The organism is Paludibaculum fermentans (genome assembly GCF_015277775.1).
In the GTDB taxonomy this organism is placed as follows: Bacteria; Acidobacteriota; Terriglobia; order Bryobacterales; family Bryobacteraceae; genus Paludibaculum; species Paludibaculum fermentans.
In genome coordinates, this window is sequence record NZ_CP063849.1 from 57,672 (window position 1) to 115,342 (window position 57,671).

Here is a 57,671-nt window from a genome sequence, read left to right on the forward strand (position 1 = left end):
AGGACGTCGGCCAGTTCGTACGAGTCTTCCATCCGCAGCAGCCGCTCCAGGTTCTGGAAGAACAGTTCACCGGCCAGGTGCGTGCCGAAGAACTCTTCCTGCAGGGGCTTCGTGGGCCACTCGCGGAAGGCCCGGTTGCCGGCCTTGAGGATGGACTCATCCAGGAAACCCACGACGGCGAAGATCGCCATCTTGATGTCTTCCGGCGAGTAACCGCCCGGCGTGCGGGCCTCCTGCGCCGCGATTTTCAGCGCCTCGCGCATCTGCTGGCGGAAGGCTTCCTCACTCGAAACCGCCTGCGGCATCGAGCGGATGCGCACGGTGGCGGTGATCGCTTCCTGCAGGATCAATGCCAAATTAGAGGGACGGCGCGAGGCCGCTTCCGCAGTTTGGGGCTGTGACATAGGCTAGGCCTCACGCATCGAGAACGACAAAGAGCTTCAGGTCGGGGTCGGGCAGTTCGTCCGGCACGTAGATGCCGACACGTCGGGTCACCATAATGTTGTCCCAGAAGGGGCCGGATTTCGAAACGCTGAAATACTGCGACTCGACCCGCATCGGGACGGAGGGCGGGGGCATGGGCAGATGAGCCATGGGCAAACCAGCCATGGCGCGCTTGACGAGTTCGCCGATGAACTTGGCGGAGCAGACTTTCACCAGGCGCGGACCCTTCTCGATCAGGTCGGCGTCGCCGGTGGTCGCATGCAGGGCGATGACCCAGGACGACCGGTCGAGGCAGCGCGTGTCGGTGATCTCGCCTTCGTAGAAACATGAGGCGGTCTGCACCAGGGGGATCTCGATGCACCGCGTGGGGACCGTGATCTCCAGGTGGGTGCGGATGTGATAGTCCAGCGCGTCGAAGCAGGGGCCCGGATTGTCGTGATCGAATGACGGCAGATTGCGCGGATGCGAATCAAGGCTGAAGGTGCAGAGCGCGCCGGCCAGGCGGGACAGTTCGAGGAAAATCTCCTCCGGGTGGCCGCGTTTGGAGGTCCACTGGTGCCGCAGGGCGGCCAAAGCACTGTTGACGGCGTGCAGGAGCCAGAAGTTGGCGATCTCGCGGGACGAGCGGTCGCCACCGCCCGACGGAGCGCGGCTCAGGGTCGAGCTCTTTTCTCCCAGAATCTCGATCAGGCGCCGCAACAGCAGCATCAGGTGCTCGCTGGCGCCGATCTGCAGGCACGGAGGCACGAAAGAAGGATCGAAGACGTACTGGCCCGCCCCGTCCCGCATCACCCGAGCGAGGGGCAGGCACACCAGCCCATCCTGGGGTTCTGTATCCAGCAGGAGGCGGAAGTCCTTACCCCCCACTTCGATCGTCCGTTCGTCCCGCCCGGTGGTCTCGTCCGCGTAGGGCCGGTTCCTGGCCACATACCTGGTTTGGGATCCCGCCTCGTTCATTGAGCAGTTTGGACCGTTCTCCAGCCGCTCCGGCACGCCTAACAGGACGACTACCGAACTGCGGATGGGTGGAAACAGATCCCCGATGGCGCGAGGAGCCGGAGCCGCGTCGCACTCGGGCATGTGGAATTGGAGTCCATCCCGAAAGATACCCCGGGCGTGGATAACGGAAAGCGTGCCGTTGGATAGGGCGTCAGGGTCCAGGAGGCAGCCCATGAGCCCATACGGCTGGCCCATGAGTGCGGATGCCGCAAAGTGAAGCGAGTCTTCAAAGTAGCGCCCCTGTACCTGAAAGTGGTGTGGACCAAGGTACATGCCCTCCGACCAGACCACCCTAGAAAGGAATCTCATGTTCCGGCGATGCTCCCAGTGCACTGCGGTCCAAAGTCGGACGCGCGCAAATTGCGTCCGCTACTTATAATAAACGTGCATCTGGTAGTTTGCTACGGATTGTCCGGAGGGGCGATGGATCTGAACCGCAAATATGAATTTCTGCAGCCGTTGGCGGACCCAACGGTGAGTGTCGAGCAGACGGTGCCCGTGCAGGAACGCACGTCAGGCCGCATTCTGCTGCTGCACCTGTTCCCGGCTGGACGCGGAGCGGAGGACGAGCCGCTGCTCAAGCAGGCCGGCCAGCTTCCCTCCGAACAGCAGTGTCACATCGTCGAGATCGGCGAGTGGCAAGGCGCTGTCTTCATCGTGACGTCGCTGCTGCCTGGGGCGGTGCTTTTCCGCACCTGGCTGGGCGCATCCGCAGGCGTCGCCCCTGGAGAGCATGAAATTGCTCCGGCTCAACCGGTTACGGCTCAGCCGGCTGCGTCTCTTCCGGCGCCACAACCGCCCGACACGCCGCCCGCGCCCGCCGGACCGCCCACTGGCGATCTGAATAAGGCCGGACAGTGGGCGATGCCTGCCCTGGGCTCCCCTTCGGGCAAGACGCGCATCCAGATTCCACAGTGGGATGCCGGTGAATTCAAGGCGGCCCAGCAGAATCCTCCCGCGCCTGCCGTCCCGGACACCCCCACCGCGCCCGATGCCGCCACGCCCGGCGAGTTTACGCGGCTGCTGCGGATGTCCCAGGCCGAAGCCCCGCCGCCCCAGCCGGGCATAGCACCGCCGCCGCTGCCTGCCGCGCCGGAACTTCCGCCCTTCGTGCCCGAAGCAGCGCCCCCGCCGTCGGGGTCCGAGCCGGGCGAGTTCACCCGGTTGCTGCATGCCAGCCAGTTTGTTCCGCCCGCGGCTGCCGCATCCGAACCCGTCCTGCCAGTGCCACCGCCGCTGCCTCCGCCTGTGGCCGCACCGCCCGTTCCGACGATGGCGCCCCCGCCCTCAGAACCGGGTGAGTTCACGCGCATGATCCGGCAGCACGAATATATCCCTCCGGCCCCTGTCCAGCCGGCAGCACCGCCGCCCCCGCTGCCGGTGGCTGCCGCCCCCGTTCCACCTGCCGGATCGCAGACCGGCGAGTTCACCCGGATGATCCGGCAGCAGGAGTTCATACCCCCTGCCGCGGCTGCGCCGGTGGTGCCCCCGCCGCCGCCAGCGGCCGCGCCGCCGCCGCTGCCCGTGGCTGCAGCCCCCGTTCCTCCCGCCGAATCGCAGACCGGCGAGTTCACGCGCATGATCCGGCAGCAGGAGTTCATGTCCCCGGCGCCGGCTCCATCCGTGGCTCCTCTTCCGCCCCCGTTGCCCGCGGCTGCCGCGCCAGTTCCGCCCGCTGAATCGCACACCGGCGAGTTTACGCGGATGATGCGGAAGAGCGACTACACTGCCCCGTCTCCTGTCCAGCCGGCCGCACCTCCGCCGCTTCCGGTATCGGCGCCGCCGCCTCCGGCCCCACAGGCACAGACCGGCGAATTTACCCGCATGATTCGCACTTCCCAATTGGGCGAACCGCCGGCCGTGGGCAGCTTGCCACCCAGTCAGCCAGCGGCGTCAGCCTGGGACAGGCCGCCGGTTCAGGAGCCCCTCGCGCCCGCTGAGCCCATGCCATCCTGGCCGCCCCAGTCCGCCCCCGCGGCGGCAACGCCGTCCGCGGAACCCGGGGAGTTTACGCGCATGCTGCGCGCCACATGGAAGCCCGGGGCCGCCACGCCAGGGTCGGCACCCGTCCTGCCGCCCAACGCCGATGCCCCGTTTGCGCCCAAGCCACAGCCCGGCCCGGGGTCCTGGAACGAACCCAAACGCGACGACCTGATGGGCATGTTTGACAGCGGTCAGACCTTCACCCCGCCAGCGTCCACGCCGCAGGCCGCTGCGCCGCCGCCCGCCGCGCCCGGCGAATTCACCCGCATCTTCTCCGGAGCCCCGGTGCCCACCGACGCGCCGCGCACCCCCAGCACACCATATGGGCAGATGCAGAGCTCCATGCCTGCCACACCGGCAGCACCGGCCGCTCCGGTCGCGCCCACCGTCAAGGGCGGCCCTGGTGAATTCACTCGCATGATGGCCACGCCCGCCCGCCCGCCCGCCGCCGCCCCGGCCGCCGCGCCAGCCAAACCAGCGCCGGCGGTGAAGTCGAACCCCATGATGCCGCTCATCATCGGGTTGAGCATCCTGCTGGTGTTGGCGATCATAGCCGTTGTGGCCTTCTGGCTCCTGCGCTAACGGTCCTTTTGGCGCGGGCGGATTCGTTCCTGCCCGCGCCTGTTCATGCGGCCCCCTAGGTTCGAACCGGACTCCACGCACGCCCCACCGAAAAATATCCAGATAAATCAGGACGAAACTCACCAACGCTGGCGTTGGACGAAGTGCCCCTCCATCCTCTTTATCCGGCCCTCCAAGAACTCCGCGGCCGTAATCCGCCTGCCTCCCTAATTAAGGACTTCGCCCCTTCTGCCCACCTCTGTTAATATGGCTCTTCACTCCAGCTCCGCCGAAATGGAGTTCTGGAAATCATCCGCTCCGCCATGGCCAACAATAAACCTCACCGCGCGGATAGAACCGTTGCGGCGGAACCCAAGGGCCATCGGCCCCAGCCTTCTGTTGCAGTACCGACGCCACCTCCTGCCCCCACGCAGTGGCCGCCGCTGCTTCTGACCCTCTGCGTATTGTTCCCGACGCTGGTCTACTATTTCCTCGTGGCCCGCATGCCGCTGGATCGATTTGCGAGCCAGATGATTACCGAGGACGCGTTCTACTATCTGGTTCCCGCCAAGAATTTTGTACGCTCCTTTGTTTTTTCCCTCGACGGCCGAAATGCGACAAATGGATTTCAACCGCTTTGGATGAGCGCCGCGGTTGCTATTATGGGCGTCCTGCCCGACCGGTTGGCGCAATTGCGCGCCATCTCCGCCGGCGGGTTCCTGCTCGTCCTGGCTTCGACGCTGGCTTACATGCGTTTGTGCCCGCGGGCGCTCGCCTACAAGGCCGTGTTTGCGGCCCTGCTGCTCTTTAGCCCGCTGTTTATCTACTGGAACACGGGAATGGAAAGCGGCGTGGCCGCCGCCTCGCTGGTCGGCCTGCTCGCCTACACTTACACGCTCAAGGACGAGTTCCCTTCGCAAAAGCGGATGCTGGTTCTGGGTGGGCTGCTCTCCTGTGCCGCCTTGAGCCGGTTGGACTACGCCCTGCTGTTGCCCCTGATGACTCTTGCCCTGGGCGCGCTCGCCTTTACCCCCGCCGCTCTCGCCGTGCCCGCCCGCACGCGTTTCACCCGGCTGATCCTTCCACTTGTCCTGCCCACCGCCTGCCTGGGGCTCTACGTCCTGGGCAATTTGGTCTTCTTCGGCAGCATCTTCCCCGCCAGCATGATGGCCAAGGGCCACATTGAGAAGACCGGGCTCCCCGCCGGGGCGCATTTCTCCACCGCTCTGGCCATACTCAAACCCTATCTCATCAACCTCATCCCGGTTCTCCTCGGCGGGCAGGACCACTGGGAGCCTCGGGCCTTCAATCTTTTTTAGGGGATTCGGACCCTCACCGCCTTTCGCGTGCTCTCCTGGGGGCTGGTCCTGTTCAGCGTGACCGGATTGGCGCTGCGGATCCGCTCCGGTCTGCGCTCCACCTCGCCCGGACGCCTGTTCCGGCTGGCGCTGTTTCTCTTCGCCGGCATCCAGATGGTGGTGTATGTGTTCACCTACCCCCTGTTCGCCGCGCAAGCCGGGTATATCAACTGGTACTACGTCCCGCAGGTCATCCTGGTGGTCGAACTGGTCGCCTCTGTGTTTGACGCCGCGATTGCCTTTGCCCACTCGCCGGCGAACCGCTGGCCCGTCCTACGCCCCGCCGCGCTTTCCGCGACCGCCGCCGCGCTGCTGGTCATTGCCTCCATCGGCTACACGCACACCGTCATCGTCACTTCCAGGCCGGACATCAATCAGTGGATCACCGCCGCCCGCCTGATCAACCGCCACACCCCCCCGGGCACCCGCATCGCGGGCTTCAGCGTCGGGACGCAGGCTTTCTTCCTTGAGGGAGACCGAGTCATCAGCAATCTGGACGGCGTTATCAACTCGCCGGAGTTTGTCAGAACCTACCTCCGCCGCGGCGCGGCGGAACAGTTCCTGCGCGATCAGAAAGTAGAGTACCTGTCTGATCACCTGGGCGATGTCAGCACCGATGACGTGTACTTTTCCAATTCCGTCATCGACCATCGCTGGCTGACCCCGCTCACGCAATGGCCCTCCTGGGATGCGGGCACTTACTCGATCGCTCGCATCGACTTCTCCAAGCCGGCTCAGCCACTGCCGGAATCTCCCATCTTCCCCGCAGCTTACAATGCCCACGGACCCAAAGTGGACTGGGGTAAGCACGCCGCGACGGAAGCACTGGTGTTGACGCCCGAGCGGATCACCGAGGCCGCCGTGAGCCTCGCGCCGATCGGAAAGCAGTTCAATTACCTCAAGATCCAGTGTGACGTCGTGCCCCTGGACCAGCGCCCGGCGGCGCCCGGCGGGTTGCTCTACCTTCTGGTCAGCGCCCGTGGGTTCCCCGGCCTGATCAAGTCGTGGCTGCCCGGCGACCGGATGGCCGGCGGCCGCGGCGAACGGCACATCAACGTCTTCGTCGAACACACCCAGGCGGTTTCCGACCTGGGCGAGCTCTTTATCCTCTCGGAATCGGGCCGCTTCGATATCGCGGTGAACAACTGCACCGCGTCTGAGATGCCCTGGGGCCGCAGGCCGTGAACTGCATCCGGCGCTGGCTGAACGCAAACACGATGGGACCCCATTGACCCAGGAACTTCACCCGAGCCATCGCTCCGACATCCGCCTGGCGGTGGCGTGCCCCATGGCCAATGAAGGTCACAACGCGTCCAGATTTGTGACCGCAGTTCTGGAACATTGTGCCGGCTTCCGCTCGGCCGCCTTTTTCGCGGTTCTGGACCGGGCCACCACCGATAATACCCGCCAGATTCTGGAGACCCTGGCGGCCTCCGAGCCCCGGTTGCGCGTCGTCTGGGCGCCCGAAAACCGCTGTGTGGTGGACGCCTATGTCCGCGGCTACCGCGAAGCGCTGCAGTCCGGAGCCGATTGGATACTGGAGATCGACGCCGGATTCAGCCACCAGCCGTCCGACATCCCCCGCTTCTTCGAGACCATGGCGCAGGGCTACGAATGCGTCTTCGGCAGCCGCTTCATGCCCAGTGGCCGTATGACCGACGGCTCGCTCAAGCGCTATGTGATCAGCCGCGGCGGTACAGTATTGAGCAACCTGCTGCTGGGAACCCGGTTGAGCGACATGACGAGCGGTTTCGAGCTCTTCTCCCGTCAAGCACTGGAAAGCCTGCTTGAACGCGGCATCCAGTCCCGGGCCCACTTCTTCCAGACTGAGATCAAGACCTATTGCCGCAATTTGCGCATTGCGGAAGTGCCCATCCACTATCACGCGCCCAGTCCTCGCCTGGGTTCGTCGGCGCTGAAAGACTCTTTCCGCCAGTTGTGGCGGCTGTTCCGCCTGCGCCTCAAGGGCGAGTTGTAGGCCACCGCTTGGCCCTGATATAGGATGAAATCGTGCCCTTTCCCGTTCCTGACCCCATTCGGGACCTGGCGGAGCTCGATGCGATGTTTGCGGCCCCGGCCACTCCGTCCATCCGCAAGGTTACCGCGCAACTTACGCCGGCTTACCGCCGGATGATCGAGGCCTCGCCGTTCTTCGCGCTCGCCACCAGCGGCCCGCGCGGGCTCGATTGTTCGCCGCGCGGAGACGCCGCCGGCTTCGTCCGGATCGCTGACGAATCCACCCTGCTGCTGCCCGAACGCCGTGGCAACAACCGCATCGATTCCCTGCGCAATCTGGTTAGTGACCCTCGAGCCGCGCTGATGTTCCTGATCCCGGGCCTCTCCGAGATCCTGCGCATCAACGGGCACGCCTTCCTCAGCCGCAACCGTGAACTCTGCGATTCCTTCCAGGTGAACGGATCCGCGCCGAAAATCGTGATTGTCTTTCAGATCGACGCGGTCATGTTCCAGTGCGCCCGCGCCATCGTCCGCAGCCGGCTCTGGGACCAGGCGCTGCACCGCACCCCCGGCGAACTGCCCACCGCCGGCTCCATGCTGGCCGACGCAACAGCCGGCGAAGAGGGCGGCTCCGCCTATGACGCCGCGCTGCCCGAGCGAATCCGAACCACCTTGTACTGATCGAGCCTCCGCGCGGACGTAAACAAATCGCCGCGCCGCTGCCAGGTGTCTTGACGCGCCCCATAGGCATAGGTAGTCTATATATAGATCACCTATGCCTATGGCCAAACTCGAGCTTGTCCCCGGAACCCTCATTCTGCTCGTCCTGCGCGTCCTGGAAGCAGGGCCCCTTCACGGCTACGCCATTGCCCAGCGCATCGGCCAGCTCTCCCAGGACGCACTGCAGGTGGAGGAGGGTTCGCTCTACCCCGCATTACAGAAGATGCTGATGAAGGGTTGGGTCGAGTCGGAATGGGGCCTGTCGGACACCAAGCGCCGGGTGCGCTCATACAGCCTGACGGCGGCCGGCCGGAAGCAGCTCGCTATCGAGCGTGCCGGCTACGACGACGTCACCCGTGCCATCCAATCCGTATTGAAGCTGGCTTAAGGAGCCAACCATGCGAGAGCTTCTGCGACGCCTCTCTTACCTGTGGAATCGCCGCCGTCTGGAGCGGGAGATGGCCGAGGAGATGGCTTATCACCGCGAGCAACTCCCGCCCGAGCGCCGGACCTCCTTTGGCGACGAACTGCGCCTGCGCGAGGATACCCGCGAAGTCTGGGGCTGGGGCTGGTTCGACCGCCTGCGTCAGGATCTCTCCTATGGCGCGCGCGTTCTCGGCCATGCGCGCGGTTTCACGCTCACGGCCATGCTGGTGCTGGCGCTCGGCATCGGTGTACCACTCACAGCCTTCCGTGCGGTTTTGGCCGACCTCCAGGGCGGCTCCGCCCCCCACCCCGAAACGCTGGTGCATCTCACACGCCGTGCGCCCGGCGTCTACATCACCAACCTGCCTTACCCTCAACTGGCCTTCTACAGCGCCAACGCGAAGTCGTTCCGGCAGGTGATCGGACTCCTCGACCGCCAGCCCGCCACCTTCGGTGAGGCGGCCGGCAATGGAGCGGCGGAGCCGGTCCGCCTGGCCTTTGCAACCGCCAATTACTGCCCCGAATTCGGCCTCACCCCGGCTCTCGGACGCCTGTTCACCACCGAAGACGAGCGTCCCGATGCCGAGCCAGTCGCCCTGCTGGGCGAACTCTTCTGGCAGCGTCGACTGGGCAGCGAGCCGGCTGTGATCGGCAGCCAGGTGCGTGTGAACGGCAAGCTGCTGCGCGTTGTCGGGCTCATACCCCGATCGTCCAAAGTTACCGACGAGATCTGGATTCCATTGGCTCGACAGCCCTATGTGGTGGAAGGCAGCAAACTGTTTACTGACTGGAGTTCCGCCCTCGATGTATATGCCCGTCTCAGCCCCGGCGTGGCTCCGGAGGCCGCCCGGCAGGAAACCCTCTCCCTGGCCGCGCGGCTTCGCGAACTCCAACCCAGCCACGTTGGGGCAGGCGAGTACCTCGATGCCCGGCCCGTGCTGGAACTGGCGGCGGACCGGCAGGAGTTCCAGATTCTGATGGCCGCCGCCGTCCTGGTTCTGCTGCTGCTGGTCGCCGCCTGCGCCAATCTCGGTACCCTGGTGCTGGCCCGTGGCGTCACCCGTGAGCGGGAGATCCGCATCCGCATGGCCCTGGGCGCCGGGCGCATGCGCGTCGTGCGCCAGCTATTCACCGAATCGCTGCTGCTGGCCGTGTTGAGCGGCGCCTGCGGACTGCTGCTGAGCACCGCCGTGCTGAAGGTGATCCAACTGGAGCACAATTCGACTTCGGACATCCTGCCGGACTGGCGCGCCATCGCCGCGACGTTTCTCATCGCGTTGCTGGCCGCACTGGTCTTTGGACTCCCGCCGGCCCTGCGCCTCACCAGCCTCGTTCCGCGCGCCGGCCGTGCCCGCACTATCTTCCTCACCGTGCAGGTCGCTTCCAGTTGCCTGCTTCTCGTGGTTTCCAGCCTGCTCGTCAGCGGGCGCCAGAAACTGGTCGGAGCCGATCCAGGGTTCGACCACCGCCATCTGGTCTGGGTCTCGCCCGGACTGAAAGCGCACGGCTACAACGATGCCGCCGCGAACGCCTATCTCAACCTGCTGCGCGCCCGGGCCGCTGAACTCCCCGATGCCCGCGCCGCCTCCACCGTCTGGCTGGCGCCCTGGGGCAATGTCCATATGGGCACCGGCTGGCAGGGCCGGCAGTTCGCGGGCAACCACGCGGATCCGGAGTTTCTCGGAGCCATGGGGCTGCGCCTCGCCCGCGGACGCAACTTCCTCCCCGGCGAGACGGGCGTGGCTCTGATTAGTGAAGCCGCGGAACACGTCCTGTGGCCTGACGGCGGCGCCCTGGGCCAGCCGCTTCCCTGGGATCCCAAAGGTCCCACCGTTGTCGGGATCGTCCGCAATGCTTCCACCACGGACATCGGCAATCCCGAGCCGCGCGAATTCTATCTCCCCCACTCCTCCGCACAGGCACCGGAATCCGTCGTGCTACTGCGTGTCGCCGGCGATCCGCACGTCTCCGCCCGCCGCCTGCAGGAGGCTGCGCGCGCCCTGGATCCACGTCTGCAGCCGACCGTCCAGGTGGTCACGGACTCCTTCGACCGCGAGGTGGAGAAACTCTCCAGAGCTCTGGCCGTGATCGCCATCCTTGGCGTTGTGGCCATCCTGCTCTCCGCCATCGGGCTGGCCGGTCTCGCCGGCTATACTGTGGCGCAGCGGACCCGTGAAATCGGCTTGCGCATCGCCCTGGGTGCCCGCTCCGCCCAGGTCGTGCGCGCCATCCTCGCACCCATGAACCGGCCCCTTGCCGTGGGCTTCACTCTCGGCGCGCTTGGTGCCGCCGCCGCCGCCCGCATTCTCCGGGCGGGCATGCCGGCTATGGCCGGATTGAATCTCTTCGATCCTCTGGCTTACATGGCCGCCGTGGCATTCTTCGTGCTCGTGGTGGCGTTGGCGGTGCTTGCCCCCGGCCGGCGCGCCATCCGCATCAACCCCAGCCAGGCTTTGCAGCACGAATAGCCGGGCGCCGGGATTGCGGCCGGGCCGTCCGTCTGAATTGCTGGCGCACCAGCGGGAGGAAGTGCTGCGCCGGCGTATCCATCACCGTATCCGGGTTCCAGGCCATCCCGACGGTCCAAACCGCTTCCGGAAGCTGCATATCGAGAAAACGCACCTGCGGAATGCGCAGAGCCTTGGCCGAAGCGGGCAGCAAGCTGATCCCGATGCCCGATTGAACCAGGGTCAGCAGCGTCAGTAACTGGTTTGCCTCCTGCACAACGCGCGGCGTGAAGCCCGCAGCCAGGCACGCGGTGAGCACGTGGTCGTGGAATGTTGCCGAAGCCTCGCGGGAGAGAATCAGGAAAGGGCTCTCGAGCAGGGCACGCCGCTCGCTTAGCCCGGCCGGCCAAAGCGTCGCGTTGCAGGCGATCTGCAGTTCGTCGTCAATGACGGGCTCCATCGTGAGTTCGCCCGGTTCGCTGGGCATCCGCGCGAAACCCACGTCGATCTCCCGGCGGCGCAGGGCCGCCAGTTGATCGGAGCTCGACATGTCGCGCACGGTCAGGTGCACCTCCGGGTAGCGCCGCCGGAAGGTACGCAGGACCTCGGGCAAGCCGGAGAGCATGGTGGTCAACCCGGCCCCGATGCGCAGCACTCCACTGTTCCCCAGCAGCACCCGCCGTGTCATTTCCTCCGCTTCCGCCGCATGTTCAAGCAATTGCCTGGCCCGCTCGCACAGGAATGCGCCGGCGGCCGTGGCTGTCACGCCGCGCGAGTGGCGGTCGAACAGCCGCCCCCCAATTCGGGTCTCCACCTGCCGGATTTTCTTCGTCAACGCCGGCTGAGAAATGTGCAGGGCCTCCGCGGCGCGCCCGAAGTGCCCGTGCGCCGACAGCACGGCAACGGCCCGCAGATCGTCCAAATCGATGTTCAGGCCTGTCAGGCTCATAACCATAGGTTATCGGCTGATACAGGAAGTTGCATTGGACGCTATCGGGTGCGGGCAGGAACAATATGGGAATGCAGTCTGCGCAAGTCCGCGTCGCGCCCGGCGGGCTCCGAGGGGCACTGAACATATGAGCACGCGGACCGGGCATGATGCCCCGTGGAGCGTGGCCATCGCCTCCGGGCTCATCCTCGGCCTGGTCGTCGGCATCCCTTATTTTGGGTTGCCCTACTTCTACGACTATTTCGAGCACTCCATCAGTGAAGGCGGCTTCGGCTGGTCGAAACCCTCGATCATGCTGGGGCTGCCCATCGGTACTTTCGTCACACTCCTAGCCGGCCCCCTCTTCGTACGCCGCCTTCCGCCGCGTGCCTGCATCCTGGGCGGCTCCATGGTCTGTGCGCTCTCGCTCGCCGGCTTCGGCCTGATGCGCGGCAGCCTGTTGGAGTACTACTTGCTCTGGATCCTCTACATGACGGGCTGGATCTTTGCCGGACCGCTCTCGCACCAGATCCTGCTCACCCGGACGTTCCACCGCAACCGAGGCGCCGCCATGGCCATCGCGTACTTCGGGATCAGTGCCTTTGGCGCGGTCTCGGTCGCCTGCCTGGCCCGGCCGCTGACTCACGCCTTCGGCTTTCGAATCGCGCTAATGCTCATCGGCGCCTGCGCCTTGCTGGCCGTTCCCATTGCCCTCAGGGCCTTCCCGAAGGTTGAACCTGCGCCCTCGCTCCAACCTTTGGCGGCGATCCCACGGGAGACCGAATCGCCTTTCAACCGCGCTTTCTGGCTGCTGCTGGTGGGTAGCACGATCTCCGTCGCCGGCGTGGCGGGGGTGACCCAGCACCTGAAGCTGATCTTCCGCGAATCGGGCTACCTGAACCAGTTGGTGCTCGACCAGGTCTTCGGCTGGACCCTGATGTTTATGCTCGGATTCATGGCGGTGGGCCGGTTCGCCTTCGCCTGGGGCGCCGACCACTTTCCGAAGCGGCACGTGATCACAGTCGGCTTCCTGTTCATGTCGGCTGCGATGCCGCTGCTCTATTTTCTGAAGCAGGCCGGCGGACCCTATCTTTTCGGCGCTATCTTCGGCTTCGGCATGACGGTGGATTTCGTGGTCGTCCCGCTGCTGGTCACCGACTATTTCGATTCGAAATCGATGCCGCGGGTCATGGGGATCATCGTGCCTGTCAACACGGTGGGCCAGACATGGTTCCCTTATCTCGTCTCGCTGCTGTGGACAGTCTTCGGAAACTACTCAGTGCCGCTGATGATCACGTTCGCCAGTATCCTGGCCGGGTGGTTCGCACTGGCGCTGCTGCCCAAGCCAAGTCCCGCACGCCGGTTGCAGTTTGTGGACGGACTGGGAGCCAGGATGGCCGGAGAGCACGCCCAGGCGGCGGTCAACCCGGCCTCAGCTACCCCGGAGGTTACCCTGTAGCCGCCGAGACGCCCCCTCCACCGGGAATGATTCCCAGAGGCCAGCCGCCCATTCGCTACTCACGTTGAGCCAGCCTAAGCCCCTGATTCCGCCTTCGGCAGGAGAATGATCAACTCCATCTGCGGATTCGGCAGATCGGCCGGGACATACACCGCGAGATTCCGGGCGCGCACCACCGCCTCGTACGGTCCGCCCTTCTGCTCGAGGCTGAAATAGTTGAAATTCAGCTTCACCGGGATGGAACTGGGCGGGGCAGGGACGTGCCTCAGCGGGATGCCCGGCAGCGCCGTCTGAACCAGGTGCTCGATATAGTCGGCCGAGCAGATCTTCACCAGTTGGGGCGTACGCCGGATGATCTCGGCCTGGTTTGTCTCCGCCTGGATCGCCAGGTACATCCGCGTGTTCTTGAAGTAATCCTCGCGATCGATGCTGGTCGCATAGATGGAGGGCTGCACCAATTTCAACGGCAACGACACGAAGTTGCTGGGCACCACGGTTGTCAGCAGCATCCGCAAGGCTTCATCGAGCTCAGTGAAGCAGACGCCCAGGTTCTCATGATCGTAGATGGGCAGATTGCGCGGCTGCAGCTTCATCGAAAACGCCGTCAGCGCCCCCGCCAGCGAGAGCATCTCGCTGTAGATCATCTCAGGATGGATCCCTGGTGCGGCGTACAGGTGCTGGAAGATCGGCAGCGCCGAATTCACCGTGTAGAGCAACCAGAAACTCGCAATATCGGAGGCCGTGAAATCCGCCAGGCTCTGGTTCTTCTGGCGCCGCAAACCGGACAGGGCGTCGCTGCGGGCGGAGAGAATCTCTACCAGCCGGCGGGCAATAGCGGAAAGATAGTCATTGGCATGGAAGTCGAGCAGCGGTGGTACGCAACGGGAATCGAGCTCAAACAGCCCCGCCGGCGTGCGCAGAATGCGTCCCACCGGGATCGTCGACATGCCCTCGACGCTTTCCCCTTCCACGATGATCCGCAGATTCTTGCGGGCCAGCGTCACGGGCTTTTCTGAGCGCCCGGTGTTCTCGTCGCTGACCATGGCGATCTCCGCCCGGTAGCGTGCATCCACCTGCCGCTGAAGCCCGGCCACATTGATACCGCGTTCCCGGTAGTGCGGGATCGCCAGGCAGAAATCCAGTCTCGAATCGTCTGGACCGAAGTGCGACCCGATCGGTTTCGGCGCCGGGCCGGCGTCCAGTTCGGGCACGTCAAACAGCAGGCCGTCCGGAAAGATTCCGGCCGCCTGGGTGAGGTTGATGATCCCCGCGGCGAGAGCCTCATCGTCGATCCGCAGCTTCGTGAAGCCCCACGGCTGGAACTGCGTGGCGTTCAGGCGGAAGCGGAGAGAGTCCTCCAGGTACCGATCCTGAAGTTGTAAATGTTGGGCATTGAGGATGGTCCCTTTAGTCCAGACAACGGGTTCCAGGCGATGCATCTGGATCTCAAGGTACCAGAGGAAAGGTTGGACGCACAGGGGCGGGTGCAAAAATAGCCGCCGGGTAGCTGAACCGGTGCGGGCAAAGCCGGACCCGCGGGTGCGAATCTATCAGGATAATGAAACATTTATGTCTGAAACTGACTCAAAACAAAGGCATTGGACTCCACCGCGGCATTGAGTATACTGTCCATCAGCAGTTCATCGGAGGGTAGCGGATGGTTCCACTGACAATTGGCACTCCTGGTCAGTTTTCAGAACTGAGGGAGGGCCTGCGGCGGCTTGGGTACTCGGAAGAGGCGGTTTGCCGTCGTACAGGTTCTGAGACGATTTACAAATTCAAGAACCTCGCGGAAGACCGCGTGGCCGGTGCCGAAATTCACGATGCGTTGGATGTCCTGATTCGCCTTCTGATGGATGAAGAGGCCGTCGAAGAGGTAGTGATCCTGGAACACCTGCCCGCCCGTCTGCTGGAAGTGCTGGCGGAACTGGGCGTAGTGACGCGCAAGGACGAGACGAAGTGGCGCTGCACTGTGCTGCTCTACCCGGTTGTGGGTGTCTACGTCGTTTCGGACCGGACCCGCTTCATCGGCGAGAAGTTTCCCGATGACGTCGTTTATGCGGCCATCACCGGCAACACCGGACGTTTCCTTTCCATCCAGCCCCAGGATCCCGGTGAGGATTTCCTGGATCTGTGCTGCGGGTCTGGCGTGGCGGCGCTGCTCGCGGCATCCCGAGGAGCCAAACGAGCCTGGGCCGCGGACCTGGGCCAGCGTTCCGTCCACTTCTCCGATTTCAACGGCCGGCTGAATGGCCTGGATCAAGTCATTGCCGTGCAGGGCGACCTTTTCGAGGCCGTCGGCGAGCAGACGTTTGACGTGATCGTGGCTCACCCGCCATACATACCCGATGGAGCCAACAAGCTGCTGTTCCGGGATGGCGGAGAAGACGGGGAGCAGATTTTCCGCCGGATTGTCCAGGGTCTGCCACAATATCTGAAGCCAGGCGGACGTTTCTATTGTGTGACGACAGCTACAGACCGTGAGAACGAGTCGTTGCAGGATCGAGTCCGCGGCTGGCTTGGCGAAAAAGGTGATGACTTTGACGTGTTCCTGGTGGCCACGGAAGTCGGCAAGCGTCCAGCGACAGTTCTGGAAGCGGTGGTGAAGGCCAAGGGCAAACTGGGAAAACTGGGCGACCGTTCAGAGCTCTACGAGCGGCTGAAGGTGACGGCCCTTTTCTACGGAACGGTGGTCATTGAGCGGGTCGCCAAACCTCGGGCCGTTGCGACGGCTCGCACCCTGAAAGCCGAGAAAGCGGCAGGTGAAGCCGTGGAGTGGTTCCGGAATTGGGAAAAGGCTGCCGCACAACCTTCCTTGTCCGCCGCGCTGCAACGGTCCCGGCCGAAGCTGGCCCGGGAGATGCAGTTGCATGTCGTCCACAAGCCGGGCGAGTCCGGGCTGGAACCGTCGGAGTTCACTTTGAAGGCGAAGTATCCCTTTGTTTTCACGGCTGTTGCTGAGCCGTGGCTGGCGGTACTGATTGGTATGTGCAATGGGCAGATGACGACTGGGCAGATCTATGAACAGTTGCTGGCTCAGGATGTGGTGGAAGCCAGCCTGACGTTTGAAGATCTGTGCCAGGTTGTGCGTTTGCTGATTTCCAATGGGTTCTTGGAGTTGGAACAGTTCCCCCTGCCGCGCCGCGAGGCGCTGGTAGAGGCGCTGGTCTAGCGGTTGAGAAGTACCGGCGCCACCAGGCGCCGGCCGGATGGCAGAAAAGAAGCTGGAATTCGACGAGTTCGGTCCATAACCTTCGGTCTGGCGGCACAGTGGAACGAGATCTGAAGATTGCTATTGAGGCGGGCGAGACACAGGGTTATGATACAAGTCGGTTCTGGCTCTGGGATGCCGAACGGGCTGGGTTGGATAGTGGGGATGGGGCTGGTGTACCCAAAAACGGACTGGAGTTCCAATAATGGCTGAGAGTCTTCAACACAAACTGGATCGAGTTCGCTCTCCGCGTGTCCACATCACTTACGATGTGGAAACGGGTGGCGCAATTGAAAAGAAAGAACTGCCCTTCGTCATGGGCGTTTTTGGGGACTTCACGGGCATGCCCGCGGAGCCGCTGCCGAGGTTGAAGGACCGCAAGTTCGTCGAAGTCAGCCTGGACAACTTCGACAACGTGCTGTCCGCGATGAAGCCACACCTGGCATTCTCTGTCGAGAACAAGCTGAGTGAGGATCCCGAGGCTGGACAGATCAAGGTCGACCTGAAATTCCAGAGCATGGATGACTTCGAGCCCGCCGCAGTTGCTCGCCAGGTCAAACCGCTGAAGGAACTTCTCGACCTTCGCACGCGCCTCTCTGATCTCCGCGGCAGCCTCCAGGGCAACGAGAAACTCGACGAACTGCTCATGGAAACAGTGAAGGACAGCAGCAAGCTCGACAAGCTGAAGTCCGAGTTCTCGGGCGGCGACAAGGGAGGCAGCAATGAGTAACAAAGCGCAAGCCGCGGCCGGGGCCGCGCCGGCGGAGTCAGTCGTCGAAAAGAGCCTGCTCGACCAGATTGTGGAAGAAGGCCGCCTCGCACGCGACCCGGAAAGCCGGGAATCAGGCAAGGCGATGGTGAAGGAGTTCGTCTCCCAGTTCCTGGATGGGTCGATGACCCTCTCCCGTGACTCAGAGGCGATGATCAACGCCCGTATCGCGCAGATCGACCATCTGATTTCCCTCCAGTTGAACGAAGTCATGCACCACCCTGACTTCCAGAAGCTGGAAGGCAGCTGGCGCGGCCTGAAGTACATGGTCAGCAATACCGAGTGCGGCGAGAACCTGAAGATCAAGGTCCTCAACGCATCCAAGAAGGAATTGCTGCGCGATCTCCAGCGCGCCTCGGAATTCGACCAGAGCGCGATGTTCAAGAAGGTTTACGAAGAAGAGTTCGGCATCTTCGGCGGACACCCGTTTGGCGCCCTCATCGGCGACTACGAGTTCGGCAAGGGGCCGGAGGACATGGAACTGGTCCAGAAGATCTCGCAGGTTGCCGCCGCGGCGCACGCGCCCTTCATCGCTGCGACCAACAACTCCATGTTCAATCTCGATTCGTTCGCCGACCTGGCCGCTCCGCGCGACCTGGCGAAGGTCTTCGACACGACGGAATACGCCAAGTGGAAGTCGTTCCGCGCGTCGGACGATGCCCGCTACATGGCGTTGACGATGCCGCACATCCTGCTGCGTGATCCTTATGGGAAGGCGACCCGCCCCATTGAGGAATTTGATTACGAAGAGGACGTCGACGGTACCGATCACAACAAGTACCTGTGGGGCAACGCCGCCTGGGCGTTGGGCGCCCGCATCACCGACTCCTTTGCCCGCTACAACTGGTGCGCCACCATCCGTGGCGTCGAGGGCGGCGGCAAGGTGGAAGGTCTGACGGTGCACAACTTCAAGACGGAAGATGGCGACATCGCCATGAAGTGCCCGACGGAAGTCGCCATCACGGACCGCCGTGAAAAGGAACTTGCCGATCTCGGGTTCGTTCCGCTGGTCCACTGTAAGAACACCGACTACGCGGCGTTCTTCAGCGTGCAGTCCTGCCAGAAGGCGAAGCTGTACGACACGGATTCGGCGAACGCCAATGCGCGCCTCTCGACGAACCTCAGCTACATCCTCGCGGTTTCCCGTTTCGCCCACTACCTCAAGGCCATGATGCGCGACAAGATCGGCAGCTTCATGACCCGCGGCGATTGCGAGACGTTCCTCAACCGCTGGATCAAAGGCTATGTCGTGGACAGCGCCAGCGCCTCTCCTTCCATGAAGGCGAAGTACCCGCTTTCGGAAGCTCGCGTCGACGTCATGGAAGTGCCGGGCAAGCCCGGTTCCTACCGTGCGGTCGCCTTCCTGAAGCCGCACTTCCAACTGGAAGAGCTCACGATCTCCATGCGCCTGGTGGCGGACCTTCCGCAACCGGCCGGGTAAAGGTTTTGAGGCCCGGACCGCCGCAATCCGTGGCGGTCCAGGCTTCAAATGTTCTTTGGAATCGGCCCGGAGTGCTTGTTTGCTGGCCCTCCAGGTCGGGTGGTTGATTCGTCCGAATCTTGTGGCCAGCCAAGTTCAGAGTCCAAAACGTATCTGATCGACAAAGGAGCGAGTGACTATGGCATATGATGCATTTATGTGGCTCGATGGGGGGGAACCCACGGCCGAAGGCGAAACTCTTGACGCAACTTACAAGGATAAGAAGGCGTTCGAGATTTACAGCTTTTCCTTTGGCGCAAGCAATCCGACCACAATCGGATCGGCCTCCGGTGGCGCCGGCGCTGGCAAGGTGAGCATCTCTTCTTTCAACATCATGAAGAAGACCGACTCCGCCTCCGCTGCGATGTTCACCAACTGCGCCAAGGGTAAGCACTTCGACGCCGCCCACGTGGTGCTCCGCAAGGCCGGTGGCGTGGCCATCGAATACCTCAAGTACAATTTTGAGGAAGTGTTCGTCGAAAGCATCCAATGGAGCGGTTCCTCGGGCGGCGACGACACTCCGACCGAGTCTGTTTCCTTCGCTTTCGGCAAGATGGCGATCGAGTACGAACCCCAGCTGGCAAAGGGCGAAGAAGGCACCAAAAAGACCGCAACTTGGGACATCCGTACCAACATGCCGTCCTAATGTCCGCGATCTGAGAGAGGGAGGTGTTTGGTGGGTGCTGCAGAGCTGTATCGTGACGGCAAATTAAAAGAAGCCATTCAGGCGCTGGGAGCCGAGATCCGGGACAACCCGACTGACCTCCGGCGCCGCACCTTCCTTTTCGAACTGCTGTGTCTGGCAGGAGAGTATGAACGGGCGTCAAAACACCTGAGCTTACTCTCCTCCGTCAGTCCTGACGCCGAAATTGGCGCCATCGTATATCGCTCGGCGCTGGTGGCGGAGCGGGAACGGCAGAATGCGTTTGAGAAGAAGCAATACCCGGAGACGGATAACAAAGTAACCGGGAAGGCTCTGTCCGGGACGCTGAATGGGCGGCCCTTTCACTCCATCGAAGACGCGGATCCGCGCATTGGCATGCGCTTTGAGGTCTTCGTCGCGGGTGAATATGTTTGGCTGCCAATGGAATATGTAGTTTCGATCAAGATCGAGCAGCCGCGGTTCCTACGGGATACGATCTGGTGCAGCGCGCTCATCGACACGAGTCCCCAGTTCGGGGACAAAAAGTTCGGCGAAGTGCTCATGCCGGCGATCTACCCCTTGTCCTGGCAGCACGAAGACAATAACGTGAAGCTGGGCCGCGCAACAGAGTGGCAGGATTCGGAAGAAGGCGGCATTCCGTTCGGCCAGAGGATGCTGGTGTTGGATGGTGAGGAAGCCATTCCCTTCCTGGAGGTCCGCGATCTGCAGATTTGTGCGGCCACGGAGGCCTCCGCCGAGGCCGATGCGGTGTCCGCGCAGTAATTAGAATGCCTCTTCGCGACGATCTGTTAACGCCGATTCCCGGCAGCAACCCCAGCGGCGTCTCACTACGCTACGACCCGATCACCGACAAGGTGAAAGAGGCTCGACGCGAGGACATCGAAGCTCCCCAGGGTGAGTGGAAGACAGCGCTCAAGGTTGCCGATCATGTCCAGGCGATCAAGTTGGCCAGTGAGGCGCTGGCCAAGCGCGGCAAGGACCTTCAACTCGCTGTCTGGCTGGTCGACTCTCACATTCGCAAAGAAGGGTTTGCGATGCTGGGGCCGTCTTTCCAATTCCTGAGAGACCTGCTCGACCAGTTCTGGGACACAATCTATCCCGAAATTGAAGACGGTGACACCGAAACGCGTTCGGCACCCTTGGAATGGCTGGGCGGGAAGCTGGAAGAGCCTGTCCGCGCGCTGCCCATCACTTCCAGTAAGCTCACCTGGATCTCCTACAAAGAGTCCCGCACCGTCGGCTACGAAAAAGACGCGGTTGGGGACGAGAAGAAGAAGACCAGGCAGAAGCTGGTCGCCGATGGCAAAGTGACCGCGGAAGACTTCGACGCGGCGGTGGAAGCCACGCCGAAGGCCTTTCTCGAGAACATCCAGGCGCAGATCGATGCGGGACTGGAAGCGCTCAGCGGCCTGATCGAGCTCTGCGACGATAAATTCGGCGAGTATTCGCCGAGCTTCATTAAATCGCGCACGGCGCTGGAAGAGATTGTCCAGTTCGTCAAAACCACCATCGCCAAGAAGGGCGGGCCAACGCCAGTGGCCGCTCCGGTGGTGGCTGCTCCTCCCCCGCCGCCCCCAGTCGTGGAAGCTGCGCCCGTGGCCGCACCCGCTCCGGCGCCCGTCGCCGCGCCTGCGCCAGTGGCTGCCGCCCCTGCGCCCGCACCATCCTCCGGCGGGGGCATCGACCCCGCTGATATCGAGGACGCAGGCCGCCGCCTGGCTGCCGTAGCCCGCTTCCTGCGCAAGAAAGACGTTTACGCCATCGGCCCCTACCTGATGCTGCGCGGCCACCGTTTTGGTGAGCTCCGCTACAACGGACCGGACATAGACGCGAAAATGCTCGCCGCTCCGCCGCCCGAGATCCGCGCCGAGTTGAAGGAACGTTTCCTCGCTTCCAATTGGGATGGTGTTCTGGAAACGACGGAAAAGGCGATGGAGCTTCCTTGCGGCCGTGGTTGGCTGGACATCCAGCGCTACACCGTGCGTGCGCTGGAAAAGAAAGGCGCCTGGTTCAAATTCGTCGCCGATGCGGTCCGGACGGAGACCCGCGGCCTGTTGACTGACCTCCCCAAGTTGCTCAGCATGACGCTGTTGGATGATACGCCTACGGCGAATCCCGACACGATGAAGTGGATCACTGAGGAGGTATTGCTCCCGTCTGAAGGAGGCGAGGGGCAACCCGCGCCTGCCGTTCAGGAAGCGCCGCAGGCTGCCGCTCCCCCTCCGCCGCCACCACCGCCTCCGCCGCCCCAGGTGGCCTTCGACACGGAGCCTCCCTCCATGGAGGAGGAGACGTCCGACGAGGACAAAGACGCGTTCGATCAGGCCTTGTCCGCGGCGCGCGCAGGCCGCCTGGACGAAGCCATCCAAACGGTGACCGAGGCCCTGGCCCGCGAACGGACCGGCCGCGGCCGCTACAAGCGGCGCATGCAATTGGCTCACCTGTTCGTCGCCGCCCAGAAGCAGAAGATCGCATTCCCCATGCTGCGCGAACTGGCGGCTGAGATCGATCGCCGTCAACTCGAAAACTGGGAGGCTGGCGAAGTGCTGGCCCACCCGCTCGCTCTTCTGTTGCAATGCATGGCTACGATCGGCGGTGAAGAGGCTCAGAAAGCGGAACTCTATGACCGCATCTGCCGCCTCGACCCCGTGCAGGCCTTAAAATATCAAGAGTAGTCTATGGCCTCGCAACTTCCGGAACAGACGCTGCAACAACCGCTGCTCGACCGGTTGATCGACCTCGAGCCTTGGGTCAAGGTGGAGGTTCTGCCTTCCCGCGCCCAGGCCATCCGCAGTCTGAAGGAGTCCATTAAGCGCGATCTCGAATGGGTCTTCAACACTCGCAAAACCGAGGAAGAGGCGCCCAAATCGATGGTGGAGCTACGCCACTCGCTCTATCACTTCGGACTCATGGACATGACCTCCATCCGCCTGCACTCAGCCGAAGACGAGAAGAATCTCCTGCGCGCCATCGAAACGGCGGTTGAGTTCTTTGAGCCGAGGCTGAAGCAGGTGAGAGTCACCTCTCAGGAACCCCTTTATAAGCAGGAAAGAAACCTGCACTTCACGATCGACGCAATGCTCATGCTCGATCCCGCGCCCGAGGCCATCTCCTTCGACACTTACCTGGATCTGACCCGAGGCGAGTATCAAGTGAAGGCTTGACTCCATGCGGGACGAACTTCTCCAGTACTACGAAAAAGAGCTCAGCTTCCTGCGCCGCATGGGCGCCGAGTTTGCTGAACGCTACCCGAAAATCGCCACCCGTTTGGTTCTGGAACCCAACAAATGTGAAGATCCCCACGTCGAGCGCCTGCTCGAGGGCTTCGCATTTCTCGCCGCGCGCGTCCGGCTGAAGATCGACGACGAGTTCCCTGAGATCACCGAGGCGCTGCTGAACATTCTGTTCCCGCACTACCTGCGGCCGCTGCCCTCCATGTCGATCGCTGAGTTCCACGTTGACTCGGAACAGGTCAAGCCCGAAAGCGGATTCAAAATCGAGCGTGGAGCGGTCCTGTCCTCACGTCCCGTCGCCGGCGCACCGTGCAAGTTCAGAACCAGCTACGACCTCACATTCTGGCCGGTGGAAGTCGCTGCAGCCGACTGGCGCACGCAGGATCGCGTGCGTAGCATCGGGGAGATGGCGGGCGCCGCGGGCGTCATCCGTCTTGTCCTCCGCTGCCAGGGCGACCTGACCTTCGGCAAACTGGCGCTGGACCGGCTCCGCTTCTACCTCGACGGCGAGAGCAGCACGATGCACACGCTCTATGAGGTCCTGTCCAATAACTGCCTCCAGATCATCGTGCGCGATCCTTCGCCCAAGTCCTCGATCAAGCCCCTGATTCTCTCGCCGGATTCCCTGCGGCCCATGGGATTTGAGGAAGACGAGGCCGTTCTCCCCTATCCCAGGCGTTCCTTCTCCGGTTATCAGATCATCCAGGAATATTTCGCCTTCCCGCAGAAGTTCATGTTCTTCGAACTCAACGGCCTGGATGCCGTCTGCGAGGCTGGCTTCCAGAACAGCGTGGAGATTACCTTCGTGATCTCACCGTTCGAGCGGTCGGACCGCCGGCAAGCCCTGGAAGTGGGCATCAATTCGAAGACGTTCCGCCTCAATTGCACCCCGATCATCAACCTTTTCCCTCATACCGCGGAGCCCATCCTGCTGGATCACACCCGGTATGAGTACCACGTCATTCCGGATGTGAACCGGCGCACCGCGTTGGAGATCTTCTCCGTGGAAGAGGTGGCCAGCGTCAATCCGGATTCCGAGGAAGTGACGGTTCTCGAGCCGCTTTACTCTTTCCGTCATGCCGACGCCAAGTCCGCCAGCCAGGTCTTCTGGTACACCCGCCGTGGACCAGCGACTTTGCGCAATGACAACGGCACGGAGATCTACCTTTCCATTTCAAACGCGGCGGGCAAGCACACGAGGCCCAAAGCCGATGTCCTGAACGTCAGGACTATCTGCTCCAATCGCGACCTGCCTGGCAGTTTGCCCTTTGGCAACGAAGCGGGAGATTTTACCCTGGATGCGGCCGCTCCCGTCAATCGCATCGTAGCGTTACGCAAGCCCACCACCACCGTGCGTGCCCCCCAGAGGAAGAACCTGTTCTGGCGCATGATCTCGATGTTCTCGCTGAATTACCTCTCCCTGGTGGAGGAGGGCGGAGACGCATTCCGCGAAATGCTCCGCCTGTACAATTTTGCCGAGACTTCCTACGGCGAAAAGCAGATCGAAGGGCTCACCGCGCTCCGTTCCAGGCGCGAATTCGCGCCGGTCGTCTATGACGATGGAACCTCTTTTGCCCGCGGCACACACATCTCGATGGACTTTGACGAAGAGCAGTTCGTTGGCGAAGGGGTGTTTCTCTTCGCGGCGGTGCTCGAGCGCTTCCTCGGCCTGTACGTTTCGCTCAACAGCTTCACACAGCTGGAAGTGCGAACCAAACAGCGAAAGGAGGTACTCAAGGAATGGCCGCCAAGGACGGGCAGAAGGGTACTGATTTAGCCCCCACCAAACTGAGCGAAGTCCTCGAGCAAAAACCATACCGCTTCCAGTTCTTCCAGGCGGTCCGGCTGCTGGAGCGCTTTCTCGATGAGCGCACGCCCGTAGGCGGTTACGGGAACCCGTCCGCCGAAGTGGTGCGCCTGGCCGTGCATGCGTCCACCCAGTTCCCGGCGAGTGAAATCCAGTCTCTCCAGAAGCAGGAGACCGGTCCGCCGCGGATGACCGTGAACTTCTTCGGCTTGACGGGCCCGGTCGGCGTCCTGCCGACGGCCTACACCGAAATGCTGGCCGAACGGCTGCGGTCCAAGGACACGACCCTTCGAGATTTTCTCGATATCTTCCATCACCGCATCCTCTCGCTCTTCTATATGGCGTGGCGCAAGAATCGCGCGCCCGTCATGTTTGAACGCGCAGAGAAGGATCAGTTCTCCGGCCGGCTCATGAGCCTGGTCGGGCTCGGTACGCGCGGCATGCGCAACCGGCAGGAAATCCCCGACTCCGCCTTTCTCTTCTACGCCGGCCTGCTCATGATGCAGACTCGCCCGGCCGCGGCTCTGGAGAGCATTCTCAGGGATTACTTCGGAGCCGGCGTCGAGGTCGGACAGTTCGTTGGTGGATGGTATCCCGTATCCCCTGGCGCTCAGTGCAAACTGGGCGAAGAGGGCTATTCCAGCCGCCTGGGGCGTGGTGCCGTGGTCGGCGATGAAATCTGGGACCGCCAGTCGCGCATTCGTGTCAAAATCGGACCACTGACGCGATCGCACTACGACGATTTTCTACCGGGCGGTGACTCACACCGCCGTCTGAAGGCCTGGATTACCCTCTTTGCGGGTTTGGAGTGCGACGTGGAAGTGCAACTCGTGCTGCGCCGCGAGCAGGTGCCGGCCTGTGAGTTGAGCGGCGCTGGCGGCAAGGGCCCCCGTCTTGGCTGGACCACCTGGGTGAACAATAAGCCCTTTGACCGGCATCCCGACGATGCGGTTTTTGAGATCTTAAGGCCTGCCTGAATCAGGCGCGCCTGCTAGTTCAACAGAGTCGAAAGGAGCAAGGAAATGCCATCATCCGTTCAAGGCGAATGGCCACTGAAACTCACCACCCCACTGGGTGCGGATTTCCTACTTCCTGAAGCCTACCAGATGAGCGAAGCCATCTCTTCCCTCTTCCGGATGGAGATTGAAGCGAATGTCACGCCCGTGGCGGACCTTGCCTTCGACCGGCTGCTGGGGCAAAAAATAACGCTGAGCATGGTGCTGGGTGATGGCAGTGAACGCCACTACAACGGCATCGTCTCCCGCATTACGCAGGGGCACCGGAGCTACGACACCGCTTACTTTTCCCTGGAAGTCGTGCCGAAGTTCTGGCTGCTGACCCGAGTCGAGCGCAGCCGAATCTTCCAGCAGAAGTCCGTGCCGGATATTCTCCGTGAGGTACTTGGCGCGGACGCTCAGTTCCAGCTGGTCGGCACATTCGAGCCTCGTGAATACTGTGTCCAGTACCGGGAGTCCGATTTCGCCTTTGCTTCGCGCCTGATGGAAGAAGAAGGGATCTTCTATTTCTTCAAGCACACAGCCGACGACCACAAGATGATCGTCGCCAATTCCCCGGCCAAGCACACCGATATTGCCGCGCCCACCACTATCATCTATGAGGAAGTGCAGGGCGGCACCCGGGCCGACAGCCGCATTCACGTCTGGTCCAAGTCCCAGGAGATCCGCTCCGGCAAGACCACCCTCCGCGACTACACCTTCGAAATTCCTGCCCAGAACCTCGAAGCGATCAAGACCATCATGGAGTCGGCCACGGCCGGCACCGTAACTCATAAGCTGAACATCTCAGGCGGTTCGGCTCTCGAACGCTATGACAACCCGGGCGGCTACGCGAAGCGCTTTGACGGGATCTCCAAGACCGGCGGTGAGCAGGCCTCCAACCTCCAGAAGATCTTCACGGATAACACCAGGACCGTCGAGATCCGCATGCAGTCCGAAGCCGTGAATGCCCTCACGATTCAGGGTGAGAGTAACTGCCAGACCTTGGCCGCCGGCTCAAAGTTCACCCTCGACAGACACTTCTCCGACAACGGCGTCTACGTGTTGACCTCGGTTCAGCATTCCGCCAGCCACCCCATGGGCACCGAGGCGAATATGGAGTCGTTCACCTACGAGAACTCCTTCACCTGCCTCCCCCAGGCCATCCCCTACCGTCCGCCCCAGGTGACCCCCCAACCGACAGTGCGCGGCACCCAGACGGCGGTCGTGGTCGGTCCTTCCGGTGAAGAGATCTTCCCCGATAAATACGGCCGCGTGAAAGTTCAGTTCTCCTGGGATCGCGAAGGCCAGAAGGACGCGAACAGCTCCTGCTGGGTTCGCGTCGGCACTCCCTGGGCCGGAAAGCAGTGGGGCATGATCCACATCCCCCGCATCGGCCAGGAGGTCATCGTCGATTTCATCGAAGGCGATCCCGACCGGCCGATCATCGTCGGCAGCGTCTATAACGCTGATCAGATGCCACCCTACACCTTGCCGGACAACAAGACCCAGAGCGGCATCAAGAGCCGCAGTTCCAAGCAGGGCGGCACCGAGAACTTCAACGAATTCCGCTTCGAGGACAAGAAGGGTAGCGAACAGGTCTTCCTGCACGCCGAGAAGGATCTCCTCACCGAGGTGGAGAACGACGAGACCCGCAACGTCGATCATGACCGCATCACCACCATCAAGAACGACGAGACCAAGACGATCAAGGAAGGCAACGAGACCATCACGATCGAACAGGGCGACCAGACCTTTACCATCAAAGTCGGGAAGCAGACCATCACCATCCAGGCCGACCAGGCCACCACCATCAAGCAGGGCAACCAGACCCTCGACATCAAAATGGGCAACCAGACGACAACCCTCGACATGGGCAACCAGTCGACGAAGTTGAAGATGGGCAACCAGACCACCAAGCTCGATCTCGGCAAGGCCGAAACCGAGGCCATGCAGTCCATTGAATTGAAGGTCGGCCAGAGTAGTATCAAAGTAGATCAGATGGGCGTGACCATCAAGGGCATGATGATTAAGATCGAAGGCCAGATTCAGGTGCAGGTGAAGGGCCTGATCACGCAGATTAACGGCGATGCGATGCTGATGGAAAAGGGCGGCATCGTGATGATCAACTAATAATATGAGCACTGCACCTCAATCCGGGAAGCCGCCCAAGACGGTGGCCGAACTCTGCCAGGTGGCCGAGTTGGGCGAAGCCGCGGCGCAACTGGCTACCCCCGAAATCGCGGCGCCCGACTTTATCCAGGCGATGGTGGGCGCGGAAGAGTTCCCTGACGCTGTGAAGTTCCTCGCCTTCTCGTTGCCGAAGCGGGAGTCGATCTGGTGGGCCTGGGTCTGTGCTCGGCGCGCCTCCGGTGCGACCCCGCCGCCTGTCATCAAGGCTGCGCTCGACGCCACCGAGAAATGGATCGCCCAGCCCACCGATGCGCACCGTCGCGCGGCCATGGCCGCGGCCGAGAAAGCCGATTTCGGAACACCTGCCGGCTGCGCGGCCCTCAGCGTTTTTTTCAGCGGCGGCAGCGTCGCTCCACCGGAGGCGCCTGCTTTGGAGGCCGCCGAATACAGCACGGCCAAGGCAGTGGCCGGAGCTGTCACGTTTTCCGCCCTAAGCGGCGACCCGCAGGGGGCTTCGGAAGCATTCCGCAGCTTCATTGCGCAGGGGGTCGAAGTGGCGCGTAAAATCAGGATATGGGAGCCGGCGTCGTAGAGCCGGCAGCAGAGGGGAACACAGCGTTATGGGAATGCCCGCTTCGAGAATCACCGACATGCATGTCTGCCCCATGGTGACAGGCATCATTCCTCACGTCGGCGGCCCCATCCTGCCGCCCGGCGCGGTCACTGTCCTCATCGGCGGCCTGCCCGCCGCTCGCGCCACCGACATGGCTGTCTGCGTCGGCCCGCCCGATGTCATCGCCCTCGGCTCCTTCACCGTATTCACGATGAAGATGCCGCAGGCCCGCATCGGAGATATCACCGCCCACGGCGGCAGCATCGTCCTCGGCTGCTTTACGGTGCTGGTGGGCTGATTGGCTGACCTCATACCCGATCTTGAACCATCCGGGGAAGTCCAACCCGAAGAACGGCCCGTTCTCAACGCCGGTCTAGACTTCTCCCGTTCCGTCCCGGACACGGTACGCGCCGCTTTCGATGGCATGCCCTCCAAGGTCCTCCTGCGGGAAGGCGAAATGCTCTACCGGTTCCTGGAGCACGGCTTCACCGGAACGGCCGAGGGCTTCTGGCTGCCGGCCGACACCTACCATCGGGTGAGGAAGGAATGCCTGGTGGACGGTATCCCCATCCCCGCCTGGGCCGTCAACCAATCCACGGCATTGCCCCGCGCGCCGCGCCCTGCTGTCTTCATCCAGGCCACACTCGTCGAGAGCGTTTACGTCTTCCGGGGCTTCCTCAAGCACTCCGGAGGAACCCCTCGTCTGCGCCTCTGGATCCCCGGCCTCACCGGCGAGCAGATCTTCGTCCGCACCTACAATCTCTAGCTCCCCGGCGCGCCCATCCGACTCCTGGGAGCGCCTGTCGCCTTATCTTGACATGCAACTCAGTTGCATGTACGATAATTTCAGATTATGGAGCCTGAATACCTATATAACTCATTGCGGGCCGTGTCTCCCGGCCCCGATCCGAGCCATCGCAATTGTCCGTCCGTCCGTGCTGTCAATCCTAACTGCAAGCTACTATCAATTACTCGCGCGCTCACTTTCATCCTGGCCATTATGCTCTTGTTGCCTGCGTCCGCGGCCACCGGCGGCAGCCTCGCCGGCGTTGTCACCGACGGCAGCCGCTTAGTCATTCCCGGTGTCTCGGTCAGTGCCACCAACTTCGCCACGGGAATCGTGCAGCACACCCTCACCAATGACGCCGGCTTCTACGCCTTCCCCGTACTGCCCGTTGGCACCTACGAACTCACCATTGAGCACCCCGGCTTCAAACCCTACAAGCAGACGGGCATCGACCTCCGTTCCGACGGAGCGGTCAAGCTGGATGTCCCTCTCGAGATCGGCCCGCGTAGCGAGGTTGTGGTCGTCACCGAAGCCCTCGCCCAGGTAGAAACCGCCAACACCCAACTGGGCGATGTCATCCGCGGCAGTAAGATGACCGGCATCCCCGTCAATGGCCGCAGCTATACTGACCTGCTCGCCCTCCAGCCCGGCGTGACCCCCGTCAGTGCCAAGCAGCCCAACGCCGTGATGATGTCCGGCTGCGCCAGCGCGCCGCCCTCTGGAGACTCGAATCCCGGCGACATGTCGGTCAGCGGCCAGCGCGAAACGGCCAACGGCTTCGCCGTAAACGGTAGCTCAGTCCAGGAGACCTTCAACATGTTCGCGGCCGTCGTGCCCAACCTCGACTCCATTGAGGAGTTCCGCGTCCTCACCGGCAGCTTCGACGCCGAATACGGCAACTACAGCGGCGGCCAGATTGTCGTCACCACCAAGTCAGGTACCAACGAACGACACGGCAGCGCCTTCGAATTCGCCCGCGATACCAACCTCGCCGCCCGCAACTTCTTCGCGCCCACTCGCGCCAAGTACGATCGCCACCAATTCGGCGGCACCCTCGGTGGAGCCCTCCGCAAAGACTCCGCCTTCTTCTTCATCGACTACCAAGGCACCCGCATGACCCGCGGTGTCGACACCGGTCTCATCTCCGTCCCCTCGCCCCAGAATCGTGAAGGCGACTTCTCCGCCAATTCAGACCGCCTCACCGGCACCGTCAATGGCCAGTACTGGGCCAACCGCCTAACCTCGAAGCTCGGCTACGCAGTCTCGCCCGGCATGCCCTACTACACCGCCGGCTGCACCAACACCGCGCAGTGCGTCTTCCCCAATGCGAAGATCCCCAAGTCCATCTGGTCGGCGCCGGCCAGGAACCTGCTCTCCTACATCCCCCTGCCCAACCAGGGCTCGAACATCTTCTCCACCGCCAACCAGGACCAGACGCTGCGCGATGACAAAGGCGCCGCCCGCGTCGACTTCAATACCCGCTGGGGCGCCCTTTCCGGCTACTACTTCTCAGACGACTACACCTTCGACAATCCTTATCCCACCGGCCAGGGCGGCGCGAACGTACCCGGCTTTAATGCGCTGTCCCTCGGCCGCGCGCAGATGGCCGCCATCGGCCTCACCACTACCCTAAGCCCTACCTCCACCAATGAGCTCCGCCTCAGCTACATGCGTACCGCCAACAACATCGGCCAGCCCGTCGGCGGCGTCGGACCTACGCTTGCCTCCCAGGGCTTCGTCGACGAGAACGGCCAGCCCGGCATCGTGGCCCTCGCACCTGAGATCGAGGGGATCGAGAACATCGCCTTCAACGACTTCACCATCGGCGTCAACGTCACTGGCGTGCGTCAGGCCAACAATACTTTCCAGGTCTCTGATACTTACGCCAAGGTACTCGGCCGCCACCTCCTGAAGTTCGGCGGGAACGTCCACTTCGACCAGATCAACATCGCGCCAAACGCCACCTACAACGGAACGTTCATGTTCCAGGGCACCGAGACCGGCTCCGACTTCGCCGACTATCTGCTCGGCATCGCCAGCGTCTACGCCCAGGGCGACTCCAAGCACTTCTACCCCCGCAACAAATACATCGGGCTCTATGCCCAGGACCGCTGGCAGGTGCACTCCACCCTCACCCTCAACTACGGCCTCCGCTGGGACGTTCTCCCACCGTGGAGCGAGAAGTACAACCAGCTCCAGACCGCCGTACTCGGCCAGCAGTCCATCGTCTATCCGAACGCGCCCAACGGCCTGGTCTTCCCGGGCGACCCTGGCGTGCCTTCCACTCTCGCCCCCACCCGTTACAACAACTTCGCGCCGCGCATCGGCCTGGCTTGGGCGCCAGCCTTCGAGAACGGCCTGCTGGGCCGCCTGTTCGGCACGGGCCAGAAGACCAGCATCCGCGCGGGTTTCGGCCTCTACTACACCGCCATTGAAGGACTCTCGGCCGGTATCATGAGCGCGAATCCGCCCTACGGCATGGACTTCGACAGCTTCGGACCCCCGCTCTTCGAGACCCCCTTCGTCATCGCCGCCACCGGCGAAAATGTGGGTCAGCGCTTCCCCTCGTCCATCGCCACGCCCGGAGCCTCCGCGCAGAATCCGAACACCTCCGTCGACTGGTCGCGCTACCTGCCGGTGGCCCACATGCCCGGCTACTTCAACCAGAACGTCACGCCTTACACCAGCAGCTACATGTTCTCCCTGCAGAGGGAAGTGGCGCGCGACACCACACTCAGCCTCAGCTACGTCGGCTCCCAGGCCCACCACCTGCTAGTCCTCGTAGCCGCCAACCCGGGCAATGCAGGCCTTTGCGTCAGTCTCAGCCGGCCCGAGGACGTCATGCCCGGCACCGCGACCTGCGGGCCCTTCGGCGAAAACAACACCTATTACGCCAGGGACGGACGTGTCTATCGCGGCACGCGCGGACCCTTCAGCTCCGACTTCGCCGGCTTCACCCACCAGAAAACCATCGGCAACTCCAACTTCAACGCACTGGAGGCCTCCCTCCGGCACACCGGCAGGCAGGGCGATCTGCTCGTCGGCTACACCTACGGTAAGTCGCTGGACCAGTCATCGAGCCTCTCGGAGTCGATCAATCCGTTCAATGGCGGCCTGAGCAAGGCTGTGTCCGCGTTTGACCTGCGCCACAACCTGGTGGCCAGCTACCACTGGATGCTGCCGCTGCCGCGACTGCTGGGGATGCGCAATGCGTGGATCGAAGGCTGGTCGCTCTCCGGCATCACGCGCCTGAGTTCCGGCCTGCCGGTGACGATGTTCAACAACAACGACACTTCGTTGATCGGCTCCATCCCCAACGGAATCAACAGCGACGGCCTCGACACACCCGATGTCCGTCACGGCGATCTGGCGATCAATACGGATCCCCGCAATGGGCGGTCCGCCTTCGACACCAGCCTCTTCAGCCTGCCTGCCCTGGGCACGATGGGCACTGCAGCCCGCCGCTTCTTCTACGGGCCCGGAATGCTGAACTTCGACGCGGCCCTATTGAGGACCGTCCGCCTCTCCGAGACCCGGTCGCTCGACCTCCGCCTGGAGGCGTTCAACGTGTCCAACCATGCCCAGTTCTTTGGGGCTGCGGTCGTGAACGGCAATATCAGCAGCCCCACCTTCGGTCGGATCCTCAGTGCCACCGCTCCGCGCGTGATTCAGCTGGGAGCGAAGTTCCGCTTCTGAGGCTCTGGGGTCGGGGAAGGGGCACGGCTACTCCCAAGCTGACGTGGAGAGGCCTGCTCATTTCTTCAAATTCGTTTCAAACAACCGCAGAATCCGCTTATACTCGTCGGCCCAACTGGTGGGCTGCACGAAGCCGTGATCCTCCACTGGGAACATGGCTACCTCCCAGTTCTCCTTTCGGAGTTCTATCAGCTTCTGCACCAGCCGGACCGTGTCCTGGAAGTGCACATTTGTGTCCACCATGCCGTGACAGATCAGCAGGGCGCCTTTCAGGCCGGCGGCGTGGTAGATGGGAGAACTCTGCTTGTAGGCTTCGAGGTCCTTCTGCGGCAGGTTCAGGATGTTCGAAGTGTAGCCGTGGTTGTAATGCGCCCAATCGGTGACCGGGCGCAGCGCCGCGCCCGCGGCGAAGACATCCGGCTGCGTAAAGAGCGCCATCAGGGTGATGAAGCCACCGTACGACCCGCCATAGAGCCCGATGCGCTTGGGATCTACACCAAACTCCTTCACGATGTAACGCGCCGCATCTACCTGGTCGTCGAGATCCTTGCCGCCCATGTGCCGGTAGATGCCTGTGCGCCAGTCGCGGCCGTAGCCGGCGGAGCCGCGGTAGTCCACGTCGATCACCAGGTAGCCGCGCTCCATCAGCAGATGGTGGAACATGTATTCGCGCGAGTAGCTTGACCACCAGCGGTGCACATTCTGCAGGTAGCCCGCGCCATGCACGAAAATCACCGCCGGTCCGCCCTTCTTCCAGTTCTTTGGCTGATAGAGACGGGCCGGGACGCCTGCTCCGTCGCGGGCAGGCACCTTGACGATGGGTGCGTCGAGCCAAGGGAAGGAAGAGAACTCAGGCGCCGGCGAGGTAGTGACACGGGTCATGGCTGCGCCGGGTTTATTCTCCATCAGGTAAAGGTCCGGCGGCTTGTTGGTGTAGCTGTGTACGACGGCCAGCATCTGCTCGTCGGGTGAGACCGTGACGTCGTAGTCGCCGGGCTGCGATGTGATGCGGGTCCTTGGTCCGCCGTTGACGGACATCCAATAGAAATCGCGTTCGTGGACACTCGCCTCACTGGTCACCAGGCCGAACCGGGATTCGTCCTTCGACAATTCGACGGACTCCACTTCCCAGTTGCCGGAAGTGAGCGCCTTGGGCTCGCCGCCAGTCCAGTCAATGGTGTAAAGATGCGACCAGCCGGTGATCTCTGCCTGGAAGTACAGAGTGTGATTGTCGGGCAGCCACCCGAGTTGGAAGCTGCCTGGCCCGTCTACCCAGGCGTCGTCGTGCAGATGGAAGATGGGGTTGAGCTTGCCAGTGGATGTGTCGGCGGCGAAGATCCAGCGGTCCTTGTTGTCGCCGGAACGTCCGGCCACGGCAAGTTTCGTCCCGTCCGCGGACCAGCGCGGGTTGAGCAGTGTGACGGGCCGCTCGGATTCCTTCACTGGCGGTTTGACTTTGTCATCGGCGGGCAGCTTCTGGCCGTGATCCAGCCATGTCACCTCGCCGGTGGCCACCTTCACCATCGCCATGCGGCTACGGTTGGGCGTATCCCCGACATTCGTGCGGGAAGGGATGTCTTCGGTATAACCGGCCTCGGTGACGTAATTGGGGACGACGGTGGTTTTGGCGTCGGCCGCGCGTTCCGTCACGGTCACCACGGCGTAGGTCTCGTCCGGCGCCAGCAGGATGTTGGCGGCTGTCTGGCGCGGGCCGAGGTTCATCGGCTTGCGCGGGTTCTCCTTCTTGCGGCGGGCTTCGCTCTCCTCACGCTTCTTGGCACGGCGGTCGACGATATCGAGGAGTTCGCGCTCTTCCTTCTTCAGCGCTTCCTGGCTGTCGGTGCCCTTCTTCGTCTCCTCATCGGAGGCTTCTCCCTGGGCTCCGCGGCGGGGGCCCGTGGCGGCTGGAGCGGCCGGTGTGGCTCCGGCAGGGCGGATGTCCGTGAGTTGCTCCAGCACACCATCCGCCAGCGAAAGGGTATACAAATTCCCCGAGCGGACAAAGGCGACCTTGCGGGCGTCGCGGGTGAACTGTGGGTTCGATTCGGCGTCGGATGTCTTCGTGAGCTGGCGGACCTTGTCGGTGGTCCGGTCGTAGAGGAATAGATCACCGTGGTCGCCGTAGACCACCAGTTTCTTGTCCTTCGACTCGCTGCCCGTGGCGGGCGGGGCAAGTTTCGCGTCGTCCTCGCTGAGTTTGGTGAGGCCCGAGCCGTCACGGTTCACCACATATGTGTCGTAATCCTTGTCGAGCGGATCGGTGCACAACTTCCACTCGAAGTAGACTCTTTGACCGTTGCCGGACCAACGGATGGCGCGCGGCGGGTAGCCATAGAGCCCTGGGCCGCGCATGATGGAATCGACTGTCAGCGGCAGAGGCCTGGCCGGCACGGCCTGCGGCGACGCCGGCACGGCCATCAAAATGCACAAAACGGTAGAGACTAACGGCTTCATTAATAGTAGAGTTTCGCACAGCCGTGCATGGCTGCCCGGGCTGCGGCATAATTCATTGCATGCATAGGAATTGGTGCGTGGGGCTGGCGCTGTGTTGGATGCCCCTGCTGCACGCACAACTGACCGAAAAATCCGAGAGCTGGACGAGGTTGGAGGGGCAATACCTCGTCGATGCGAACCGGGACAGCGTCCTGTTCCTGATGGCTCAGATTCAGGCTGCGCAAAGCGACACGGCCAAGGACCGCAAGCCGCATCCGGACTTGGCCGAGGTGCTACAGTTTGCCTACCAGTCACTCAGCGTCGGCAACACGAACGCCGGCTCGCGGCTTTTTACGCGTGCGCTGGCGGTCTATCGGGATCTGCCCCCTGGTGAGTGGCTGGAAGTGGCATCCTCGCTGCAATTTGAGGTGGACCGGCGCATCGCCGCGCCGGGCGCCACGTTGCACGCTCGAGCGGAACCCGGGTTTGTGCTCGGCCGGCCGTTGAAGAACGCTTACCGCATTCAGGTGGCGCTGATCGATACACAAGGCAGGACCGTGGTGGAGCGACCCGCGGAGACGCTGCAGAATCTGGAGACCGTGAGTTTTTCGCTCCGTACCAGCGGACTGCCGGAAGGCGCTTATCGCGTAAGGTATCAGTTGCTCGACGCGGAGGGGAAGGTCCGGGCGTGGGTGCTCCGCGATGTGCTGCTGAGCGCTTCGCTGGAGAAACGCATCCGCGAGCTCGTTGAGCAAGGCCGCAAGCTGGCGGCCGCCGGAATCGCGTTGAAGAGTCCCGCTCACGCGTTGGCGGTGCAGACAGTGCAGTACACCGGCGGTTTGTATGCACAGGCGCTGGAAGGACCCGGGCCTGGATTGGCGAACCGGCTATCGCCCGTAGCCGCCACGCTTGCCGATCCGAAGCTCCCAAACTACGGCACCGATCCCATCAATCCCGGGCGGGACCTGCCGATGGCGGAATGGATGGCGGCCGACCTGCTTTCCGGCAACAGCCCGCTGGCCGTGAAAAAGGGCGACATCCGGTTGGCGTATATCTCGCCCCAGGATCAGTCAATGCTGCCTTTCCGGCTGTTCGTTCCGCCGGGCTATGAGGCTTCGAAGAAGTGGCCGCTGCTGGTCGTGCTGCATGATGCCGGCGGAGACGAAGGCTCGTACTTTGAACGCTATCCGGCGCAGGATGGCAGCAGCCAGTTGATGAAGCTCGCGTCCGAGCGAGGCTATGTAGTGGCCGCGCCTTCCGGCCGCGGGCCGATGGAGTACTACACCAATGCCTCGCGTGCAGACGTGCTGGACGTCATCGATCGGGTGAAAGAGTGTTTTGCAATTGATGAGAAGCAGGTCTTCCTGGCTGGTCATGGCGTGGGCGCCGGCGGTGTCATGTCAGTGCCAATGGGTGCGTCCAGCCGGTTTGCGGGACTTCTGGCAGTGGGCGGCCAACCGCTGGAGGCGCTGGATTTCAGCAAAGCGCCCGATGCGCCCCTTCTGTTCATCCAGGGCGGTGCGGACGAGATCTTCGGTGTGACTGCCGCGCGCCGGTTGGCATTTGTGCTGCAGCGGCGCTACAAACAGTTCGACTACATCGAAGCCGTCACGGGCGACCATGCCGCCGTGGGAGTCTCCGCGCTCCTGCAAGGCTTCGACTTCTTCGACGCCGTACGGGAAGGGAAATGGAAGCCGTCCGGAAAGCCAATTCCGCTGCCAGGTAATTCCAGGAACTGACAAATTCACCAAACCCGGAATCTGGCCGCCTCTCGGCGCCGTTCGTGATACCTCTCCTCTCTGCTGGGGAGTATTGGTCTCAATCGTCAGGGTCCCTCCCAGCTGGAGACGCTGTTTCCGTCCACAGTTTGGAAACATTGAAGGTTCTTAACGCGAAGAAATGGCTATAGTCCGGCCATGACCTGGGGGATTCATGCCAAGTCTTGGTATCTTGGATACTTAGTAATTTCGGAGGTCGTTTTCTCGTTGAGCTCGCAGAATGAACAAGCGAGACTGTTGCACTCCTGGAAGGAAATTGCGGCGTTCTTTGGTGTTACGGTCCGCACCGTCCAGAATTGGGAAGAAGAACGAGGGCTACCCGTCCACCGCATGCCGGGAGCGAAGGGGAGACTTTACGCCTACGTTGACGAATTAGCGGCCTGGCGGCAGACAGGGTTAACCGGCAAGCCGTCACCTGAGGCACCTGCATCGGCTGCGCCACCTGATTTGCCGCAGGCGCGAGACCGCTCCAAGTCGCACATGATCTTGGCCATGGCGGCCTGCCTCACCATGGCCGCTCTGGGCGTGTTCTGGGTTTTGCGCCCGAGGCCAAATCCAAATACGTGCCGGCTGGAGGGGCAGGCACTGGTCGTTTATGATGAGCAGGGCGTGTTCGCCTGGCGGTATATCCTGCCCTCCGCGCCACTTCAGGTTGATGCCCGGCGGGATCCCTCTTTTGACTCCTGGCTGATTGCAGATGTGGACGGTGACGGACGTCGCGAAGTGCTCTTGCCGTTTAGAAGTGATCCCGAAAGCGCCGTCGATGATGAGCTCTATTTATTCTCGGCGGATGGCAAGTTATTATGGAAACGGCATTTCGGAAAACCGGTTGTCCGAAATGGGGTCAGCCAGAAAGGGCCCTTCACTGTGCGGCGATTGGCTCTGGTTCCGATTAAGGGACGCAAAGAGTCAAGAATCCTGGTGGTCGCGAATCATCGGCTGCACTCCCCGACGTTGATCTCTCTTCTGGACATCAGCGGCAACACACAGAGGGAGTATTGGCACGCCGGGCACATTACCTGCCTGATGATAGAGACCCAGAAGAGCGATGGCCGGTCCGCGATCTACCTGGGCGGGATTGCCAATGGCTACCGGGCCGCGGACCTGACGGTTCTCGATCCCGAGAAGTTCAGTGGGGCGTCCGTCGAGTCGGATCCGGAAGAGCGGATAGTCAGTGACCTGCCGACAGTCGAGAAGGCGAGGCTCCTCTTTCCGCGATCCTCGCTGAATCTGGCAACAAACCCCTACAACTTCACGGAGAAGTTGATGCGCGTGGGCGACAGCCTGTTGGTAGGCACAAGTGAGAATCCGGCAGGGTCCGACAAAGCCTCCAATATGTACTACTTCGGGCCGAAACTGGTGCTGGAGCGGGTGCAGGCCGCGGACATGAATCGGGCGACCTTCCACAAGCTGCATCAACAGGGCATCATCCCCGCCGACCTGACGGAGAAAGAGATCGCCTCCTATCGTCAGATTCGAATGCTCACACCCTGGCAGGATTGATCCTGGTCAGAGTGCCTCCAGCACCACCACACTGCGGGGTGTGGCATCGTACCAGACCTGAGAGTCCAGATTCGGGCCTCGCGGGCCGTCCCGGTTTGTGTCTTCCACCAATGTCCAGCGCCGGGTATCGGTGAGTAGCGGCAGTTGGAAGCGCAGGTTCTCCCAGAACGAGTTGGCGATGAAGTAGATGCGTTCGCTGCCCCATTCCAGCTCAATCGCGAGCGCGTGGGAGTCTGGACCCCAGTCTGGCGCATGCGGGAAAACACCATGAAAGGTGACGCGAGTGTGCGGTTCGCCGGCCTGGGCACCCCAGTCGATATGCCGGAAAGCATCACGGCTGGCCCGGAACGAGATCATTCGGCGGAAGAAGGCGACCATCTCCGAGTTGGACTCGGTGAGTGTCCAGTCGACCCAACTGGTGGCATTGTCCTGGCAGTAGGCGTTGTTGTTGCCGCCCTGCGTGCGGGCCATCTCGTCGCCGGCCAGGATCATGGGGACCCCACCGCTGAGTAGGAGCAGCGACGCCATGTTGCGCATTTGCCGGCGGCGTAAGGTGTTGATGGACTCGTCCTTCGTCGGGCCTTCCAGACCACAGTTCCAGCTGTTGTTGTCGTTGGCGCCGTCACGGTTCTGCTCGCCATTGGCTTCGTTGTGTTTGTCGTTGTAGCTGACCAGGTCGGCCAGGGTGAAGCCGTCGTGGCAGGTCACAAAGTTGATGCTGTGGCGGGATTGGCGTCCGCTGGACGCATAGAGGTCAGGACTGCCCGTGAGGCGGGAGGCGAGCGCGGGGACCATGCCGCGGTCGCTCTTCACAAAGCGGCGGATGTCGTCCCGGTACTTGCCGTTCCACTCGGCCCAGCGGCCCCAGGCCGGGAAACTGCCCACCTGGTAAAGACCGGCGGCGTCCCAGGCTTCAGCAATCAGCTTGGTATTCGCAAGGATGGGATCGTAGGCGAGCCGCTCCAGCAGCGGCGGATCAGCCAGGGGATTGCCGTCCTGTCCGCGGCCCAGCACGCTGGCCAAGTCAAAGCGGAAGCCGTCCACGTGCATCTCCATCACCCAGTAGTGGAGGCAATCTGAGATCAGGCTGCGCACGACGGGGTGGTTGCAGTTGAAGGTGTTGCCGCACCCGGAGTAGTTGCGGTAATTGCCGCGCTCGTCGAGCTGGTAATAGATGGAGTTGTCGATGCCTCGGAAGGAATGGGTTCGTCCACGCTCATCGCCTTCCGCGGTGTGGTTGAAAACGACGTCCAGGATCACTTCCAGCCCGGCGGCGTGAAACCGCTTCACCATCTCTTTGAACTCCTGAACGGCCGCGCCGGGCTGCTTGCCGCTGGCATAGGTTGCGTTGGGTGCAAAGAAGGCGATGGGCTGGTAGCCCCAGAGGTTGAAGAGCGTGGAGCCCAACAGTGGGTTACTGCGGTCCGTATCCGCCTCTTCGAATTCGTAGACTGGCAACAACTCAACTGCGGTGACGCCCAATTGCTTCAGGTACGGAATCTTGTCCGTAAGGCCAAGATAGGTGCCGGGGGCCGAGACCCCAGACGATTCGTGCCGCGTGAAGCCCCGCACATGGAGCTCGTAAATTACTGATTCGCTGAGTGGAACATTCAGCGGCCGGTCCATCTCCCAATCGAAATGATCCTGGGACAGGGCACAGCGTCGTTCCGCGGTAATGCCCCATTGCTCGCCGCCTACGAGTACCTGTGCATACGGGTCCAGCAGGAACCGTTCCGGATCGAAGCGATGGACCTCCGGATTGGGATTCGGCCGCATGTCCAGCCGCCAGCAATACTGGACATCGGGCGCGAGTCCGCCGATCCAGATATGCCATATCTGGCCCGTGCGGTCGCGTTCAGGATGGAGTTCTATCTCCAGATACGGTGCGGAGTCGCCAGGATGAAAGAAGGAAAGCCAGGCGTGGGTGGAATGTTTCGAAAAGAGCGCGAAGTTCACACCGTCTTCGAGTCGCGTCGCACCCAGCGGCAGGGCCCTGCCGCGGTCGACGCAGAAATAGCTGCCCATGAGTTATGCTACGACGAAAACACGGCTTGACACCCGGTCTAGCAAGGCGAAGAGAAGGGTTCGGGTCTGGGCTAAACGCCACATCTCTAAACGGATTCCGTCCGCGGGCTGCTGGTAGGCTCCGGCTCCGAGATCGGCGGCGCACTGGACCAACAGATCCTTGATAATCCCCTCCGTCATCTCCAGGTGGAACTGGAGACCAAGGCAGCGTTCCGTTTCAAAGGCTTGCGATCGGCAGCCGGCGGTTGTGGCGAGATGGACGGCGCCTTTGGGAATGTCGTAAGTGTCGCCGTGCCAGTGGAATACGGTGAACTCGGACGGCATGCCTTCAAACAGGGACCCGGCTCCGGTGGTATGGACCGGGAACCAGCCGATCTCCTTTTCTTTGTTGCGATAGATGGCGGAGCCGAGAACTCCGGCCAGCATCTGCGAACCTAGGCAGATTCCGATGACGAACTTCCCGGCGGCCATGGCATCGGCGATCAACTGCTTCTCCGGGCGAAGCCAGGCGTGGACGTCTTCGTCGTTGACGCTCATCGGGCCGCCCATGACCAGGAGGAGGTCGAAGCTGTCCAGTGCGGGTAGCGGCTCGCCGAGGTCCAGCCGGGTGCCGGTCAGGGCATGGCCGCGCTGCCCAGCCCACTCGCCGATCAGGCCCGGAGTTTCGAAGGCTACGTGCTGCAGAAAGTGGATTCTCATCTCTTTCATTCTCTCGCACGACGGTAACAGGATTTTCGCATCTGATATGGTAGAAATGACCGGAGCTCCCCCATGCTTGTGCACCAGCCATTCCACTACCATTCCCTTGATGAACTGCGCCAGGATATCGAAAGGCTCGGCGTCGATGTGCCGGTTAGCGAGGACGTCAGCGTACTGGCTCAACCAGTAGATTGCGGACGGTTTGTGCTGCCCAACCGGCTGGTGGTGCTGCCGATGGAGGGCTGCGACGGGCTGCCGGACGGGTCGCCGGACGAACTGACGCTGCGCCGCTACCGCCGCTTCGCAGCAGGTGGTTCGGGGTTGTTGTGGGTGGAGGCCTGCGCTGTGGTGGAAGAGGGCCGGGCGAATCCCCGGCAGATCTGGATCCACCAGGGCAACGTGGGCGTGTTCCGGACGATGGTGGACCAGGCCCGGCAGGCCGCCCGGGAAACCATGGGCGAGAACCACCGGCCGGCGCTGGTATTACAGTTGACGCATTCCGGCCGTTATTCGAGGCCAGGCCGGGCGCCGAAGCCGATCATTGCGCACCATTCAAAGTTTCTCGATCCGATCCACAAGCTGCCGGCGGACTATCCGCTGATTACCGACGACGAGTTGGAGCGCTTGGAAGACGTCTATGTCGAGGCCGCCCGGCTGGCTCTGGAGGCCGGATTCGACGCCGTGGACGTAAAGGCCTGCCACCGCTACCTGATCAGCGAACTGCACGCCTCGCATACGCGCGAGAACTCCCGCTACGGTGGTCCGGAATGGGAAAACCGTACGCGCTTCTTCCGCAATATCGTCGGCAAAATCCGCGACCGAGTGCCCGGCATCGGTGTCACCTCGCGGATGAATGCGTACGATTCAATGGCCTATCCCTATGGCTGGGGTATGGCCGAAGACGGCTCCATGCAGCCGGATCTGAAGGACCCGATCCGCCTCGTTCAGTTCCTGGTCGATTCCGGAGCCCCGCTGGTCAACATCACGATTGGCAATCCGTACTTCAATCCACATGTGAACCGGCCGTTCGATCTGCCTATCATCGGCATGAATGTCCCGCCGGAGCACTCTCTGGAAGGCGTGGGCCGCTTCCTGCACATCGTCCGGCACATCCAGCAGCAGTTCCCGAAGTTGCCGGTGGTCGGCGGCGGCTACTCCGTTCTGCGGCAGTATCTTCCGAATGTGGGTGCGGCGGCCGTGAATGCGGGCTGGGTTTCGCTGGTGGGCGGCGGCCGGATGTCGTTCGCCTATCCCGAGTTTGCGCGCGAGGTGGTGCAGGGCCGGAAGCTGGATCCGGAGAAGGTCTGCGTGGCGTGCTCGGCGTGTACACAGATCATGCGCGACGGTGGCCGCAGCGGCTGCGTGCCGCGCGATGCAGCCATCTACGAACCCATTTACAAGGCGGGCCGGGCCGAGGCGCTGGACACCATTCTGGAAATGGCAAAGACGTGCCGGCAGTGCAGCGATCCCACCTGTGTGCCGAAGTGCCCCGCCCATGTGAACGTACCGGGCTTCATCCAGGCCATTGTGGACGGCCGGTTCCGCGATGCGTACGAGACCATCCGGGCAAGCAACGTGCTTGCCACGATCTGCGGCTATGTCTGCCCCAGCGAGACACTCTGCGAAAGCACCTGCATCAACGAGCACTATCAGGAGTCGGTTCCGATCCGTCACCTGCAACGATGGGTCTCGCGCAAGGCGATTGAGGAAGGCTGGGCGCGCGAGACGCGTCCGGTGCTGCCGGATACGGGCAAGCGTGTGGCGGTGGTTGGCGCCGGCCCCGCGGGTGTGGCAGGGGCCATCACATTGGCTTCGTTCGGTCACAGGGTGATGCTGCTCGACCGGGCGGGCCTTGCCGGCGGGATGGCGAAGGACACAATCCCTTCAGAGCGGATGCCGGATCCAATCCTGCAGAAAGAACTGGAAGACGTGCTGGTGTCGACCGGTGCGATTGAACGCCGGAACTACTCCCTGGGGCCGGCCGGCACGCTGGATGACATTCTGGATGAAGGATTTAACGCAGTGCTGTTGACTCCGGGGTTGAGCCGGTCGCTGACGCTGCCGGGTTCGATTCGTCCGGAGGGCGGAGTGGAAGGCGCGCTCGAGTTTCTGCGGCAGGTGAAGCACGAGGGGCGCAAGGTAACCGGGACGGTGCTGGTCTTGGGTGGAGGAAATACGGCGATCGATGCGGCGCTGTCGGCCAAACGCGCGGGCGCCGGCGACGTCGCAATCGTATATCGGCGGTCGTTCGCGGAGATGCCGGCCTGGCCGAACGAGCGCGACGAGGCGATGCGGGGCGGAGTGAACTTCCTGATCCTGACGCAGCCGCTGCGGTATGTCATCGACCCAGCCGGAAAGCTGACGGGCGTCGAGGTAGTGCGGACGAAACTGGGCAGTCCCGATGCGGGCGGCCGGCGGCGGCCCGAAAACCAGGTAGGGTCGGAGCACGTGATTGCTGCCGATCTTGTGGTGGAGGCGATAGGCCAGGGCGTGGACACGAAGTTGCAGGCTGCCCTACCCGGGGTTGTGTTCAGCCGTCAGGGGACGATTGTGACGCAGCCGGGTTCAAGCGCGACCAATCGAGAGCGTGTCTATGCGGCGGGCGACGTGGTGAACGGCGGAGCCACCGTGGTTCAGGCCGTGGCCGAAGGGACGCGGGCGGCACAGCAGATCCACCACGATCTGGTGGGCGAAGCTTTGGTGAACATCGGCTGATTGGCCTCGGTGTTGAGGCTTGGGGGATCCGGGTTGGTGGCCTCTGCAGGGCGATGCGCCTTGCCATGAACGCGATTCGAGCAGCGGCTTAAGCGTGGCCGGCGTTGCGGCCTGATGTGGCTGAGGGAACAAACGGCGGCAGTGGCTCCCTCTGAAGCGGCTGGCGGCGTTGGCTCAGGGGGCGCGGGCGGGGTAGACTGGAGTCAGAAAGCGGCTGTTGTTGCGCTCACAGAACGGCGCAACCCGAGGGGCGGAATACAGCACTTGGCAGTTGCGGCCTGTGCGCTTCCAGCCTACAAATCCCAACTCAAGGAGTGGCAGTGACTGAACACTTGCATAAGGACTCCGGACGGAATGGCGAAGGCGTCGGGTCGAACAGCTCAATCGGCCGTTGGACGATGCCCGACAGCGGAGCCGTGTTCACGATGGACGCGGTCCTGATCCAGAAACTGCGATCTTTTATCCTGGAAGGCTTCCACATCCTGCCCAAGCGCGGAGCGGAAATGGGCGGCATCCTGCTGGGCCGCGTAATCTCAGAGGCCCCCCTCGCCGTGGAAGTAACCGGCTTCGAACCGGTGCCTTGCGAGTACCGCTACGGGCCATCCTATATACTCTCCGACGCCGATCGCGCCAAACTGGAGCAGGCGCTCGGCTCACACGCGGCATTGGACCAACAGGGAGAATCCGCGCCGGAGCCAGCTTCGACGGTGGTGGGCTTTTTCCGGAGTTGCACAGGCCGCGAACTGGCCTTGGATGCGGCTGATCAGCAGTTGATGCGGAAGTACTTTCCGGAGCCGCGGCATTTTCTCCTGTCACTCCGTCCGCTCTCCATCTTTGAATGTGAGGCGTGGTTCTTTAGCCGGATCAATGGAGTTCTGCCCCGGCTGCCTTCGCAGCCGCCCGAGCCGTTTGGCCAACCCATGGCCAAGCAGGACCGGTCGGGGGAGCGCAACAGCCGCTCCGCACAGGCGGCCGCGGCAGCCCCTGAGCATGACGTGGACGCCGCGGTCGAAGCGCCAGAGCCGGCATCTTTTCCGGTGGAGCCAGTCCAGGGGCGCCCAGCCAGTGCAGAAGGCCAGGCGTCAGAAGAAGTGGAAAGGACAGGGTCGAAGGTGTTGGCGGCCAGGGCTGGAGCTGGTCTGCTATTTAGCGCCGGCGGCCCGCCCGCGGACACGACGCCCGTTGATCACAAAATCAGCCAGCCGCCGCAGATTGCGCGCCCGGGCGCGGAAGATCTGCCAGGCGGAGACGAAGCGTGGCGCCTGGTGGAGCGGCGCCGGATGTTGCGGGAGCAGCGGGATGCCTCAGGCTCGCAAAGGATAGACGGCGCGCCGGTGGCGGCCACCGCCACGGAGACGCAGCCGGAGCACCGCTGGCTGCTGGATGAGCACGCAGCCGAGCCGCACAAGCACCGCCTGTGGCAGTTAATTGCCGCGCTGCTGGTGCTGCTGGTAGGCGGCGGCGCCGGGTATCAGTTCTGGGACGCCCAGCAGCGGGCTCGCTGGACGCGGCTCGGGTTGGACGCGAAACCTGGAGCGGATGGCATGGAGGTCACGTGGGATCGGAAGTCCCCAGCCCTGAAGGAAGCTTCACGGGGTGTCCTCGAAGTTGTCGAATCGGGCGATTCCGCAGATGCTCGCGGGAGCGCGAAGGGTGAAGCCTTCGGCCAGCCTCGCTCCGTCGAACTGGACGGAAAGGCCTTGAGCCTGGGTCATTTCACTTTCTCGACCTCCAGCAAGGACGTTATCTTCCGGCTGCAGTTGTACAGTACAGGGTTGGCCAACGCCGTGGAGTCCGTCCGGGTTGTGGCCCCGGGTGGTCCCGCCGCGGGGAAGGAACTGGCGGCCAAGCCGGCTGCCCAACCGCCGGTGCGGACGCCCGGCGCGGCGCCGCAGGCTGCAGCGGCTCTGAAACCGGTCGCGGACGAGCATCCGGCGCCAGCTGCTTCGAATGTGGTGAGAAGCGATGTTCCACCGGCCCCGGCGGCACGCGTGCAGACGGCGGGCCCGCCCGCTGGGGCTCCTGCGGCGCCCATGGTCCCCGCGGCGATCCCAGCGGCAGCGATCTACGAGATTCAGCCCACCGTGCCGGAAGGCGTTCGGGCGCGCATTCATCAGCCCATCACGGTTACGGTTGAGGTGAGCATTGACGCGCAGGGCCGCGTGACGAGTGCGGCTGCGCGCGGCGACGGCGACGGGGTGTACCGATACCTGGCTGGAAAGGCTACCGCGGCCGCGCAGTCGTGGAAGTTCCGGCCGGCGCGATCGGCCGGCGGAGCGGCGATTTCCTCCACTCAGCTGGTTTACTTTACCTTCCGGGCTTGAAGCCGCGTCCAGCCTTTTGAGCAGCTTTATGAACAGGCGGAGGATCGTCTCCGCCCGCGCCGCCTGGCAAGCCGGAGGAATTTGCTCCGTATATCGAGGCGACCGCACGGCGAGCTCGCTTGGCTTCAAGCCGCGTTACGCCCGCTGAGCACGACAGCGATGGAGCGCCGCAGGATCGTCCAGCGCAACCCCGGCGCATCATGGCGCACGAAGAAGAGATCCAAGCGCCGGCGTTGCTGGTAGGTGAGACTGTTCCGGCCGCAGACCTGCCACAGGCCTGTTACGCCGGGCTTAACGGTAAGGACCTTCTCTGCGTCGGGGCCGTAGTGAGCCTCCAACTCCACCGCCGTCAGGGGGCGAGGCCCGATCAGCGCCATGCGCCCAGACAACACATGCCAGAGTTGCGGCAGTTCGTCGATCGAGTACTTCCGGCAGAAGCGGGCGAACGTGCTGGTGATGCGAGGATCCGGGTTGTCCTTCCGCCAATGCAATGGAGCCGACTGGACCCGCTCCACCAGTATTAGAGGCCCCGTGCGCTGTTCGCGCGGCCACATGGTCCGAAACTTCCACATCCAGAAAGGCTGTCCAAACTGCCCTCTACGCAAGTGCGCCACGAAGGGCGTGCGGCGCGAAAGCACCAGGATCACGATCGCGACACAGACGAAGACCGGGCTGGAGGCGGCTAGAAGCGCGAAGGCGAACAACCTCTCAGTGGCATCGGTCAGGCGCGCGGAGATCAGGGCCGAGCCTCGGCGGCTCGATGTATCCATTGCGACTCCCAACTCCGGGTAGAGCGTCATGGCAGCGTTTTAGGCCATGCGGATGTCATACGCGCAGGATGGAACGCATACGCTCGGCGAACTTGGCTTCCGAGAAGCGGGCGGCCGATTGTTGAAGTTGCTCGCGAGGCACCCTGGCCTCGACCGCTTCAAAAGCTTCCACGGCTGCAGCCAGGTGCGATTCAGTGGGCTGTGCATACGGGAAAAGGCCCTCGGCGGGCACGCTGTCGAGGACGCCGCCGCGTCCCAGCGCAATGACCGGTTTGCCGCTGGCGGTTGCTTCCACCGCGGTGATGCCGAAGTCTTCTTCGCCTGGCAGCAGCAGCGCACGGCACTGTGCGTATAGACGGCGCAGTTCCGCGTCGCTGACGTGTCCGCAAAACTCGATTTTCGAATTCGCCATCGTCTTCAGGCGGGCGTATTCCGGGCCTGAGCCGACAATCCGCAGACGGCGTCCTGATGCAGAGAACCAGCGGACGGCATAGTCCAGCCGCTTGTAGGCTACGAGTTCGCCAACCGCGAGATAGAAATCCTCAGGCGGAGCCCAGTTGAAGTTCTGCACGTCGACCGGCGGGTGAACCACCTCTGCGTCGCGGCGGTAGCTGCGCCAGATTCTTCGCCGGACATTCTCGCTGTTGGCGACAAACTCGTCGACGCGCGCTGCCGTCGAATAATCCCAGAGCCGCAGGTAATTGGCGATAGGCGCCATCAGTCCGCGCTTCCAGGCCGGAGTCCAATCGTGCAGATAGTCGGGGTACATCTGCCACAGGTAGCGCATCGGAGTGTGGCAATAGCAGATGTGGCGCGTCTCGGCGCGAGTGAGCACACCTTTGGCGGGGCCGGATTCGCTGCTTATCACCAGGTCGTAGTCGCGCAAGTCGAGGCTCTCCAGGGCGATTGGCATCAGCGGCAGCAACGATCGATAGAATCGCCTTCCAGGATTTAAGAAAGAGCTGGTGACCTTGCGGGAACGGATAATTTCGGAAACTTTTTGGGAGTCGTAGAAGAGCGTGAACAGATCGGCCTGCGGCAGAATGCGGCAGAGCGCCTCCAGAACCTTTTCGCCGCCCCGCATGTTGAGCAGCCAGTAGTGCGCGATGGCAACCCGCATGTGCCAAAGCAGTTTAGCATTGGGCAAGTTCACAACGGCGTGTTATTTTTGTGAGGCGTCTCATGCGCCTATTTCCACGAGCGGGTCCCACTGCCTCAATGGTATCCGCCACCTCCATTGTTGTGTCCGGCGGAATAGCCGTTCGGGGCATAGGGCTGCTGAAGCTGATCTACGCCGCGCATGTGTTCGGCACCAGTGACGCGCAGGATGCGTTTCTGGAGGCCTTCCTGCTGCCTTCCCTGCTGAGTGACGTGCTGGCCGCGGCGGTAGCACCTGCGTTGATTCCGGCGTTGATCCGCGCCTCGACTGAAGGCCGCACTGCCGGCGCGGTTGCTCTTTATCGTGCGGCTTTCGGTGCTGGCCTGGCCACCACGCTGGTGGCGGCACTCGTTCTGGGTTTGTTCTTCCCGTTCGCATTACCCGTGCTCGCCTCCGGATTCGGCAAAGAGAAATCCGCGCTGACCCTGCGGCTGCTGCTGGTGATGCTGCCGTTGCTGCCGTTGACTGCCTGCAACGTGCTGTGGCGCTGCATTCTGAACGCCGGCAACCGCTTCGTGCTGGCAGCGTTGGCGCCGGTGGCAACGCCTTTGGCGTCCCTCGCCGTGCTCTACTTCGGAGCTGCCCGGTGGGGCATTCAAGCGCTGGCGATCGGCGCTGTCGCCGGCTCCGCGGTGGAGGGCATTCTGCTCGCCCAGGGCGTCTATCGGCTGGGCTATCCGCTCATCCCCAAACTGAAGGGAGCCCTGAATCGCCTGGGGCCGGTGCTGCAACAGTTCGGCACGATTCTCCTGAGTTCCGTCTTATTCGGCTGCATTCCGCTGATTGACAATGCCATGGCCGCGGGACTGGCGACTGGCAGTCTCTCTGTCTTCGGTTTTGGAACAAAGCTGGCGACGGTGATTCTCTCGCTGGGACCGGCGTCCATCGCGACCGGCGCCCTGCCGCAGCTCTCGCGGTTGGCGGTAGTCGGCGATTGGCGGGTGATGCGAGGCAGCCTGCTGCATTTTGGCAAACTGATTCTGCTGGTCACCGTCCCAATTGTCGCCGTGCTGATGCTGTTCTCCGGACAGCTAGTGCGGGTGGTGTTCCAGAAAGGCGCTTTCTCGACACAGGCGGCCTACGAGGTGGCTTTGGTCCAACGCTATTCACTACTGCAGGTTCCGTTGGCGGTGATCAGTGCGCTCGGATTCCGGCTGGCCTCCTCGATGGCAGCAAACGAGCTGGTGATTCCCGCGGCCGGTGTGGGGGTGGCCGTCGCTGCCCTGGCCGACTACCAATTGCGCCGCATCTTGGGTGTCCAGGGGATCGCGTTGGCTTCCGTGGTGACGCAATTGAGCGTCATCGCGACACTCGGGTTTCTGCTCAAGCGCCGAATGTCGAAGCAACGGCTGGGCGTTCACACGGAAGCCGTACCTCCAGGCGGAGATGCACTTTAGCGCAATTTCGTTGTTTCGTCCGGCTGGATTTCCTGTCCAATACCAAGAAGGAGGGGCCGCGGGCAGTTAGCGCGGCATTGGGATGCAAACTGAAGACCGGCGCCGGATCGATGCAGGGGAAGATCCCCTGCTCTGCAAGCTTGATCTCCCGATACGATCGACGCTGTATCCGCTGGGCTTTCCCGTTCTGGCGGAGACGAACTCCGTCGAAGTGATGGACGCGTTGCAGGAAAACTGGGGACGCTTCGAGAAGGCGTTCGACACCAGCCCGCTGCATCTCAACGTCTTTGTGAGCCGGGATGAAGCGGACGAGGAGCTTCCGCCGCCGGTATTCCGCTGCCGCCGGCACATTCTGTCCGTCACCGGGAACCGGGCCAATCACGCAACCTGCGACATGGCCGCTGGTTTCGCTTGTGCGTGGATCACGGAGTCTACGGCCCGGGACAGGCTTTACCTGCGCGATGCCTTCACCGATGCGCTGGTTTACACGATGCTTCATGCCCTGCACCTTTCAGCGGTCCACGCGGCCTGCGTCTCCTGGAAAGGCTGCGGCCTGCTGCTGTGCGGAGCGTCCGGCGCGGGTAAGACATCTCTAGCCGTGGCCTGCGCTTTGCGCGGCTGGACCTTCACTTGCGATGACGCCAGCTACCTGGTGCGCGGCTTCGGCGCGGTCACGGTGATCGGCAATCCCTATGAGTTGCGTTTCAAACGTGATGCCGCAAATTTGTTCCCACTCCTGAGCCGGCATGAATGGGTACAACGAATGAACGGCAAGCCGACCGTCTTCGCCCGTCCTGGGGACTTCCCGGGGATCCGCACAGAGGTGCGGGCGGACGTGCGGTACCTGATCTTCCTGCAGCGGAGGGATGGCGCAGAGGCCCGTTTGACTCCCGTCCTGGATGACGTTCAGGAGCGTTTGAAGCTCCCTCGCTACGGCGACGAATGGATGATTGCTGAACAGGAGGAGTGTTTGGGGAGCCTTTCCACCCTCAAGGCATTTGATCTCACTTATTCCGGCTTCGATTCCGCCATTGAGTGCCTGAAGCGCCTGGCGGAGCAGGGTGGGGTGTCATGAGAGCCCTGGCGGCAGCGCTGCTGTGGAGTTGCGCGGCGTGGGGCCAGGTATCCTCGGGGACCTTGCTGGGTGACGTGCGGGACTCCTCTGGTGCGTTGGTGCCCGGTGCCCACATCGTTGCGCGCAATGCGGCCACGGACTTCGTCCGGATGGCCGTCTCCAACGGCTCCGGCTCCTACACCTTGGACGGCCTGGCCGCCGGTTCCTATTCAATACGCGCGGAGAAGGCGGGGTTCCAGGTCACCGTGGCGAGCGAGGTAGTGCTGGAAGTGAACCAGAAGGCACGCCTCGATTTCGAACTCAAGCCCGGCGAATCAAACTCCTCCGTCGATGTTGCCGCCGATGTGACGCAATTGCAGACGGCCGATTCCACGGCCGGCTACTTCTTCGAGACCTCAGCCGTAGCGTCGCTGCCCCTGGTGGGGCGCAACATCATTTCGCTGGTGACCGTAGGGCCCGGAGCGATTCCACGCCAACTGAGCGGCTTCTATCACGACACGATCACCGACCTGCAGGGCAATCGTGGCATGGTCGGCTTGAACCATCCCATCAACGGCGGCCGCTCGACGATGAATATGTATCTGCTGGACGGGGCGAACAACACCGATCGAAACACGTTCTCCATTGCGGTGGTGCCTCCCCTGGAAAGCGTGCAGGAGTTTCGTGTGCAGTCGTCACTCGCGGCAGCGGAGTTCCCGAATGCCGGCGGCGGGGTCATCGACGTAGTCACCAAGTCCGGCGGCCAGAAGTTGCACGGCAGCGCTTACGAATATCTGCGCAACGAAGCCGCCGACGCCCACAGCTTCTTCGATGATCCGTCGCTGCCGCGCCCGGTCTTCCGGCAGAATCAGTTCGGTGGATCGATCGGCGGGCGTGTGCCGCTGCCCTCCACTTTCTTCTTCGCCGCTTACGATGGGCTACGCGGGCAGGCGGCGGCCTCTTCGCTCCACCTGTTCCCCAATACGACCCTGCGGGCCGGCGACTTCACGGGCCGCAATCCGATCTTCGATCCGCTCAATGCGGACACGGTGACTGGTCAGCGCGCGCCGCTGCCGGGCAACCGGATCCCCGCGTCGCGCATCGACGGCATCGCCCGCAAATATGTCGACACCTACCTGCCGCTGCCGAACCGTCCCGAAGGCAACACCAACTATCTCGACTCCACACCGGACCGGCACGACAACGACAGCGCCAGCGGCCGCCTGGATCACCAGTTCCGCGATGGCAGTTCGCTGTTCGGCCGGTACACGATCAACGACGAACGGGGCCGCCTGGGGCGCGCGTTTCCGGAACGGCCCAGTCTGGAGAACCTCCGCGCGCAACAGGTTTCGCTGGGTTACCTGCGCACCGGCAGCAACTGGTCGAGCGAGGGCCGGCTGTCCTATACGCGCCTGCGTGTCTTCAACATCCCGGAGAGCGCGTTCCAGAAGGATGTCATGGCGGAATTAGGCCTCACCGGGTTCTCCTCCGACCCCTTCTTCTATGGCCTGCCGTACTTCCTGGTGACGAACTTCGAGACGGTGATCGATACGACGACCCTGCCTCAAGTGCAGCGCGACAATCTCTGGAACGCCTCTGCGAACTACGCCCGCGTCAGTGGCAAACACAACTGGAAGGCCGGCTTCCAGTGGCTGATCTTCCAACTGAACTACCTGCAGAGCCGCTATCCCCGCGGCCAATACCAGTTCAACGGCGCGTTCACGAACGATCCGGCGCATCCGGATACCACCGGCGACGCGTTCGCTGACTTTCTCCTGGGCTATCCGCAGAACACCCAGCGGAATGCTGGCGATGCCGTCGCATATCTGCGGCAGCACAACTACGGACTGTTCCTGCAGGACGACTGGCGGCTGACTAGTCGCCTGACCGTCAACCTGGGCTTGCGCTACGAGCGCTTCTCACCCTACACCGAACAGCGCGGCCACCTGTTCAATCTCGATTACTCGACGCTGCCGGCCGCGCCGCGCCTGGTGGGTGGATCACAGGCGGTGGAGCCCAATCGCAGGAACTTCGCGCCGCGAGTCGGCCTCGCCTGGCGCTTACCCGGCATTGCCGGTCGCGACTCGCAAACCGTGCTCCGTGCGGGCTACGGCCTCTTCTACTCGCCAGAGATCGCCATCGAAACCTACGATCTCGTCCGCAACGCGCTACGCAATGAGACCAACCAGACAAACGGCTTGCTGCCCGTCCTGACGATCGCCGACGGCTTCCCGCGGAACAGCTCGTTGGGCCTGCCCAGCTATTTCGGACTCGACCGCCATGCCGCGACGCCCTACATGCAGCAGTGGAACTTCAGCCTGCAGCGCGAACTTGGAGCCGTGGGCGTTGTGGATGTCAGCTACGTCGGCAGCAAGGGCACACACCTGGGCCGCCTCCGCCGTTTCAACACGTCCCTGCACGTAGAGACCGGCGAGAATCTGGATCCGCGCCCGGGCGACCTGCAATCGCTGCGGACCTTCCCGCAACTGGGCCCCATCTTCCAACGCCAGCACATCTCGAACTCCTCGTACAACTCGCTGCAGGTGAAAGGCGAGCGGCGCCTCTCCAAGGGGCTCTCGTTCCTTCTGGCCTTCGTCTGGTCGAAGTCGATCGACGACTCCGATGCCGTCACACTCGGCCTCTACGACAGTTGGAGCGCGCAGGATGAACGCAACTTGCGCCTGGAACGCGGCCTCTCGTTCTTCAACTCAGGACGCCGGCTCAGCGGCGGGTTTGTCTACAATGTACCGAGGCTGCCATTCCTCAAGCCCGTATTTCGGGGTTGGCAGGCCAGTGGTCTGCTCACGTTCCAGGACGGCACCCCTCTGAATCCTGTTTACTTTACCGTGGATATCGCGAACTCAGGAACTCCGAATCGGCCAGACCTCGTGCCGGGCCAGAGCGTGCAGTTGCCTGCCTCCGAGCGCAGCATTGCCCGCTACTTCAATCCCGACGCCTTCCAGACGCCCAAGCCCTACACGTTCGGCAATGCGGGCCGCAACATCCTGCCCGCGCCTGGCAACGGCGTCGTGGATGCCGCCTTGCAACGCCGGTTCCAGGTGCGGGAACGGCTTGCCCTCTCATTCCGCATGGAGGGGTTCAATATCATGAATCACCCGAATATCGGCATCCCCATACCCAACCCCGACTTCGGCCCCTTCTTCGGACGGATTGTCGCCGCAGGCGAGCCTCGCCGCTTTCAGTTCGCACTCCGGACCGACTTCTGATGAGCACGATTCCCGCTCCGATTCGGGCTGCGCTGGATGGCCTGCGATTCGATGGAACCCATCGGGAAACGATTGCCTCCATCCACACAAACGAATGGCCGCGCGTGCTGGCCTTTCTTGACCGTACTCAACTCAGCTTGAGCCTGCTGTTGCGCTGCCGTGAACACCTGCCCGCCGAAGTCGCCGAGAGGCTGGAGAAGAACCACGCGGCGAACCAGTTCAGATTCAAGAAGCTCGCGCAAGCCTATGCGGAGATTGCCACCTCGCTCGAGTTCGCCGGGATCCCCTTCGCCCTCCTGAAGGGCTTCTCCCAGAGTCCCTGGTTCGCGACGGAGCCCCGCGACCGCGTGCAGTACGACCTCGATCTCTTCTGCCCGCCCGAGCACGTCTATCAGGCCCGTGAGAAGCTGCTGCAACTCGGCTACGAATCGCTCACCGGCTACGAGCGCCACCCCATCGATCACCTGCCCGTGCTCGTGAGAAAGAGAGGCTGGGAATGGAAGGGCGACTATTTCGACCCCGAGATCCCCATCAGCGTCGATCTCCATTTCCGTTTCTGGAACGAGTCGAATGAACGCTTCCGGCCTGAGGGGCTGGAGGACTTCTGGCCGCGGCACGAGTTCAGTGAATCCGGCGGACTCAGCTATCCCGCGCTGCATCCCGCGGACCGGGTCGCCTACAGCTGCCTGCACCTGCTACGCCACATTCTGCACGGCAACGCCAGGCCCAGTCACGTCTACGAGCTAGCCTGGTTCCTCCACCGCCATGCCGCCGACACTGACTTCTGGGCCACCTGGTGGACGCTGCATGGCGAGTCGTTGCGCCGCCCGCAGGCGATCTGTTTCGCGATCGCCCGGCAATGGTTTGGATGTCCGCTCTCGCCGGAAGCAGCGGCGGCGGTGGACGCATTACCCGCGGCCGTGACGGAGTGGATCAGCGAATACGCGCTCGCGCCGCTCGAAGGGCTCTTCATTCCAAACAAGCATGAACTCTGGCTGCACCTGAGCCTGGTCGACTCGAATCGCGATCGGGCCGCGGTCCTGTTTCGACGCCTGATTCCAACGACTCTACCCGGCGAGGTGGACGCGGTCCTCCTGCCCGAGGAGCAGCTCACGCCCTGGATCCGGCTGCGTCGGCGCTGGAAGTACGTCGCCCATCTCGCTGCACGCGGCGCCTACCACGCTCGAGCCGCCGTGCCCGCGCTCATCCACGGCTCAGCGTGGTTCTCTCGCAGCCAGGGCATCGATCCCGGCTTCTGGCGCTTTCTCAGCGCCGCCTGGCTCTATGAACTCGGCCTCTTCGTCTTCATGCTGTTGTACAACCTGCAACTCATCGATCTGGGCTACAAGGAGGATTTCCTGGGCTCCGTGACCAGCGCGCAGACAGCGGGCAGTTTCGCGGCCGCGCTGCCCATGGGTCTTCTGCTGCAGCGAAAAGGAGCGGCGTGGCTCATCACCGCCGCATTTGTCGCGCTGGGCGCCGTCTTCGCGTTGAGGGCCGTTGTGACTGGATCCACCGCGCTCCTCGTTTCCGCCTTCGCCGGCGGGGTCGTCCTCTCCGCGTTCACCGTCGCGTTCGCACCGGCCATCGCACGATTGACGAATCCGCGGAGCCGCTCGTTGGGCTACGGCATCTTCTTCTCATCCGGTGTGGCGATGGGCATCTTCGGCGGTATGCTGGGCGGACGCCTGCCGGGCTGGTTCTCCGCCAGCGGAGCCCCGGGCAAGAAGAGCGCGCTACTCGCTTCGTGTGCCCTGGTGGTCGTCGCGGCCTGGCCGGTGTCCCGACTGCGATTGTCTTCGGCGGAGCCTTCTGCCGCGCCCCCGCGCGTCTACCCGAGAAACCCTGTGGTCTGGCGCTATCTGGCCGCCCTGGTCGTCTGGAACCTCGCCACGGGCGCCTTCAACCCCTTCTTCAACGCTTACTTCACCAGCAAGCTCCATGCGAATGTTTCGGAGCTGGGGTCCATCTTCGCCATCTCTCAATTCGCACAGGCGGCCGCGATGCTGTCCGCACCGCTGCTGCTCCGCCGCTTTGGACTGATTCCCGGCATCGTGGGCATGCAGATGGCCGCGTCCATCGGGCTTCTGGGCCTCTCCTGGGCGGCATCGGCCGGAGTGGGCGCCGCTATCTACGTCGCCTATATGGCAGCGCAATGGATGTCGGAGCCCGGCATGTATAGCGTCCTCATGAACCCGCTGTCCAAAGAGGAAATGGGCGGAGCCGCCGCGCTGAATATGATGGCGATTCTGCTGGCTCAGTTGGTCGCAGCCTCCGCCGCCGGAGCCGCGATTACGCATTTTGGCTACTCGGCGACTCTGGGCGGAGCCGGTGTTGTCGGCGCCGTGGCGGCCATGCTCTTCTGGATCCTGCTACGCGGCACGCAGGTCTCCAGCAACCCCGCCACCTGATTCCGATAGCGTTCGAGCGTGTAGCCCGCCGCCCACTTCCTGCGCGCATTCGCGGCCACGCGCGTCAGCTCTCCCGTGTTGTGGAGGAGCCCGGCCAACCGCGCGGCCAATGCCTCTGCCGTCCTTGGGTGAACGAGAAACCCCGTCTCGCCATCCTCGACGAGCTCCGGGATACCGCCCGCCGCGAAGGCCACCACCGGCACCCCGGCTGAGAACGCCTCCAGGATCACGCGTGGTGTCGCGTCGGCCCCAGTCGAGGGCACCACCAGCACATCCACTTGCCGCAGGGCTTCGGCGGGTTCGTTCATCCACCCCGCAAACGAAATGGGCGTCCCCGCCGCCTTCCTCAGGACGAGGTCCTTGTACCCGGGCCGCGAGAGCACGTCGTCCCCACAGATCACGAACCGGCACTCCGGGATCTTTCCGCCGAGCAGCCGCACCGCGTCCACAAACTCAAGTTGGCCCTTCTCCGGTGCAATCCGGCCCACCACTCCGATCCGCACCGGCCTGCCACTGGCCAGGCGTCGAAAGCCGAGATCCTCGCAAGCATTCGGCACAATCACCGGCCGACAGAACGGACGCAGCGGCCCCGCGACAAACTCGGAACATGCGATCACTGTCGCCTGCCGCAGTGCCCAGCGCACCACCAGCAGATCGTGCCACTTGGTCAACTTGTTGTGGGCATGGAAGCAGAACGGAACACCGCTGAGCCGTGCGGCCGGCAGCATCCGGGGACCGTTCACATAGATCAGGTCGATGGCGCGTTCCTGGACGAGTTGCCGGACGATGCGCGTCGCGTCCTGCATGTCGGAAGCGAAGCGCCAGAAGTCCCCCAGCGTCTTGGAACCGGAAGAGTATGGCCTGCACGGCAGCCTTGTGACGGACACGTCCATCGACGCCATGCGCTCGAACATCGGGCCTCCGCCCGGCATTGCCGCGGAGATCCTCCAGCCTCTCTCCCGGAAGGCCGGAATCAGATCGAGCAGGCAGCGTTGCGCACCACCCATCTCGCTGAACTGGTCGAGCAGCAGCAGGTTCATTGCTGCTCCGCCCTGACCGTCTGTGCCAGCACCCAGAAGTAAATGGGAATCACGCGCCAGTACGTCAGCAGGTCGCCTGACAGCATCTGGATGACCTGGCCGGTCCAGAAGCTGAGGATCCAGGCGCCAAAGAAGGTTGAACGGGCCCGCCAACCCGCCTGCAAAATAGCGGCGTTCAGGGCGATAAACGCGCACAGGCCCACGCAGCCGGTCTCCACCAGCAGGCTGAGGTACATGTTATCCGCGATCACCGGAGCGCCGGCCACATCCGAGTAAGGCAGCGTCTTGTACCCGACTCCAAACAGCAAGTGCCACGGGTGCTCCATCAGGAAGGTCGCCAGCTTCTGCCAGCTATCCACGCGGCCCGACAGCACTCCGTTGGTCGCGGAGAAGAGGAACTGGACGGAGAGTACGACTCTGGCAAAGTAGCCGCGCACAAACTCGGGGAAGAGCACAAAGGCCAGTGC

The 57,671-nt window shown here is 62.9% G+C and carries 41 protein-coding genes (2 of these 41 cut by a window edge); 30 read left to right on the forward strand and 11 right to left on the reverse strand.

The window, feature by feature from the left end; translation table 11 throughout:
- Both IRI77_RS00195 and tssK (IRI77_RS00200) read right to left on the reverse strand, forming a co-directional pair.
- A protein-coding gene (locus tag IRI77_RS00195) for a DotU family type IV/VI secretion system protein (RefSeq protein WP_194450084.1) crosses the window boundary here: on the reverse strand, positions 1 to 404 show its 5' portion. The gene continues 313 nt to the left of window position 1, outside the view; only the first 404 of its 717 coding nucleotides appear in the window; the start codon lies at positions 402 to 404; its stop codon lies off the left edge, out of view.
- A 10-nt stretch (positions 405 to 414) separates the two neighbouring features.
- Positions 415 to 1,752, reverse strand: a complete 1,338-nt coding sequence (gene tssK / locus IRI77_RS00200; protein ID WP_194450085.1) for a type VI secretion system baseplate subunit TssK — start codon at positions 1,750 to 1,752, stop codon at positions 415 to 417.
- A gap of 114 nt (positions 1,753 to 1,866) precedes the next feature.
- On the opposite strand from tssK (IRI77_RS00200), the gene IRI77_RS00205 reads away from it, so the two are divergent.
- The 7 genes from IRI77_RS00205 (at position 1,867) to IRI77_RS00235 (ending at position 10,915) form a co-directional block, all read left to right on the forward strand.
- Positions 1,867 to 4,008 (forward strand): hypothetical protein, encoded by a 2,142-nt coding sequence (locus IRI77_RS00205; RefSeq protein WP_194450086.1) that lies wholly within the window; start codon positions 1,867 to 1,869, stop codon positions 4,006 to 4,008.
- Positions 4,009 to 4,310: 302 nt separating this feature from the next.
- Complete coding sequence (locus IRI77_RS00210) at positions 4,311 to 5,306, forward strand: hypothetical protein (RefSeq protein WP_194450087.1); 996 nt, start codon at positions 4,311 to 4,313, stop codon at positions 5,304 to 5,306.
- A 27-nt stretch (positions 5,307 to 5,333) separates the two neighbouring features.
- A complete protein-coding gene (locus tag IRI77_RS00215) occupies positions 5,334 to 6,530 on the forward strand; it encodes a hypothetical protein (RefSeq protein WP_194450088.1) in 1,197 nt (398 codons plus the stop codon).
- Between the two features lie 43 nt (positions 6,531 to 6,573).
- Positions 6,574 to 7,323: a glycosyltransferase gene (locus IRI77_RS00220; RefSeq protein WP_228486529.1), complete on the forward strand. Its 750-nt coding sequence runs from the start codon at positions 6,574 to 6,576 to the stop codon at positions 7,321 to 7,323.
- Between the two features lie 32 nt (positions 7,324 to 7,355).
- Positions 7,356 to 7,982, forward strand: a complete 627-nt coding sequence (locus IRI77_RS00225) for a pyridoxamine 5'-phosphate oxidase family protein (protein ID WP_228486530.1) — start codon at positions 7,356 to 7,358, stop codon at positions 7,980 to 7,982.
- A 100-nt stretch (positions 7,983 to 8,082) separates the two neighbouring features.
- Entirely contained in the window at positions 8,083 to 8,409 is a 327-nt protein-coding gene (locus tag IRI77_RS00230; RefSeq protein WP_194450089.1) for a PadR family transcriptional regulator, read from the forward strand.
- 10 nt (positions 8,410 to 8,419) lie between these two features.
- A complete protein-coding gene (locus IRI77_RS00235; RefSeq protein WP_194450090.1) occupies positions 8,420 to 10,915 on the forward strand; it encodes an ABC transporter permease in 2,496 nt (831 codons plus the stop codon).
- Here IRI77_RS00235 and IRI77_RS00240 read toward each other — a convergent pair.
- A complete protein-coding gene (locus tag IRI77_RS00240; RefSeq protein WP_194450091.1) occupies positions 10,884 to 11,843 on the reverse strand; it encodes a LysR family transcriptional regulator in 960 nt (319 codons plus the stop codon). The two genes, IRI77_RS00235 and IRI77_RS00240, sit on opposite strands and share 32 nt — an antisense overlap.
- A gap of 127 nt (positions 11,844 to 11,970) precedes the next feature.
- Here IRI77_RS00240 and IRI77_RS00245 point away from each other — a divergent pair, with 127 nt between their 5' ends.
- Positions 11,971 to 13,281 (forward strand): MFS transporter, encoded by a 1,311-nt coding sequence (locus IRI77_RS00245; protein WP_194450092.1) that lies wholly within the window; start codon positions 11,971 to 11,973, stop codon positions 13,279 to 13,281.
- A 74-nt stretch (positions 13,282 to 13,355) separates the two neighbouring features.
- On the opposite strand, the gene tssK (IRI77_RS00250) is transcribed toward IRI77_RS00245, so the two are convergent.
- On the reverse strand, positions 13,356 to 14,720 hold the full coding sequence (gene tssK / locus IRI77_RS00250) for a type VI secretion system baseplate subunit TssK (protein WP_194450093.1): 1,365 nt from the start codon (positions 14,718 to 14,720) through the stop codon (positions 13,356 to 13,358).
- A gap of 362 nt (positions 14,721 to 15,082) precedes the next feature.
- Here tssK (IRI77_RS00250) and IRI77_RS00255 point away from each other — a divergent pair, with 362 nt between their 5' ends.
- The 14 genes from IRI77_RS00255 to IRI77_RS00320 all read left to right on the forward strand — a co-directional run bounded on the left by IRI77_RS00255 (position 15,083) and on the right by IRI77_RS00320 (position 32,669).
- Positions 15,083 to 16,453 (forward strand): methyltransferase, encoded by a 1,371-nt coding sequence (locus IRI77_RS00255; protein WP_194450094.1) that lies wholly within the window; start codon positions 15,083 to 15,085, stop codon positions 16,451 to 16,453.
- Positions 16,454 to 16,697: 244 nt separating this feature from the next.
- Positions 16,698 to 17,222 carry a type VI secretion system contractile sheath small subunit gene (tssB, locus tag IRI77_RS00260; protein ID WP_228486531.1) on the forward strand — a complete coding sequence of 175 codons (525 nt, stop codon included), beginning with the start codon at positions 16,698 to 16,700 and terminating at the stop codon, positions 17,220 to 17,222.
- Positions 17,215 to 18,702 (forward strand): type VI secretion system contractile sheath large subunit, encoded by a 1,488-nt coding sequence (tssC, locus tag IRI77_RS00265; RefSeq protein ID WP_194450095.1) that lies wholly within the window; start codon positions 17,215 to 17,217, stop codon positions 18,700 to 18,702. The genes tssB and tssC overlap by 8 nt, the downstream gene beginning before the upstream one ends.
- 178 nt (positions 18,703 to 18,880) lie before the next feature.
- Positions 18,881 to 19,387 carry an Hcp family type VI secretion system effector gene (locus IRI77_RS00270; RefSeq protein WP_194450096.1) on the forward strand — a complete coding sequence of 169 codons (507 nt, stop codon included), beginning with the start codon at positions 18,881 to 18,883 and terminating at the stop codon, positions 19,385 to 19,387.
- A 30-nt stretch (positions 19,388 to 19,417) separates the two neighbouring features.
- On the forward strand, positions 19,418 to 20,167 hold the full coding sequence (locus IRI77_RS00275; protein WP_194450097.1) for a type VI secretion system accessory protein TagJ: 750 nt from the start codon (positions 19,418 to 19,420) through the stop codon (positions 20,165 to 20,167).
- Between the two features lie 5 nt (positions 20,168 to 20,172).
- On the forward strand, positions 20,173 to 22,080 hold the full coding sequence (gene tssA / locus IRI77_RS00280) for a type VI secretion system protein TssA (protein WP_194450098.1): 1,908 nt from the start codon (positions 20,173 to 20,175) through the stop codon (positions 22,078 to 22,080).
- A gap of 3 nt (positions 22,081 to 22,083) precedes the next feature.
- Positions 22,084 to 22,569, forward strand: coding sequence for a type VI secretion system baseplate subunit TssE (tssE, locus tag IRI77_RS00285; protein ID WP_194450099.1), 486 nt, complete (start codon positions 22,084 to 22,086; stop codon positions 22,567 to 22,569).
- A gap of 4 nt (positions 22,570 to 22,573) precedes the next feature.
- Positions 22,574 to 24,415: a type VI secretion system baseplate subunit TssF gene (gene tssF / locus IRI77_RS00290; RefSeq protein ID WP_194450100.1), complete on the forward strand. Its 1,842-nt coding sequence runs from the start codon at positions 22,574 to 22,576 to the stop codon at positions 24,413 to 24,415.
- Positions 24,379 to 25,422, forward strand: a complete 1,044-nt coding sequence (tssG, locus tag IRI77_RS00295; protein ID WP_194450101.1) for a type VI secretion system baseplate subunit TssG — start codon at positions 24,379 to 24,381, stop codon at positions 25,420 to 25,422. The genes tssF and tssG overlap by 37 nt, the downstream gene beginning before the upstream one ends.
- A 45-nt stretch (positions 25,423 to 25,467) precedes the next feature.
- Entirely contained in the window at positions 25,468 to 27,573 is a 2,106-nt protein-coding gene (locus IRI77_RS00300; protein ID WP_194450102.1) for a type VI secretion system Vgr family protein, read from the forward strand.
- Between the two features lie 4 nt (positions 27,574 to 27,577).
- On the forward strand, positions 27,578 to 28,165 hold the full coding sequence (locus IRI77_RS00305) for a DUF6931 family protein (RefSeq protein WP_194450103.1): 588 nt from the start codon (positions 27,578 to 27,580) through the stop codon (positions 28,163 to 28,165).
- A 28-nt stretch (positions 28,166 to 28,193) separates the two neighbouring features.
- A complete protein-coding gene (locus IRI77_RS00310) occupies positions 28,194 to 28,484 on the forward strand; it encodes a PAAR domain-containing protein (RefSeq protein ID WP_194450104.1) in 291 nt (96 codons plus the stop codon).
- Between the two features lie 126 nt (positions 28,485 to 28,610).
- Positions 28,611 to 28,952, forward strand: coding sequence for a hypothetical protein (locus tag IRI77_RS00315; protein ID WP_194450105.1), 342 nt, complete (start codon positions 28,611 to 28,613; stop codon positions 28,950 to 28,952).
- 234 nt (positions 28,953 to 29,186) lie between these two features.
- Positions 29,187 to 32,669, forward strand: a complete 3,483-nt coding sequence (locus IRI77_RS00320; RefSeq protein WP_407674025.1) for a TonB-dependent receptor — start codon at positions 29,187 to 29,189, stop codon at positions 32,667 to 32,669.
- A 57-nt stretch (positions 32,670 to 32,726) separates the two neighbouring features.
- Here the strand turns inward: IRI77_RS00320 and IRI77_RS00325 are convergent, their stop codons facing one another.
- Entirely contained in the window at positions 32,727 to 35,123 is a 2,397-nt protein-coding gene (locus tag IRI77_RS00325; RefSeq protein WP_194450107.1) for a prolyl oligopeptidase family serine peptidase, read from the reverse strand.
- A 59-nt stretch (positions 35,124 to 35,182) separates the two neighbouring features.
- Between IRI77_RS00325 and IRI77_RS00330 the strand changes: the two genes are divergently transcribed.
- Both IRI77_RS00330 and IRI77_RS00335 read left to right on the forward strand, forming a co-directional pair.
- Complete coding sequence (locus IRI77_RS00330; RefSeq protein ID WP_194450108.1) at positions 35,183 to 36,841, forward strand: hypothetical protein; 1,659 nt, start codon at positions 35,183 to 35,185, stop codon at positions 36,839 to 36,841.
- A 177-nt stretch (positions 36,842 to 37,018) separates the two neighbouring features.
- The gene (locus IRI77_RS00335; protein ID WP_194450109.1) at positions 37,019 to 38,383 is read left to right on the forward strand and encodes a MerR family transcriptional regulator; all 1,365 of its coding nucleotides are present in this window, start codon (positions 37,019 to 37,021) and stop codon (positions 38,381 to 38,383) included.
- A gap of 6 nt (positions 38,384 to 38,389) precedes the next feature.
- On the opposite strand, the gene glgX is transcribed toward IRI77_RS00335, so the two are convergent.
- Complete coding sequence (gene glgX / locus IRI77_RS00340) at positions 38,390 to 40,408, reverse strand: glycogen debranching protein GlgX (protein WP_194450110.1); 2,019 nt, start codon at positions 40,406 to 40,408, stop codon at positions 38,390 to 38,392.
- 3 nt (positions 40,409 to 40,411) lie between these two features.
- On the reverse strand, positions 40,412 to 41,107 hold the full coding sequence (locus tag IRI77_RS00345; RefSeq protein WP_194450111.1) for a type 1 glutamine amidotransferase: 696 nt from the start codon (positions 41,105 to 41,107) through the stop codon (positions 40,412 to 40,414).
- Positions 41,108 to 41,179: 72 nt separating this feature from the next.
- Between IRI77_RS00345 and IRI77_RS00350 the strand changes: the two genes are divergently transcribed.
- Positions 41,180 to 43,822, forward strand: coding sequence for an oxidoreductase (locus IRI77_RS00350; protein ID WP_194450112.1), 2,643 nt, complete (start codon positions 41,180 to 41,182; stop codon positions 43,820 to 43,822).
- 320 nt (positions 43,823 to 44,142) lie between these two features.
- Positions 44,143 to 46,146 (forward strand): energy transducer TonB, encoded by a 2,004-nt coding sequence (locus tag IRI77_RS00355; protein WP_194450113.1) that lies wholly within the window; start codon positions 44,143 to 44,145, stop codon positions 46,144 to 46,146.
- A gap of 125 nt (positions 46,147 to 46,271) precedes the next feature.
- On the opposite strand, the gene IRI77_RS00360 is transcribed toward IRI77_RS00355, so the two are convergent.
- Positions 46,272 to 46,916 (reverse strand): sugar transferase, encoded by a 645-nt coding sequence (locus IRI77_RS00360; protein WP_194450114.1) that lies wholly within the window; start codon positions 46,914 to 46,916, stop codon positions 46,272 to 46,274.
- 55 nt (positions 46,917 to 46,971) lie between these two features.
- The gene (locus IRI77_RS00365) at positions 46,972 to 48,069 is read right to left on the reverse strand and encodes a glycosyltransferase (RefSeq protein ID WP_228486534.1); all 1,098 of its coding nucleotides are present in this window, start codon (positions 48,067 to 48,069) and stop codon (positions 46,972 to 46,974) included.
- 29 nt (positions 48,070 to 48,098) lie between these two features.
- Here IRI77_RS00365 and IRI77_RS00370 point away from each other — a divergent pair, with 29 nt between their 5' ends.
- The 4 genes from IRI77_RS00370 to IRI77_RS00385 all read left to right on the forward strand — a co-directional run bounded on the left by IRI77_RS00370 (position 48,099) and on the right by IRI77_RS00385 (position 56,164).
- Entirely contained in the window at positions 48,099 to 49,472 is a 1,374-nt protein-coding gene (locus IRI77_RS00370; RefSeq protein ID WP_194450115.1) for a lipid II flippase MurJ, read from the forward strand.
- 82 nt (positions 49,473 to 49,554) lie between these two features.
- On the forward strand, positions 49,555 to 50,547 hold the full coding sequence (locus tag IRI77_RS00375) for an aldolase (RefSeq protein ID WP_194450116.1): 993 nt from the start codon (positions 49,555 to 49,557) through the stop codon (positions 50,545 to 50,547).
- A complete protein-coding gene (locus IRI77_RS00380) occupies positions 50,544 to 53,753 on the forward strand; it encodes a TonB-dependent receptor (RefSeq protein ID WP_194450117.1) in 3,210 nt (1,069 codons plus the stop codon). Before IRI77_RS00375 ends, IRI77_RS00380 begins: the two co-directional genes overlap by 4 nt.
- Positions 53,753 to 56,164, forward strand: a complete 2,412-nt coding sequence (locus IRI77_RS00385; RefSeq protein ID WP_194450118.1) for an MFS transporter — start codon at positions 53,753 to 53,755, stop codon at positions 56,162 to 56,164. The genes IRI77_RS00380 and IRI77_RS00385 overlap by 1 nt, the downstream gene beginning before the upstream one ends.
- Here the strand turns inward: IRI77_RS00385 and IRI77_RS00390 are convergent.
- Positions 56,059 to 57,204, reverse strand: coding sequence for a glycosyltransferase family 4 protein (locus IRI77_RS00390; RefSeq protein ID WP_194450119.1), 1,146 nt, complete (start codon positions 57,202 to 57,204; stop codon positions 56,059 to 56,061). The two genes, IRI77_RS00385 and IRI77_RS00390, sit on opposite strands and share 106 nt — an antisense overlap.
- On the reverse strand, positions 57,201 to 57,671 hold the 3' portion of the coding sequence (locus IRI77_RS00395) for an O-antigen ligase family protein (protein ID WP_194450120.1). Its footprint extends 921 nt past the window's final position; 471 of the gene's 1,392 nt are visible here — the last part of the coding sequence; the start codon falls outside the window, past its right edge — the gene reads right to left on this strand; its stop codon occupies positions 57,201 to 57,203. Before IRI77_RS00395 ends, IRI77_RS00390 begins: the two co-directional genes overlap by 4 nt.

Coding starts and splice junctions, on each gene's coding strand:
- IRI77_RS00335 (WP_194450109.1), top strand. CDS start 37,019: ATGACCTGGGGGATTCATGCCAAGTCTTGGTATCTTGGATACTTAGTA.
- IRI77_RS00380 (WP_194450117.1), top strand. CDS start 50,544: ATGAGAGCCCTGGCGGCAGCGCTGCTGTGGAGTTGCGCGGCGTGGGGC.
- IRI77_RS00310 (WP_194450104.1), top strand. CDS start 28,194: ATGGGAATGCCCGCTTCGAGAATCACCGACATGCATGTCTGCCCCATG.
- tssC (WP_194450095.1), top strand. CDS start 17,215: ATGAGTAACAAAGCGCAAGCCGCGGCCGGGGCCGCGCCGGCGGAGTCA.
- IRI77_RS00325 (WP_194450107.1), bottom strand. CDS start 35,123: ATGAAGCCGTTAGTCTCTACCGTTTTGTGCATTTTGATGGCCGTGCCG.
- IRI77_RS00240 (WP_194450091.1), bottom strand. CDS start 11,843: ATGAGCCTGACAGGCCTGAACATCGATTTGGACGATCTGCGGGCCGTT.
- IRI77_RS00315 (WP_194450105.1), top strand. CDS start 28,611: ATGCCCTCCAAGGTCCTCCTGCGGGAAGGCGAAATGCTCTACCGGTTC.
- IRI77_RS00210 (WP_194450087.1), top strand. CDS start 4,311: ATGGCCAACAATAAACCTCACCGCGCGGATAGAACCGTTGCGGCGGAA.
- tssK (WP_194450093.1), bottom strand. CDS start 14,720: ATGCATCGCCTGGAACCCGTTGTCTGGACTAAAGGGACCATCCTCAAT.
- IRI77_RS00320 (WP_407674025.1), top strand. CDS start 29,187: ATGCTCTTGTTGCCTGCGTCCGCGGCCACCGGCGGCAGCCTCGCCGGC.
- IRI77_RS00375 (WP_194450116.1), top strand. CDS start 49,555: ATGCAAACTGAAGACCGGCGCCGGATCGATGCAGGGGAAGATCCCCTG.
- tssE (WP_194450099.1), top strand. CDS start 22,084: ATGGCCTCGCAACTTCCGGAACAGACGCTGCAACAACCGCTGCTCGAC.
- tssK (WP_194450085.1), bottom strand. CDS start 1,752: ATGAGATTCCTTTCTAGGGTGGTCTGGTCGGAGGGCATGTACCTTGGT.
- tssB (WP_228486531.1), top strand. CDS start 16,698: ATGGCTGAGAGTCTTCAACACAAACTGGATCGAGTTCGCTCTCCGCGT.
- IRI77_RS00350 (WP_194450112.1), top strand. CDS start 41,180: ATGCTTGTGCACCAGCCATTCCACTACCATTCCCTTGATGAACTGCGC.
- IRI77_RS00305 (WP_194450103.1), top strand. CDS start 27,578: ATGAGCACTGCACCTCAATCCGGGAAGCCGCCCAAGACGGTGGCCGAA.
- glgX (WP_194450110.1), bottom strand. CDS start 40,408: ATGGGCAGCTATTTCTGCGTCGACCGCGGCAGGGCCCTGCCGCTGGGT.
- tssF (WP_194450100.1), top strand. CDS start 22,574: ATGCGGGACGAACTTCTCCAGTACTACGAAAAAGAGCTCAGCTTCCTG.
- IRI77_RS00235 (WP_194450090.1), top strand. CDS start 8,420: ATGCGAGAGCTTCTGCGACGCCTCTCTTACCTGTGGAATCGCCGCCGT.
- IRI77_RS00360 (WP_194450114.1), bottom strand. CDS start 46,916: ATGGATACATCGAGCCGCCGAGGCTCGGCCCTGATCTCCGCGCGCCTG.
- IRI77_RS00345 (WP_194450111.1), bottom strand. CDS start 41,107: ATGAGAATCCACTTTCTGCAGCACGTAGCCTTCGAAACTCCGGGCCTG.
- IRI77_RS00330 (WP_194450108.1), top strand. CDS start 35,183: ATGCATAGGAATTGGTGCGTGGGGCTGGCGCTGTGTTGGATGCCCCTG.
- IRI77_RS00385 (WP_194450118.1), top strand. CDS start 53,753: ATGAGCACGATTCCCGCTCCGATTCGGGCTGCGCTGGATGGCCTGCGA.
- IRI77_RS00245 (WP_194450092.1), top strand. CDS start 11,971: ATGAGCACGCGGACCGGGCATGATGCCCCGTGGAGCGTGGCCATCGCC.
- IRI77_RS00270 (WP_194450096.1), top strand. CDS start 18,881: ATGGCATATGATGCATTTATGTGGCTCGATGGGGGGGAACCCACGGCC.
- IRI77_RS00370 (WP_194450115.1), top strand. CDS start 48,099: ATGCGCCTATTTCCACGAGCGGGTCCCACTGCCTCAATGGTATCCGCC.
- IRI77_RS00390 (WP_194450119.1), bottom strand. CDS start 57,204: ATGAACCTGCTGCTGCTCGACCAGTTCAGCGAGATGGGTGGTGCGCAA.
- IRI77_RS00230 (WP_194450089.1), top strand. CDS start 8,083: ATGGCCAAACTCGAGCTTGTCCCCGGAACCCTCATTCTGCTCGTCCTG.
- tssG (WP_194450101.1), top strand. CDS start 24,379: ATGGCCGCCAAGGACGGGCAGAAGGGTACTGATTTAGCCCCCACCAAA.
- IRI77_RS00205 (WP_194450086.1), top strand. CDS start 1,867: ATGGATCTGAACCGCAAATATGAATTTCTGCAGCCGTTGGCGGACCCA.
- tssA (WP_194450098.1), top strand. CDS start 20,173: ATGCCTCTTCGCGACGATCTGTTAACGCCGATTCCCGGCAGCAACCCC.
- IRI77_RS00300 (WP_194450102.1), top strand. CDS start 25,468: ATGCCATCATCCGTTCAAGGCGAATGGCCACTGAAACTCACCACCCCA.